The organism is Proteiniclasticum ruminis DSM 24773 (genome assembly GCF_000701905.1).
GTDB lineage: Bacteria > Bacillota > Clostridia > Clostridiales > Clostridiaceae > Proteiniclasticum > Proteiniclasticum ruminis.
This window is the reverse complement of record NZ_KL370832.1, coordinates 333,481-376,993: the sequence shown is the minus strand read 5'-3', so window position 1 is coordinate 376,993 and position 43,513 is coordinate 333,481. Positions and strand designations below refer to the sequence as shown.

At 43.4% G+C, this 43,513-nt stretch carries 37 protein-coding genes, 1 tRNA gene and 1 riboswitch (1 of these 39 cut by a window edge); of the genes, 4 read left to right on the top strand and 34 right to left on the bottom strand.

Annotated elements, in window-relative coordinates; translation table 11 throughout:
- Window positions 1-580: 580 nt before the first annotated feature.
- Window positions 581-1,813 (top strand): aminopeptidase, encoded by a 1,233-nt coding sequence (locus T487_RS0114910; RefSeq protein WP_031577932.1) that lies wholly within the window; start codon window positions 581-583, stop codon window positions 1,811-1,813.
- 81 nt (window positions 1,814-1,894) lie between these two features.
- Here T487_RS0114910 and T487_RS0114905 read toward each other — a convergent pair whose 3' ends face one another.
- From T487_RS0114905 to T487_RS0114885, 5 genes are all read right to left on the bottom strand, one after another.
- Window positions 1,895-2,158 (bottom strand): metal-sensing transcriptional repressor, encoded by a 264-nt coding sequence (locus tag T487_RS0114905; protein WP_031577931.1) that lies wholly within the window; start codon window positions 2,156-2,158, stop codon window positions 1,895-1,897.
- Window positions 2,159-2,171: 13 nt separating this feature from the next.
- Window positions 2,172-2,402: a heavy-metal-associated domain-containing protein gene (locus T487_RS16770; RefSeq protein ID WP_031577930.1), complete on the bottom strand. Its 231-nt coding sequence runs from the start codon at window positions 2,400-2,402 to the stop codon at window positions 2,172-2,174.
- 87 nt (window positions 2,403-2,489) lie between these two features.
- Complete coding sequence (locus T487_RS0114895) at window positions 2,490-4,769, bottom strand: heavy metal translocating P-type ATPase (protein WP_031577929.1); 2,280 nt, start codon at window positions 4,767-4,769, stop codon at window positions 2,490-2,492.
- 73 nt (window positions 4,770-4,842) lie between these two features.
- Window positions 4,843-5,841, bottom strand: a complete 999-nt coding sequence (gene corA, locus T487_RS0114890) for a magnesium/cobalt transporter CorA (RefSeq protein ID WP_051651763.1) — start codon at window positions 5,839-5,841, stop codon at window positions 4,843-4,845.
- Between the two features lie 68 nt (window positions 5,842-5,909).
- Complete coding sequence (locus T487_RS0114885) at window positions 5,910-6,563, bottom strand: DarT1-associated NADAR antitoxin family protein (RefSeq protein ID WP_031577927.1); 654 nt, start codon at window positions 6,561-6,563, stop codon at window positions 5,910-5,912.
- Window positions 6,564-6,717: 154 nt separating this feature from the next.
- Between T487_RS0114885 and T487_RS0114880 the strand changes: the two genes are divergently transcribed.
- Window positions 6,718-7,662, top strand: coding sequence for an NADP-dependent oxidoreductase (locus T487_RS0114880; RefSeq protein WP_031577926.1), 945 nt, complete (start codon window positions 6,718-6,720; stop codon window positions 7,660-7,662).
- A 61-nt stretch (window positions 7,663-7,723) separates the two neighbouring features.
- Here T487_RS0114880 and T487_RS0114875 read toward each other — a convergent pair whose 3' ends face one another.
- From T487_RS0114875 to T487_RS0114810, 13 genes are all read right to left on the bottom strand, one after another.
- Window positions 7,724-8,734, bottom strand: a complete 1,011-nt coding sequence (locus tag T487_RS0114875) for a D-alanine--D-alanine ligase family protein (protein WP_051651762.1) — start codon at window positions 8,732-8,734, stop codon at window positions 7,724-7,726.
- 148 nt (window positions 8,735-8,882) lie between these two features.
- Window positions 8,883-9,632, bottom strand: coding sequence for an amino acid ABC transporter ATP-binding protein (locus tag T487_RS0114870; RefSeq protein ID WP_031577924.1), 750 nt, complete (start codon window positions 9,630-9,632; stop codon window positions 8,883-8,885).
- 1 nt (window position 9,633) lies between these two features.
- Window positions 9,634-10,407 carry an amino acid ABC transporter permease gene (locus tag T487_RS0114865; protein ID WP_031577923.1) on the bottom strand — a complete coding sequence of 258 codons (774 nt, stop codon included), beginning with the start codon at window positions 10,405-10,407 and terminating at the stop codon, window positions 9,634-9,636.
- Between the two features lie 62 nt (window positions 10,408-10,469).
- On the bottom strand, window positions 10,470-11,288 hold the full coding sequence (locus T487_RS0114860; protein WP_031577922.1) for a transporter substrate-binding domain-containing protein: 819 nt from the start codon (window positions 11,286-11,288) through the stop codon (window positions 10,470-10,472).
- Between the two features lie 118 nt (window positions 11,289-11,406).
- A riboswitch (Lysine riboswitch) is annotated at window positions 11,407-11,590 on the bottom strand.
- 155 nt (window positions 11,591-11,745) lie between these two features.
- The gene (locus T487_RS0114850) at window positions 11,746-13,089 is read right to left on the bottom strand and encodes a metallophosphoesterase (protein ID WP_051651761.1); all 1,344 of its coding nucleotides are present in this window, start codon (window positions 13,087-13,089) and stop codon (window positions 11,746-11,748) included.
- 133 nt (window positions 13,090-13,222) lie between these two features.
- Window positions 13,223-13,804: an RNA 2',3'-cyclic phosphodiesterase gene (gene thpR, locus T487_RS0114845; RefSeq protein ID WP_031577919.1), complete on the bottom strand. Its 582-nt coding sequence runs from the start codon at window positions 13,802-13,804 to the stop codon at window positions 13,223-13,225.
- Complete coding sequence (locus T487_RS0114840) at window positions 13,794-14,369, bottom strand: indolepyruvate oxidoreductase subunit beta (protein ID WP_031577918.1); 576 nt, start codon at window positions 14,367-14,369, stop codon at window positions 13,794-13,796. Before T487_RS0114840 ends, thpR begins: the two co-directional genes overlap by 11 nt.
- Window positions 14,370-14,372: 3 nt before the next feature.
- A complete protein-coding gene (locus T487_RS0114835) occupies window positions 14,373-16,163 on the bottom strand; it encodes a thiamine pyrophosphate-dependent enzyme (protein WP_031577917.1) in 1,791 nt (596 codons plus the stop codon).
- 150 nt (window positions 16,164-16,313) lie between these two features.
- Window positions 16,314-17,402, bottom strand: coding sequence for an A/G-specific adenine glycosylase (gene mutY, locus T487_RS0114830; RefSeq protein WP_031577916.1), 1,089 nt, complete (start codon window positions 17,400-17,402; stop codon window positions 16,314-16,316).
- Window positions 17,399-17,875 (bottom strand): HD domain-containing protein, encoded by a 477-nt coding sequence (locus tag T487_RS0114825; RefSeq protein ID WP_031577915.1) that lies wholly within the window; start codon window positions 17,873-17,875, stop codon window positions 17,399-17,401. Before T487_RS0114825 ends, mutY begins: the two co-directional genes overlap by 4 nt.
- Before the next feature lie 22 nt (window positions 17,876-17,897).
- A complete protein-coding gene (locus T487_RS0114820) occupies window positions 17,898-18,803 on the bottom strand; it encodes a radical SAM protein (protein ID WP_031577914.1) in 906 nt (301 codons plus the stop codon).
- Between the two features lie 127 nt (window positions 18,804-18,930).
- A complete protein-coding gene (locus T487_RS0114815) occupies window positions 18,931-19,818 on the bottom strand; it encodes a hypothetical protein (RefSeq protein WP_051651760.1) in 888 nt (295 codons plus the stop codon).
- Between the two features lie 31 nt (window positions 19,819-19,849).
- On the bottom strand, window positions 19,850-21,163 hold the full coding sequence (locus T487_RS0114810; protein WP_143004601.1) for a PGN_0703 family putative restriction endonuclease: 1,314 nt from the start codon (window positions 21,161-21,163) through the stop codon (window positions 19,850-19,852).
- A 417-nt stretch (window positions 21,164-21,580) separates the two neighbouring features.
- On the opposite strand from T487_RS0114810, the gene T487_RS0114805 reads away from it, so the two are divergent.
- On the top strand, window positions 21,581-21,997 hold the full coding sequence (locus T487_RS0114805; protein ID WP_031577911.1) for a hypothetical protein: 417 nt from the start codon (window positions 21,581-21,583) through the stop codon (window positions 21,995-21,997).
- A 53-nt stretch (window positions 21,998-22,050) separates the two neighbouring features.
- On the opposite strand, the gene T487_RS0114800 is transcribed toward T487_RS0114805, so the two are convergent.
- The 4 genes from T487_RS0114800 to T487_RS0114785 all read right to left on the bottom strand — a co-directional run bounded on the left by T487_RS0114800 (window position 22,051) and on the right by T487_RS0114785 (window position 24,478).
- On the bottom strand, window positions 22,051-22,605 hold the full coding sequence (locus T487_RS0114800; RefSeq protein ID WP_031577910.1) for a hypothetical protein: 555 nt from the start codon (window positions 22,603-22,605) through the stop codon (window positions 22,051-22,053).
- A gap of 134 nt (window positions 22,606-22,739) precedes the next feature.
- Window positions 22,740-23,210, bottom strand: coding sequence for a methylated-DNA--[protein]-cysteine S-methyltransferase (locus T487_RS0114795; protein WP_031577909.1), 471 nt, complete (start codon window positions 23,208-23,210; stop codon window positions 22,740-22,742).
- 104 nt (window positions 23,211-23,314) lie between these two features.
- A tRNA-Val gene (locus tag T487_RS0114790) sits at window positions 23,315-23,390 on the bottom strand.
- Window positions 23,391-23,611: 221 nt separating this feature from the next.
- Complete coding sequence (locus tag T487_RS0114785; protein WP_036909600.1) at window positions 23,612-24,478, bottom strand: NYN domain-containing protein; 867 nt, start codon at window positions 24,476-24,478, stop codon at window positions 23,612-23,614.
- Window positions 24,479-24,848: 370 nt separating this feature from the next.
- On the opposite strand from T487_RS0114785, the gene T487_RS0114780 reads away from it, so the two are divergent.
- Complete coding sequence (locus T487_RS0114780; protein ID WP_031577907.1) at window positions 24,849-25,433, top strand: hypothetical protein; 585 nt, start codon at window positions 24,849-24,851, stop codon at window positions 25,431-25,433.
- Window positions 25,434-25,518: 85 nt separating this feature from the next.
- Here T487_RS0114780 and T487_RS0114775 read toward each other — a convergent pair whose 3' ends face one another.
- From T487_RS0114775 to T487_RS16120, 12 genes are all read right to left on the bottom strand, one after another.
- Window positions 25,519-26,592 carry a branched-chain amino acid aminotransferase gene (locus tag T487_RS0114775; RefSeq protein ID WP_031577906.1) on the bottom strand — a complete coding sequence of 358 codons (1,074 nt, stop codon included), beginning with the start codon at window positions 26,590-26,592 and terminating at the stop codon, window positions 25,519-25,521.
- 326 nt (window positions 26,593-26,918) lie between these two features.
- Window positions 26,919-27,719: a hypothetical protein gene (locus T487_RS0114770; RefSeq protein WP_031577905.1), complete on the bottom strand. Its 801-nt coding sequence runs from the start codon at window positions 27,717-27,719 to the stop codon at window positions 26,919-26,921.
- A 155-nt stretch (window positions 27,720-27,874) separates the two neighbouring features.
- Window positions 27,875-30,934, bottom strand: coding sequence for a PAS domain S-box protein (locus T487_RS0114765; RefSeq protein ID WP_031577904.1), 3,060 nt, complete (start codon window positions 30,932-30,934; stop codon window positions 27,875-27,877).
- A 1,196-nt stretch (window positions 30,935-32,130) separates the two neighbouring features.
- A complete protein-coding gene (locus T487_RS15640) occupies window positions 32,131-33,660 on the bottom strand; it encodes an Ig-like domain-containing protein (RefSeq protein WP_036909598.1) in 1,530 nt (509 codons plus the stop codon).
- Window positions 33,661-34,409: 749 nt separating this feature from the next.
- On the bottom strand, window positions 34,410-34,745 hold the full coding sequence (locus T487_RS0114755) for a prepilin-type N-terminal cleavage/methylation domain-containing protein (RefSeq protein WP_031577903.1): 336 nt from the start codon (window positions 34,743-34,745) through the stop codon (window positions 34,410-34,412).
- A gap of 12 nt (window positions 34,746-34,757) precedes the next feature.
- On the bottom strand, window positions 34,758-35,864 hold the full coding sequence (locus T487_RS0114750; RefSeq protein ID WP_031577902.1) for a DUF7305 domain-containing protein: 1,107 nt from the start codon (window positions 35,862-35,864) through the stop codon (window positions 34,758-34,760).
- 854 nt (window positions 35,865-36,718) lie between these two features.
- Window positions 36,719-37,072: a hypothetical protein gene (locus tag T487_RS0114745; RefSeq protein ID WP_031577901.1), complete on the bottom strand. Its 354-nt coding sequence runs from the start codon at window positions 37,070-37,072 to the stop codon at window positions 36,719-36,721.
- Window positions 37,073-38,249: 1,177 nt separating this feature from the next.
- Entirely contained in the window at window positions 38,250-38,621 is a 372-nt protein-coding gene (locus tag T487_RS16765; protein ID WP_036909595.1) for a type II secretion system protein, read from the bottom strand.
- A 105-nt stretch (window positions 38,622-38,726) separates the two neighbouring features.
- Complete coding sequence (locus T487_RS0114730) at window positions 38,727-39,935, bottom strand: type II secretion system F family protein (protein ID WP_031577899.1); 1,209 nt, start codon at window positions 39,933-39,935, stop codon at window positions 38,727-38,729.
- 27 nt (window positions 39,936-39,962) lie between these two features.
- The gene (locus T487_RS0114725) at window positions 39,963-41,021 is read right to left on the bottom strand and encodes a type IV pilus twitching motility protein PilT (protein WP_031577898.1); all 1,059 of its coding nucleotides are present in this window, start codon (window positions 41,019-41,021) and stop codon (window positions 39,963-39,965) included.
- Window positions 41,022-41,128: 107 nt separating this feature from the next.
- Entirely contained in the window at window positions 41,129-42,808 is a 1,680-nt protein-coding gene (locus tag T487_RS0114720; protein WP_031577896.1) for a GspE/PulE family protein, read from the bottom strand.
- Between the two features lie 112 nt (window positions 42,809-42,920).
- Window positions 42,921-43,513, bottom strand: the 3' portion of a protein-coding gene (locus T487_RS16120; protein ID WP_051651759.1) for a LysM peptidoglycan-binding domain-containing protein. It continues 550 nt past the right edge of the window; only the last 593 of its 1,143 coding nucleotides appear in the window; its start codon lies off the right edge, out of view; the stop codon is at window positions 42,921-42,923.

The window sequence follows — 43,513 nt, the reverse complement described above, 5'->3', positions numbered from 1 at the left end:
TGCTCTGATGTTGGAAGCATCTTGGCTTTTACAGTTATTTGCACAGTTTCACCCCCTCGTTTTTTGTTCTTCGACATACCGCCTTATGGTTTCGCTCGATACGTTTCCTGCGGTATCTAGGGCAGAATACAAAATGATAATTGATTAGCGATACAGTTATTTGAGTTCTTCTATATGTTTAGCTCATAAACACATTGTATCGGTATGAGATTCAAACTGCAATATGTTTTGCCACGCAAGCGCCATTCATCCCACGGCTGAAGCCAGGCAAGCTCAGTATGGGCTTTCTGGCGCAATTCCTGTAAATGAAGTGCTTCTTCTCTCGTTTTTCTCATGTTCATTCCCTTTCAAATGATACTTTTTGTTATTATCATAACGTACCCTTAGGTTTAGTATAAGTCATCTTTGCGAATTTTCACAGTATTCCACTGTAAACATTTACAATGTGGTGGTGTACTCAGCAAATTTTCAATTATCTCATGTTATTTTTGAACTTCTCATTTGATTCTTTGAAAGAACGTTCCAATATGTTAAAATCTAACCATTGGAAACAATAGATTCATGATTCAAGGAGGATACTATGAAAGATCTGACCCCTTATTTAGAAAAATATGCCAAACTCGCTGTAGAGGTGGGTATCAACCTGAAAGAAAAAGAAGGCCTCATCATCACCACATCCACCGACGGTCTTCCACTGTCAAGACTCATGGCCAAGGAAGCCTATCTCTCCGGAGCAAAGCATGTGGAGCTGGTGCTGAACGATGATGAGTTTGCATTGATGCGCTATCAGTACGGAAAGGACCACGTCTTTGAGGAATACCCCTCCTGGAAGGTTACAAACACAAGAGACATCTATGAAGACAACTATCATCACGTCTTTGTGATTTCTCCCAATCCAGAGCTTTTGAAAGATGCAGACCCTGAAAAGGTGAAGACCAGTCAAAAGATTGCAAGCCAAGCTGTGGCACCTGTAATGAAATACAGAATGACAGGCATCACCAAGTGGGTCATCGTGGCCGTCCCTTCTTCTGGCTGGGCAAAAACCGTATTCCCGGAGGACACGGAGGATGTGGCCGTAGAAAAGCTTTGGGACTATATCATCAAGGCAACACGCTTGGATCATGAGGACCCAGTAAAGTCCTGGGAAATCCACAACAACAATCTCAAGAAATACGAGAATTTCCTCAACGAGGCAGATTTTGAGAAGGTTCATCTTGTAGGTCCAGGAACGGATCTTGAGGTTTACCTGGCTGAGGACCACAACTGGATTGGTGGAAGCAACGATTCCAATGAAGGGGTGCCTTACATGGCGAATATCCCTACAGAAGAAGTATTCACCACGCCCCATGCGTACAAGGTCAACGGAACCCTGAAGGCTACAAAGCCACTGAGTGTCAACGGAAATCTTGTGGATGGGTTCGGATTCACCTTCAAAGACGGCAAGGTGGTGGACTTTTATGCAGAGAAAGGATATGAAACCCTGGATAATCTCATGAAGAATGATGAAGGTGCTGTGAGGCTTGGAGAAATCGCTCTGGTGCAGGATGACTCTCCCATCTCCAATACAAAAATCCTCTTCAACAACACCCTCTTTGATGAGAATGCCTCCGTTCATTTCGCCCTGGGCAGAGCCTATGGATATGCCATCAAGAACGGCACCAACATGAGCCAGGAGGAACTGGACAAAAAAGGTGCGAACTTCAGCCTGATCCATGTGGATTTCATGGTGGGAGGTCCTGAACTGGACATCACCGCTTACAGAAAAAATGGAGAAGCTGTTGCTCTTTTCAGAAACGGCAACTGGGTCATTTAAGCTGTATATAATAAGACATAAAAAGACTGGTCCCTTCCAGGCATTACTTGCCTGAAGGTCCAGTCTTTTTCACGTTCTGTTTTATTTTGTGAGCTTATCCATGATCAGCATGATCTCACTGATCTTCTCTTCCTGCTCTTCGGTGCCAAAGGCCCCATGGACACAGTGATGGATGTGGTCGTGGAGAATCTCCGCGTTGACTTTCTTCAAGATGGCCTGGGTCGCCATGAGCTGGTTTGAAATATCGATGCAATACCGGTCTTCCTCCACCATTTTCAGAAGACCCTCCAGCTGACCCTTGGCTGTTTTGAGAAGCCGTGTCATCCGCTCTTTATCTGACTGCATCTACACTCTCCTCCTATCCAAAGATACTCTTTTTTTCTTTCACTGCCACAAGTTCCAGTGCTACGTCCTTGAGAGCAGCTCTCATAAGATCCTCTGAAACTTCTTTCTCCATATCTACAACTGCGCTCTTTTCATTGAGGTCCACTCTGGCAGAGTTGATCCCTTCCAGTCCTTCTAGAGCCTCTGTTGCGCGTCTGACGCATCCCATGCAGTGCATTCCTTCGATTTCCAGTACTTTTTTCATATGTAGTTCTCCTTTATGATTTATTTTAGTTTTTCTTGTTATTTCTTGTTTATTTATATATTCTGAACGAATCTTGCCGTAAAGGTGTTACTTTACAGTATCCGCATGAACCGGTTTAAAGAATTTCAGCCTGAGCGCGTTGCTCACGACAAATACGGAGCTTAAGCTCATGGCGGCTGCGGCGAACATCGGGGTCAGCTTCCAGCCCAGGGATAGATAAAATACACCTGCAGCCAGTGGAATGCCCAGAACATTATAGAAGAATGCCCAGAACAGATTTTCTTTGATGTTCTTGATGGTGGATCTGCTGAGCTGCACTGCTGTCACAGCATCCAGAAGATCGTTCTTGATGAGGACAATATCTGCTGACTCAATGGCGATGTCTGTTCCTGCTCCGATGGCAACACCCACATCCGCTCTTGACAGGGCTGGGGCATCATTGATGCCGTCCCCGATCATGGCGACTTTATGACCGCTTTCCTGAATAAGACGCACTTCTCGCTCCTTATCCTGAGGCAGTACTTCTGCGATGACTTTATCAATGCCCAGCTGATTCCTGATGGCTTCCGCCGTTCTCTTATTGTCTCCAGTAAGCATCACCACATCAATCCCCATTTTTTTGAAGAGATCGATGGCCTGCTTGCTGTTTTTCTTTACCACGTCTGCCACAGCGATGATCCCAAGTACCTTTTCTGGATTTCCAAAAAACAGAGGCGTTTTTCCTTCACTTGCCAGTCTGTCTGCATCTTCCTGGAAGTCTCCCACGAAGATGTCTTCTTCCTTCATTAATGCCAGGTTTCCAGCGATGTAAGGTTTTCCATCCACAAAGGCGGCGATCCCCATGCCGGAAACGGAGTTAAACTTGTCCACTTGCTTCAATGTCATGGATTTTTCTTTTGCTTTCTCTACGATGGCTTCTGCCAAAGGATGCTCAGATGGCTTTTCGATGGAGGCGGCGATGAGAAGAAGTTCTTCATCCCCGATGTCTCCTTTGGTGATGATATCGGTGACCACAGGTTTTCCTTCCGTGATGGTACCAGTCTTATCCAGCACCACCGTGTTGATGGAGTGCATGGTCTCCAGAGCTTCTGCGGATTTCACAAGAATTCCGTTCTGAGCCCCTTTACCTGTTCCCACCATGATGGCTACAGGGGTCGCAAGACCCAGGGCACATGGACAGGAGATCACAAGGACGGTGATGGCAAGAGATAAGGAAAATTCAAATCCATATCCCAGGAAATACCAGACCAGGAAGGTAACAATGGAAATACCGATGACTGCAGGCACAAAGATACCACTGATTTTATCAGCCATCTTTGCAATGGGAGCCTTGGTGGCATTGGCATCTTCCACCAGCTGAATGATCTGTGCCAAGGTGGTGTCATCCCCTACTTTTTCAGCTCTGAACCTGAAATATCCGGTCTTATTGATGGTGGCGGCAATGACCTTGTCTCCCACGTTCTTCTCCACGGGAATGCTTTCACCAGTCAGTGCGCTCTGGTCCACAGAAGAAGCGCCTTCCAGAATGACTCCATCCACAGGGATGCTGTTTCCGGGTTTTACGATGACAACATCTCCAATGGACACTTCATCAATGGGCACTTCCACTTCTATTCCGTCCCGGAAAAGAAGCGCTGTCTTTGGGGCCAGATCCATGAGCTTACTGATGGCTTCTGAGGTTTTTCCTTTGGATCTTGCTTCCAGGAACTTCCCTAAAGTGATCAGTGCAAGGATGGTGGCTCCACTTTCAAAATAGAGTTCGTGCAGGAACTGATGGACAATATGGGTTTCTCCATGCCCCAGTCCATATCCGGTTCTAAAGATGGCATAAATGCCATAAAGGAATGCGGCTGAAGAGCCAATGGCGATGAGAGAGTCCATGTTGGGTGCTTTCAGCTTCAGTGCTTTAAATCCGACGATGTAGTATTTTCTGTTCACATAGATGATCGGAAGCGATAAGAGCATCTGAAGAAACGCGAAGGTAATGGCATTCTCTACTCCGGTGAGCCAGGAAGGCATCGGCATGCCGATCATCTCTCCCATGGCCACATATAAAAGTGGAATGAGGAAGATAAAGGACACGATGACCCTCATTTTCATTTCCTTCAGTTCGTCTTCGATGGGATTTGCTGCGGATACAGCGGTCTTTTCCCCTCTTTTGGTATGTACAGCTGCGCTGTAACCAGCTTTTTTCACTGCCTCGATGACTTCTGTCTCCTGGACCCCATCATCCAGCAGCACACTCATGGTATTGGTCATGAGACTCACATTCACACGGGAGACTCCTGGCACCTTCTTTACAGCTTTTTCCACTGCAGCAGAACAAGCGGAGCAGGTCATGCCCGTGACATCATATCTTTGTTCCATAGTATCCTCCTTACCCCACCCCCAGGGGGGTGTCTATACTCATATCATAAAGGAGTTTTTCTACTGTGTCAAGTTAGAACCATTTCTTTTTTTTGAAATAATAGAGCATGCCTAGAGCCACCGCTCCCATGCTGGCCCAGGCCAGCGGATAACCATAAGGGGATTGCAGTTCCGGCATATACTTGAAATTCATTCCATACACTCCAGCGATGAAGGAAAGAGGAATAAAGATGGTGGAAATGATGGTCAGAACTTTCATCACTTCATTCAGCCGGTAGCTGACACTGGAAAGGCTGAGATCCATGAGCCCGGCCAGAAGTTCCCGGTAGGTTTCGATGGTGTCTATGACTTCCATGAGCTGGCTGTGAATGTCATAGAAATACATGGAGGTTTCTTTATTTATGAAGAGAGGATCATCCTTGGAGAGATAAGAAGAGATTTCCCTCAGTGGCCATGCATATTTATGGAGGTAGAGCAGATCTTTTTTCAGGGACCGGATGTCTCTCATCTCCTCTTTGTCAGCCTGTAGCATGATATTGTCTTCCAAAACATCGATTTTCTCTCCCATGATCTCTAATGTCCTGTAATACCCTTCCACAAGAGCATCTAAAAGCTGATAAAGAAGAAAGTCGATGCCTCTTGTTCTTACTTCGGTGCCCTCTTTACTGAGTTTCTGCCGGACGCGATCAAAGACATCTCCTTCTATTTCTCCAAAGCTCAGAAGATAATTTTTACCAAGAATGAAACTGATCTGCTCCATCATCAGTTCATTATCTTTAAAGTAGACCATTTTTGCCACAATGAACAGATGATGAGGATATTCTTCCACTTTCGGCCGTTGCCCTTTTAGGAGGATATCATCTTGCACCAGCGGATGGATTTTGAACAGTTCGCAGATACTTTTTAATAGCGCAGGATCTTCCTCGTCCAGATTGAGCCAGAATTTCTCATTGGATGTGCTATGGAGGATACTCTCTTGACTCTCCAGCTCAGATAGGGTAATTTCTCTCTCCTGATAGTTTTTCTCGCTATAGATGTATTGTTTTATGGGGATCGTTTTCGCTTTTTCCATGATCGGCCTCCATTTCATTGTTTATTAAACAGATAAAAGCCATGGCACAGGCCACAGCTTTCGGTGCACTAGGGAAAAGTCAGGGTATACAGATGATCAAACTCTTCCGAAGAGGAAAGTACTTTATCTAGAAGTCCTTCTTTATATAGGCTGATAAAATAAGAAACAGACCGTGCAGGACTAAGATACATACTGCTCATCTGATAGGTCACATCGGTGAGTATCTCAGCTTTTAGCAGTTCCTCGTGGAGATCCTCCCGGTCTTTCAATGCACGGATGTAGAGATAATCAAAGAACTTATGCCTGGGGTTTGTGGTGAAGGCTTCATGCTCAAAATGAAACCCCATGAGACTTCCGGAATGTTGCAGTCTAGGATCTGCCAGGATCTCATCAGGCCGCTTTGATTTTAAGTCTTCGTAAGGCCCTCCTTCTTCGAACACCTTGGCCGCTTCATAAAGCGCAGCCACAGGATACGCCACTCCATCTTCGTCCTTCATTTTCAGATGCCAAGGGGTACACGCTTTTCCCACGGCACTGCCGTAGGGGGAAACTTCCAGAATCTCTCCACCACTTTCTTTTGCTCTGATCACGTGCAGCATGGTATCTAAAGTTTTTTTCATGGAATGTGCCCGTTCTCCCCTGACTTCAGGAAAATTAACTGTTTTTTCCACAATGAGCCCCTGATAGGAACTCTTGGGAATGAAATATAGGCGTTTTGCCACTTCAAGTTCACCTCGCTATCATTTCTATTATATCAGGGCTGAATGCACAATTATTTCTAATTTGAGAAGGTTTTGTAAATAATGCAATCTGCTGCTGTATCAGCTCTTTCCCTGTTCTATAGTAGAGGTAAGAAATGACGAAAGGATGAGAAGAATGGAAGAAATGAAGGTCATGGCTTTTACGGACTTTGGTGCACCTGATGTGCTTCACCTGATGAAATTGGACGTGCCAAAACCCCAAGAGGGAGAAATTCTTGTGAGAGTAAAGTGCGCTTCCTTTAACCCTTCGGATGCACTGGTGCGAAAAGGTGTATTCCAGAAAATCATCACGCTAGATCCCTTTCACGTGCCAGGCGTTGATTTTTCAGGGCTCGTCGTTGCGAAAGGTCCTCAGGCAGAGCGGTTTTTGATCGGAGAGAATGTCTATGGATATCTCGACATCAGAAGAAACGGATCCTATGGGGAATATGTGACCCTGAAGGAAGAGGACGCATGCAAAATGCCAACAAGGCTCACCTATGAAGAGGCAGCCTCCATCCCCCTTTCCTACCTTACTGCTTATGAAGCACTGATGAAGAGCACCCTCCTGAAAAAGGGGCAGTCTGTTCTCATCTATGGAGCCACAGGGGGGGTGGGCCTTGCGGCCATAGCTTTGGCAAAAACCATGGATGCAAAAATTTATGCAGTGGCGGGCACGGAAAGCTTATCACTCCTTGAAGGAAAAAGCCTTCTAAAAATCATGGATTATAAAAAGGAGAATATTGTGCAATCCATGCCCACCAAAGTGGATGTGATTGTAAATCTCGCACCGCTGAAAAAAGAAGACATGCTTTCTCTATTTCCCCTCCTGAAGGAAGAAGGAATCTTTGTCAGTACCACGGGGGTGCCGGATCTTCCGGAGGGAAGCCGAATCACCCTTCTATCTGTTCAGACCAAAAGAAATGAAACCCATCTTTCTGAAATCACGAAGCTTCTGGAAGAAGGCAAAATCACCCCCATCAGAACATCCACCTGGCCCATCACCGATGCCCCTCTGGTGCACAGACTCCATGAAGAAGGAAAGCTTCTTGGAAAAGCCGTGTTTCAAGTGGAGTTCTAAAGTAGAATGAAAAAATAGAGCAGCCTCTTACAATGAGCTGCTCTATTTTTCTTCTGCTTCTTTATTTGCCGCTGATGAGCCGATTTGCCACTCCGATTTGGTGCTTTTCCATGGCAAATTCCAGGATGCTGCAGACGAGATCCTCATAGGTTCTGCCCGTGGCTTCCATCATCTTCACCAGATCACTGTGGGTTTTATGAAGTCCTGGCAGGGAGTTTGCTTCCAAAAGATAGACTTTCTCCCCTCTCACCCGAAAATCAAGTCTGGCATAATCTGACAGTCCTAAGGTCCTATAGATATGACGGGCGGACACCTGGAGCTTCTCAAGTAGACTCTCAGAAATCTTTGCAGGCACTTTATTTTCTATATGGTCTTCAAAAGTTACTTTAGCCTCAAAACTGTAGAATGGATGAAGGTCTTCCGGGAGGTTCTTGAAGGACACCTCCATGGGAGGCAGAACCTCTAGATGCTCTCCGTTTCCTAGAACGCCCAGGGTAAATTCTCTCCCTTCAATATACTCTGAGAGTAAAAGGGGGGTGTATTTTTCCCGAAGGAGAAGTTCCACCTGAGCTTTTAACTCTTCCAGAGTAAACACAAGATTTTCGTTAAAGATGCCCCGGCTGTATCCGCCATCTTTGGGTTTAATCAGAACAGGATAGGGCAGATGAAAGGCAGACAGATCCTCAAGATTTGTAATCTCCATGAATCTTGGCACCAGAACCCCCATACTTCCCAGCACTTTCATGGTGAGTCCTTTGTCATAGGCCTTCCCATGAGCTGCTCCAGAAGAACCGGTATAAGGAATACCAAGTTCATCTAAAGCATTGGGCACATAAGAGATTCCTCCAGGCAAAGCTGTCCCATTCACTAAGTTGAACACCAGATCCGGTCTTTCTTCTTTCAGCTTCTCCTTCAAATGAAGATCCGCTTCCAGATAGGATACCTCATGGCGCTTTTTCAGCTCTTCCACCACAAACAGAACGGATTCGTCCATGAACTGATCGTGGAACAGTTCGTCTTCTCTCTTCTGACTGGAACCAGTTATTTTATCACTCAGCACCAGAACTCTCATAGTTGTGCACCTCACTTTCTGTCACATACAGTAAGCGTAACATAAACCTTTACAAACCAGGACAAACTGAAGTAAATATTCTGTAAACGAAAAAGAGCCTGGTGGATGAAACGTATCAACCACTGGGCTCTGATCTTTTTATACTTCTTTAGTTTTCACTGAGAGTTCTTTGCAGGAAGGCTCTGGTTCTGTCTTCCTTAGGATCATTGAAAATCACCTGAGGATCTCCCTCTTCTGCGATGACCCCCTCATCCATGAAGATCACACGGTCAGACACGTCTCTTGCAAAGGCCATCTCATGGGTCACCACCATCATGGTAAGTCCTGCTTCTGCCAGCTCTTTCATGACCTTCAGCACCTCTCCCACCATCTCTGGATCAAGGGCCGAGGTAGGTTCATCAAAAAGAAGCACATCCGGTTCCATGGAAAGGGCTCTTGCAATGGCCACTCTTTGCTTCTGTCCACCAGAAAGCTGCTTGGGCTTTGCATGGACATATTGGTCCATGCCCACCACCTTCAGATACTTTAAGGCCACCGCCTCTGCTTCTTCTTTGGATCTTTTCAGCACTTTGATCTGCCCCACCATACAGTTGGAGAGCACATTATGGTTCTCAAAGAGGTTGAACTGCTGGAACACCATACCAAGCTTTGTGCGGTAGGCGTTGATATCCTGATCGTCTCCAAGAATGTTCTTACCGCGGTAAAGAATCTCCCCTGCGGAAGGCGTCTCCAAGAGATTAATGCACCGGAGGAAAGTAGATTTACCAGATCCTGAGGATCCGATGATGGAGATGACTTCACCTTCCTTCACAGAAACGTTGATGTCTTTCAGAATCTCACGCTCTCCGAAAGACTTTTTCAGTCCTTTGATTTCAAGTATCGTTTCTTTTGCTTCCATGTTACTTTCCTCCTTTCGCCTGCAGTCTTACCTGATCTTCAGGTTTCAGCACCTGCATCTGATTGCCGGTGAGGTTGTAGTTTTCAGGTCCATCCATTTTCTTCTCCACAAGCCTTAAAATACGGGTGATGGTGAAGGTAAGCACCAGATAAATCATTGCCGTGACAAGATAGGTCTCCATATACATAAAGTTTACCCCTGCCACAGACTTGGTGGCAAAGAACAGCTCGCTGACCGAGATGACATTGAGCACCGAGGTGTCTTTGATATTGATGACAAATTCATTGCCGGTGGCGGGCAGGATGTTTCTGATTACCTGAGGAAGCACCACGCTCATCATGGTCTGGAAATGGCTCATACCGATGGACTGGGCTGCCTCGTACTGTCCCTTGTCGATGGAGAGAATGCCACCTCGAACAATTTCTGACATATAGGCACCCGTATTGATGGTGACGATGAGTATCGCCGCAAAGATTTTATTCATATCAATGGCAAAGGTCTGGGCCACGCCGAAATAGATGACCATGGCCTGAACGATCATTGGAGTTCCTCTGAATACTTCAATATATACGGAAAGAATCCAGTTGATGAACTTCAGAAAGCCTCGCTTCATTCCTTTTTCAGGCTGAGGAATGGTTCTGATGATCCCGATGAACAGTCCAAACAGTGTACCCAGGATGGTACTGATGATGGAAATTTCAAGGGTCACCAGGGCGCCTCTTAAAAACATGGGCCAGTTACTGATAAAGATATTATATAAGGTTTCGATGAACATGGGTCCTCCTCATGAAAATCCGCTCCAGGAACTGAGCTCTTGGAGCGAGAAGTTCTAAATCACTAGTTTTGGGATGGCTGGGAAAGAATCGCTTCATCCATGATACTCTGCTGCTCTTCGAGAGAGAGGCCAGAGAGAATTTCATTGATTTCTGCTAGAAACGCTTCATTTCCTTTCTTAATACCAACTGCGATGGCGGTGTCGTCTGGAGAAGTTTCAAATCCGTCTTCCAGTTCCACAAAGGTAAAGTTCTCATTGGCGGCAGAAGCGCTCACCGCTTCTGGTCTTTCTGTCACATAAGCATCAATAACACCGGACTCCAAAGCCACTCTGATGGAAGCGAAGTTTTCCATGGCTGTCTGCTTCTCCACGGATGGGATCTGATCGATGACATCATAGTGGAAGGTGTTCAGCTGAGCTGTAACCTTTGCGCCGCTGAAGTCAGAAAGGTTCTTTGCATTTTCAAATGCGCCGCCCTTCTTCACCACCAGCACCAGATCAGACATGTAGTAATTGTCGGAGAAATCGATGGATTCTCTTCTCTTGTCTGTGGGCGACATACCAGCGATGATGGCATCGATGGTGCCAGACTTCACGGCTGGAATGAGCCCATCCCATTCAATCTTCACAATGACCAGTTCCTGGCCAAGACCTTCGGCAATTCTCTTTGCAATCTCCACGTCATATCCTGCTGCAAATTCCTGTCCACCATCAATGGCGACAGCACCATTGGCGTTGCTGCTCTGGGTCCAGTTAAATGGAGCATATCCTGCTTCCATTCCTACCTTAAATACTCCGTCATTCTGGGCATCTATTTTGGTTCCGCACCCTGCAAGTACTGTCACAGCGCTGATGAGTAATCCTAATACAATCTTCTTCATGATAAATTTCTCCTTTTTCTTTCTATTTGTTGATTTTTATAAATTTTTATAAAATAAAAAATGCCTGAGACGAACTCAGGCATTGTACATACAATCCTACTTTCCCCTTTCTTTCCCTTGATAAGATAGCTCAACCATAGGGCCTTGGGTATTGGCCTATGGACAGTCCAGCAGCTGTTTGCTGCAGTCCCAGCATGGAAAGCTGAGGGCATTCCACACTTCGGCGGTTTTTCCTCCCCCGTAGAATCATCGCTTCCTCAGCTCCTCTACAGTCTCATAAACACCGCGCCTCTACCTCACCTGAAAAAGATGAGGTCACTATTCAATTGTTAGGTCTATAGTAAGACACAGGTCATTTTCTGTCAACCTAAAAAAGACAATTTCATGAATCTCTTAGTTATTTACCAGAATCTCTGAACATGAAAACCATCCCACAGGAAAAATCATTTCCAATCTGTTAATCTTCAGCCGCCCGTGGAATGAAAAGTCTGTTGTCATCGGGACCTTCCTCTGTGAGCATCCTTGTGACATACTGGGATGTTCTGGTGTTTTCACGAAGAAGGAGCAGCTGCACCCCAGGGTGCTGTAAAAGCTTTTCGGAAAACTGGTCTTCATCTCCACCAAAATACAGTGCATTGAGCTCTCCCACGGCTTCTGCCATAACCTTTGCATCCTCTTCTGTTTCCCCTTCCTCTGTGATCAGCCTGTGGTAGATTCTCGAAGAGCTGTTTGCTGCAAAGAAAGCTTTGGACTGGGCATCCAGGCTTTCAAACTCACTCAGACGGCTTCCTGTCATGACGGTATCTAAGGGCACTTTCACCGATTCGTATCGGATGCCCTCTTCTTTACCAAAAAGAAGCTGCCCATATTTGTGGGGATAGACAGAAAGAGCACCAGAAGCAATTTCGAAGTACTGGCTGCCGTGAGGATCCTTCTGGATGTCCTGGATGTGGATGTGGCCTGTGAGGTTCAGCTTCACCCCACCAGCCTTCAGAATGTTCACATACTCCTCGCTGTTGTCCAGGACATAGTCTTCCACAGCGTTCTGCGCATGGATGATGCTGTTGTGATGAGAGGCGGAAATGACTTCAATGCCCTTTTCCTTGGCCTCCTTCAGCACCTGTCTCATGAACTGGAAGGAGGAAAGACTCAAAATTCCCCCTGCCTGGGGGTAGCCAAGCTTTACATTCTCACTGTATCTGTTGGTGTCCATCATGAGGATCCAAAGATCCTCGGATGCCTCATACACGTAGCTCAAAGAAGCTTCATCCCGGTACAGGGCATCTTGAAATCCAAAATCCTTATAAAGCGCTGTAAACTCCTCTGATGTCACCGTATCCACTTTCATCTGCTTGTCCCCTAGAAAACCTCTGGCGTGAGGGTTTTGAAGATCATGGTTTCCCGGTGTCACCAGCACCTCTGTACCCTGCTCTTCAAGACTCTTGAAGTATGCTGCAAGATCTTCATGGCTGGCCCGTTCTCCATTATTGGTCAAGTCTCCGCTGACGAGGAGATAGTCCGGTTTTTTCTCCTGTACTTCTTTCATGAAAACAGAGAAGATTTCTTCGATGTACGGCAGATTCTTCCCATCTCCTCCGACGCTGTACCTTTCAAAGGCCTTTCCCTTGTCATTGATCCGGGAGGATAAAAGATGCGGATCAGAAATGACAAAAATAGAGACCTCTCCTTCTTTTCTCGAAGATTCTCCATGGACCTCCTTCTCTTTCAGCTGACAGCCTGTGAAAAGAACCAGTACAGCCAGCAGTGACACTACTCTCATTGTGATGCTATTTTTCTTCAACTACGATCCTCCCTGCCCCATGGATCCCATGGTGCTATCAATCTCATCGATGATGTTCTTCTTTTTTTTGAAAGCTCCCCTTCAGTTTTTTGAAGGGGAGCTTCACTATTTTATCATGTTTTACGTTGTCTTTCTAGACTTCCTGGCGCTTTGCCACCAGGGGCTCCACATGAAGAGACTCATACCGGGTGCCTTCTCCATCTTGAATGGACTCAAATAAAATAAGCTTATCGACAAGGATGGGCAGTTTCGGCATATGGATCTTCTCGTTCATGGCTTCTAAACCTTCAGACTGCGGCAGAAGTTTTCCTTTTTTCACTAGGGTGATGTGGGGATGGAAGGGACGCTCCTCAATGGGAAAGCCTCTTCTTCCAAGGGCATCCTTTAGAGATTCCTCTAACGAAAGAAGCTCTTTTGTGCTCCTGATGCCCATGAAGTAGGTAGCCCCCTTGGGAAAGGTGAATTCTCCAAGATTTCCCATATAGGTGAGAAAAATTGGTGTTTGAAGGGCCACTTCCAGCATGGCATCAAGAATGCGGTGCATGGCTTCGGCACTTTGCTCCCCAAGAAATGCCAGGGTCATATGGAAATTCTCTTCGGGTACAATATACCCCTTTTCAAGATCCTTGGCCAACCTTCTCTGGGATTCCTTCAGATTCTCCCGATGCACACTGTTGAGCTCCATGGCAATAAATACTCTCTTCTCAGCTGCCATAGCGTTTCCCCCTATAAAAGGCTGTGAGGTTCTCCTCCACAGCTTTTGGCGGAACGTGGGCTTTCAGCACTTCTTCAAAGACCTGATCCTCGATGGGCAGATATTTAGAAACCAAGCCCAGGAGGATGGTGTTGGCGGCTTTAATGTTTCCGGAAGCCTCTGCTTCTTTCTGGGCATCGATCTCAATGACTTCAAACTTCTCCTTGAGTCCTTCTATGGCTTCCTCCGGGTAGGGTTCCTTTTCCAGAAGCACGGGGGTTGGGTAGACTCTATTGGTGTTCAGGATGATCTTTCCGCCATCTTTTAAGATGTGGCTCCAGCGAAGCGCTTCCAGAGGCTCCATGCCTAGAATGATATCCGCTTCCTTGGGCAGGATGTTGGGAGAATAGATTTTCTCCCCCATCTTGACACTGCCCCAGACGGTGCCGCCTCTTTGGGAGAGACCCACCACGTCGTTGGTCTTCACATCAAGACCCTGGGAAAAAGCCGCTTCGGAGAGAATTCTCGTTGCAAGGACCAGTCCCTGTCCTCCCACGCCTGCAATGATGATACTGATGTTCTCCATAAATTATGCCTCCTTCCTGGATGGTTTGATGGCGCCCACAGGGCACACCTGGGAGCATACGCTGCATCCTACACACATCTCAGGGTCAATGAAGGACTTGAGGCCTTCAATCCCCTTATATTCCTTCATGCGGATGGGCGGACAGTTGGTTTTTACGCAGCTTCTGCAGCCGATGCAGATGTTGGGATCCACATAGTAATGGGGCTCCTTGATTTTGAATTTCAGAGCGCAGGGTCTGGTGGCGATGATGACAGAAATGCCTTTTTTCTTCACTTCCTCTTTCAGCGTATCCCGGAAGAGCTTGTAGTCAAACTGGTCCACATACTGCACATTGTCAATGCCCATGGTATTCAGAATGGCTTTGATGTCCATATGCATGTCATCATTGACGTCGTATTTTCCGCTGGACCCGTTCTGCTGGCCGCCAGTCATGGCTGTGGTGCCGTTTTCCAGCACAATGAAGGTCATATTGTCCTTCTCATCCAGCTGGTGGAGAAGATTGGCAAAGCCGGTCATGCCCGAGTGGAAGAAGGTTCCATCTCCAATGACGGACACAAGGGGCTTCTCGCTGCCTTCCATTCTCATGATTTTATTCATGCCTTTTGTAATACCTACAGTGGCACCCATGCTGATCATGCTGTGGGAGGCTTCAAAGGCCGGAAGAACAGACATAGAGTAGCATCCGATGTCTCCCATGACCGTGACTTTCATCTTCTTCAGGATGTCAAAGACAGGCCGATGAGGACAGCCGGAGCAGAACATGGGCGGTCTTACGACCACAGGGTCTTTGTCAAAAGACAGGAATCTTTTCTTTGTGAGAAGGCCTGCTTTTAGAAGTCCTTCTTCGATTTCTTCGGAGTTCTGCTCTCCGGTGAAGGAGAACCATTCTTTTCCTTCGCAGTGGATGCCCATGAGCTTCAGCTCATTTTCTATAAATGGCATCATCTCTTCAATGACGATGATCCGGTCATACTTTTCCCGGAGCTCTTTCAGTCTGCGCGCACTTAAGGGATACACAAGACCTGGTCTGTAGATGCTGTAGGGCACCTGAAGCTCTCTTAAGTTCTCATAGACAAGACCTGTGGCTACGAGAAGCACTTTGGAGCCTTCCACCTCATGGTAGAGGTTCATGGGGGCATCATAGGCATACTCCGCCAGAGCCTCCAGCCTTTCCTTCATGGCATACTGCCTGGCATGGGTGATGGGCGGCAGCATGGTGAACTTATTGTTGTCTGGCGTGAATCCTTTTGGTTTATGCTCTTCACGCTCTCCTAAGGTCACAATGCCACGTCCGTGGCAGACCCGGGAAGTCACATCCACCATGAAGGGCATTTCAAACTGCTCTGACAGGGTCAGTCCCCACTTCACAGAGTCTTTCACCTCCTGGCTGCTTCCGGGATAAAGAATGCCCATGTTGGCGAACTTTCCGATGATCCTGTTGTCCTGCTCATTTTGAGAGCTGGCCATGCCAGGATCATCTCCCGTCACCAGGACAAAGCCTCCTTGAGTGGGTGTCTGAGTGAAGGTCATCAGTGGATCCATGGCCACATTGACACCTACATGCTTCATGGATACCATGGAACGGGCACCATAAAAAGAGCTGCCGATGGCTACCTCCAGCGCCACTTTTTCATTGACACTGAACTCTGCATAGATTTCTTTGTATTCTTTCACTGCTTCTAACAGCTCAACGGTGGGTGAACCTGGGTAGCTGGATGCAAGAAGTCCTCCTGCTTCGTAGAACCCTCTGGCGGCAGCTTCATTACCGGTCATTACTTTTCTTGTTGTCTCCATATGTCTCCCCCTCTATATTTATAAAATTATGTCATGTTTACCTTTACATTTTAACATTCTTTTTCAATCCTTGGAACTCTATTCACAAAAGGTACCTCATTATTGCAGATTTTTTTCACAAAGTCAGAAAGAGAGGTCTCCCCTCTCTTCTCACTCCACCTCGTTTTCGCCCAGTTCTTCGAAATAGTCCCGAAAGGCTGTGGCCAGGCTGTAGCTGCTTCTAATCTCTTCTCTTGTGAGAAACAAAAGTTCCTCTAAGGGAGCCTCTAGTTCCACCACAAAAGCCTTGAGTTTCCATAGAATATGAGTAAACAGAAACTTCTTGTCTTTCAGAGGATAAATGGCAGAAGGTTTTCCTCCGAGATTTTCCACCCACTCCTCTATAAGATGGGCATCATAGTGTCCTTCTTCATGAAAAAACTCATAAAGACCCGCAAGGAGGGCTCCTTCCTCCCTTTTTCGTATGCCATATCTTCCTTCATGACGGAAAATGAGCACCGTACGCTCTTCTTCCCTGCGCTCTTTCTTCTTGACCTTCAGCGGAATCTCATCCTGAAGGTTCTCCTTATAAGCAGTGCAGGAGTCTTTCACGGGACAGATCCCGCATCTGGGACTTCCATTGGGAATGCACACTAGAGCGCCCAGCTCTATGAGGCCCTGATTAAAGTCCCCCACCAGAGTATCTGGTAGAAGCCCACGGACTTCTTCTTTGATCTTTTTCATGACAGAGGGTTTTTTCAGGTCCTCCCGGATTCCCAGAAGTCTTGCCATGACCCGGTACACATTGCCGTCCACGGCGATTTCTTTCTTTCCGAAGGCTTCTGAGGAAATGGCGCCTGCGGTGTATTCTCCAATGCCCTTGAGCTTTAAAAGGTCTTCATAGTTCTCCGGAATTTCTCCCCCATGCCGCTCCATGATTTCTCCTGCAGCGACTTTAAGGTTCCGTACCCGGTTATAGTACCCAAGGCCTTCCCAAAGCTTCAGAAGAGTTTCATCTTCGGCATTGGCCAAAGCCTTCACTGTATCATATTTCTCAATGAATCTGTAAAAATATGGAATCACCGTATCCACACGGGTCTGCTGGAGCATAATCTCTGAAATCCAGATGTAGTAAGGTAGTGGAGTTTCCCGCCAGGGCATGGTCCTTTTATGCTCATGGAACCAGTCCAGAATCTTTTTTTGAAAGTCCTCTTTAGGTAAGAGCGCTTCTGTGTTTTCTAATTCATGCTGATTTGTCATTTTCTTTCCTTTCTTTTTGTAAACCCTAAGGTGTCTTTGATGCTGACAATTTTATCCGCCAAGGTCACCAGGTAGCTTTCCCGGTATCGGGGCAGCTTTATCGTCAGGGGCCACATATGCTTTAAAATGATGTCTTCTTCTACAGGAGTTAACCTGAAATACTTCATGGCGTTTTTATGGGCAGTCCTATGATGGTGGAGTCCATGGAGCCTCTTTCTTTTTGGGTCTGGCACATGCCAGTCATAGAGATAAAAATCATGAAGCATTGCGCCTTTGACGATGCTTTTCTCATGAAAGGACCAAGGCAGCCTTCTGGAAAGAAGAAATGCGAGCTTTGTCACTTCCAAAGAATGGTCATAGGTGCTGGTGTCCCCATGCTGAATAAAAGTTTTCATCCGGAGCACTTCTTCATGCTCATGTATGCCCTCCATATAGCGCAGGAGAAGTTCTTCCTCCTTTTTTGTGAGCTTCATCAAATGCATCAACTCCTTTTATTTAAAGTCCTTCTCCATTAAATGGAGGAATAAAGCTTTCATCTTGGGCTTCTCCTTCCTGGATGAAGGCTTTTCTTATGCCCAGAAGCTGCGCAAAGGAAATGAGTTCCTGATACTCTTCCTCTGTGAGCTTTCTTTGAAGCTCTGGGTATTTTCTGGACACCTCCAGGGGGGTGTACTGGTTCATAATGCTGAAATAGACACCGTTTCCGAAGGTGTCTTTCAGAAGCATTAGGATCTCTTTAGAGTCCCCTAGGCTTCCAGGTAAAGACAGATGCCGGATGATGGTGCCTTTTAGGAGCATCCCTTCCTCATCAAAGACCGGCTCTCCTGTCTGGCGCACCATCTCCTTCACTGCCTCCAGGGCAACAGCTTTGTAATCTTTGGTCCTGGAATATCGAAGTCCCAAGTCTTCGTCATAGTACTTAAAATCCGGAAGATAGATATCCACAAGACCATCCAGCATCTTCAAAGTCTCCACTTTTTCATAAGAGCTGCTGTTGTACACAATAGGAAGCGTCATGCCAAGGCTTCTGGATGTAAGGATTGCCTCCCGGATCTGTGGCACATAGTGGCTGGGGGTCACCAGATTGATGTTGTGGGCTCCTTTATGCTGAAGCTCCAGAAAGATTTCCGAGAGCCTTTTCACAGATACCTTCTTCCCATATACACCTAAGGCAATCTCATGGTTCTGGCAGTAGACACACCCCATGTTGCATCCTGAAAAGAACACCGTTCCTGAGCCTCTTTTCCCGGAGATGCAGGGCTCTTCCCAGTGATGAAGAGCTGCCCTAGCAAGAATCACTTCCGCAGGGACTCTGCAAAATCCCAGATCCCCTTGATTTCTATTGACGCCGCAGTCTCGAGGACAGATCCTGCAGTCTTCCATTTCTTTCCATGTTTCCATCTTTCTTCACTCCAATTCATCTTCCATTATACCAGAGGAAAGAAAAAGAAAAACAGATGCATCCCTTCCTGTGGTAGAGATGCATCTGAAAATATGAAAATCTGATGATCTGAAAACTTCATTTATTTTAGTAAGGCTGGATTTTCCCAAAGGCTTTCAGAAGCAGAAGATTATGGATGGAAAGATCGGATCTCCAGAAGTTTCTGGAAACGTAGAAGCTGTCCTCATAGGCTCCCCATGCCCAGTTGATGTCCCAGTAGCCCTCTTCCTGAAGACTACCTTCCAAAAACTCCAGGTCCTTATCTACAAGATCTCTCATCTTTCTATAAAGTGGATGATCCGGAGACTTTATGATGTGTGTGGGCCGTAGCACATAGTTTTTAAAGTTTGCGGGATTCTTTTCTATGTTCTTTTCTATAAGCTCATTGAGCCGCTCTTCATCCAGGTACGGACGAAGTTCTTCCAATGCAATGAGATCATGCATGGAGAAACTATCTCCTTCCATGAATTCTTTTTTCAGCTCTTCCATTGTGTTCAGGGCAAGATAATAAAGATCCGTCTCATACTCACCCTTGTCCAGGATGAACCGGAGAAGAGGTGCGGTGGGATTATAGCTGCTGAAGGTGCCGTCTTCTTCTTCAGCGCTCCACCAGGGTGCATGAGGGTGGTTCTCGTTTTCTTTCATCGAAAACAGCCATCTTCCATGACGCTTCCCATGACCCGAGGCCAGATACCGGAAGATGTTCTGGATGAGAGGATGGCTCTTGTCCTCTATCCCCAGTTCTTTCAGAAGAAGAATGCCATGGCAGGTGGCCATGGGGGTGGAGGATGGATTCAAAAAATCTGGTTCCAGACCATGTCCCAGGCCGCCGTCCTTATTCTGGTAGGCAGAAAGAAGGGTGAGTATTTCTTCCGTTGTCTCCCCTTCAAAATGAATCTTCCATCGGATGTAATCCAGGGGCCTGGCATTTCTTCGGATGAATGTTCTGATTTTAGCAAAAGTGTCCTGATTCATATAAACCGTCTCCTCTTTTATAGGATGGACCTTAATATCTGAAGTACTTGTCTTTAAGTTCAGTCTCATAGTACCTGGAGAGCTCCGGATCGGAGAGCTGATTCAGAAGACTGTCAATGACCTCTTCCCAGACCACGGGATAAAAGTGTTCTCTTCCTTTTTCAGTGAGCACATGATCTTTAAAATACAGCGCTTTTTCGCGCAGCTGGAAGTTTTCTCTTGGGAGAAGCACCAGCAGTCTGCTCTTTTCCTTCAGATGCAGGAGACTTCTCATATAGCGGTATTCTTCCATGAAGAAGGCTTCGTTCTTAAAACGGTCTTCAATCATGTCACTGGCTAAAAGAAGAGACTCATAGACCGCAGTGTATTTCTCCATAAAATTCTCTTTCTCTGCTCTGCCGAAACATCCGTCTGTATAGTTCGAAAGGATATAGAGCTCTTCCTCCCCTTGAAGCTCTGCATGAAAATCAAAACAGGATTTTCTTCTCACAGAGGTCTCCACAGGAGACAGTTTAGAAAAAGAAAGGTGCACCGGATCATATCCCTTGGGGGCCTCAAGGCCGAAAAGAGAAAGAAAGCTGCTTAATTCTCCTTTTTTCAGGAGCGGATAAAAGAAATTCACACCAAGAACCTGAGAGGAATTGAGGTGATGGGAAAATCTGTGCCAGTGTATACCAGAAAGATAAGGTGAGGTGATGAGATCTTCCCGTACAAGGGGCAGAAAGTTCTCATGATAGTTCTTTTCTGGAAGGATGTGTCCATAGGCTTTCCCTCGCACCGTGCCCTCTTCTTTGATCCGAAGAACCTTTTCCCGATATCTCTCCATATGGCTCAGCACCTTCTCCCGAAAAGCTCTGCCGTCATAAAACGCAGACTCATAGGCCCAGGTGAGGCTTACAGTGGAAAGTTTTGTGCTGGGAAAGTTTTCATCTGCAAGAAATAGAAAGGCACTTTCCTGATGAAATAGCAGCTCATCGTTACCTGGGTCTGAAAGATCTAAAATGGCTCTAAACATAGATGCTTCCTCTATGACACCAAGATGCCCTGCTTTAGAAAGGTTCTTTATGACGACAAGAAGTTTCTCCGCACCTCTCTCAGACAGCGCTCTCACTTCTTGGGCAGTAATCTTCTCTCCATCCAGATATAGAAGATGGTACCCTTTCGTTGCAGCATAGTCTTCCAGGTTTTCCAAAATACCCTCTTCATTGCCCGCATCTCTTATCACCAGAAGCTTCTTCCGTCCAAGATGTTGCGTCAGAAAATTCGTGAACCCCTTCTTATCCTGATCCAGTTTTGCTGCATCGTCTGTCATGGGATGCCCCACTTTCAATAACGTATTCTCCACAACCATTCCTCCACTTGCTCATTATTTCGTAAACATTTACATGACTCTATTTTAACGCAGAAATACCTAAAACTGTTTAGAAATTCACAAGATTTACAAAAAATACAGGATTCACGAGTTTCCATCGAAATCTGCTGTTTTCTGGTTTCTTTCATAGCTGAAGGAAAAGATTGAAATGCTGCCATAATGTCATTCCTTTGAGGAAGAAGCAGCAAGATGACAATACAGATGTGTTAGATTGAAACAGCACTTCCGATTCTAATTGTGGATGTAGAGGTTTATGGAGAATTTATGTGTGCAATTTAAAATCCTAAAACATAAAAGTTCAAAAATTTATTCTATTTCATTTTATTTTTATTGTTTAACAATAAAAATATGTTATAATACAGTAACAACCAAATTTTAGGAGGTCTATTTATGACATATAATTCCAAGAACCACACTGGCTTCACTGCGCTTCTGCTTTTCGCAGCACTTACCTTCATGCTCTTATCAGGTTGCAGTTCTACAGGAAGTGAAAAGGATGCAAATTCTTACCAGGTAATCATCGAAAATCAATCGGAAACTGAAGTCTATGAGATTTCCTACTCAAGAGGCGGAGAAGCTTATGAGGCTGGAGGCGGTATGTTCGCTGACGGATCGCCCATCAAAAAAGGCGACGATTTTTCTTTCACCTTTAGAGAAGAACCTGGAACGCTGAATCTTGTATTTCACGATAAAGAAAAGGAAGTCATTGCAATGTCTTCCATTACACCAACCTTCAATGAGAAGAGAGAATCCACTTTACTCTTGACTTCTGTGGACGGAAAACTGACACTTTCAAATGAGAACTAAAATTTCAGACCATCATAGGAAAAGGCACTCCAATAACATGAAGTGCCTTTTTTCTATGGTATGAATCTTGGCTCGTCCGGATCAAAGGGATTTCTTTCATCCACACTGCCATGATAGGGTTCACGGTTTCTGTCCAGCCTGTGAAGTGCTTCTTCTTCAGTGATACCCAGGGCGTCTTCTTCCTCCAGGTCACGGCCAGGCACTTCAGTCTCTTTCAGATCCGGTCTGATGAATCTGCCTTCTTCCTCCGGCATCTCATACGTTCCCGGGGTGATCGGCACTTCGTCTTCCTCAGATTTCTTGTCCCCAAGAAAGAGAAGAATCTCTCCGTCCATGAATTTTTCTGTCAGATGCCTCATGGTGTCTTCATCCAGATGCTCCTGATGCATTGTGGTGAGGACTTCCAAAAAGCTGTCTCCATGGTAGATCATGCCTACAGGAGCATCAGTATAATATCTGGCATCGTGGCCGCTTCGGATTCTCTCAAATGCGTAAGGGACCCGCGTCAGCACGGTCACTTCTGTGTCTTCTGTCAAAAGAGGCTCCAGATCTTTGATGGCCAAAGCCGCCTCTTCTTCTGTTCTGTAACTTCCTGCATATTGTTTCATTATTTGCTCATTCTCCTTTCTTTCTTTGGTTTCTGATCTTAGTATAGACTTTACCAAAGAGATGAGGACAATTCTTAGCCAAGGGGTAAAAAACTCGTAACATCAGAAGTGCTCTGTGTTCATAATTGTGAAGCCTAAAGCATAGATCCTTCTAGACGAAGAAGGGCTTCCTTGATTGGAAGGCCTCCCCCATAGCCCACAAGGGCACCATTTTTTCCGATGACTCTATGACAAGGGATGAAGATAGGAATGGGATTTCTGTTGTTTGCCATGCCCACAGCTCTTGAGGCTTTCTCATTGCCACAAAGCTTTGCGATTTCCTGATAAGACCTGGTCTCTCCTTTAGGTATGGTGAGAAGCGCCTCCCACACCTTCTTCTGGAAAGGTGTCCCTTTGGGATTCAGGGGCAGTGTGAACTGATCTCTCTTACCCTCATAAAACTCCTGAAGCTGCTTTTTAGCTTCGAGCATCAGTGGTGTGTATTCTGTGTTCTTTTCCTCTTCTGCCTTTTCCTTGCCGTCAAAATCCACTGCAGTAATATATCCATCTTCCTCTGTGAGGATCAGCTCTCCTAAAAATGTATGGATGACACCTTTCATCTTCATTATATTCCCTTCTTTCATGTTTCTATTACTCTCAGTATACTCAAAAATCAGCATAAAAAAAGAAACTGGATCTTCTTTCGTAAAAGAAATCCAGTTTCTTGCTATGGTGGGAAGAACAGGACTCGAACCTGCGACTTTCACCTTGTCGAGGTGACACTCTCCCAGCTGAGTTATCCTCCCATAGGGCAGTTAAACCTGCTTCTTTATTATAGCAAAGAAATAGATTTTGACAAGGTTTTTACGGGAAATATTTTATGAAAGGCAGTGAAGACTTTATGCCTGCTCCTGCGCTTTTCCTCCAATTCCCGTGATGCTCAGGAGTTTATCTTTACCTTCATAAAAGGAAGCACCACAGAACGTTCTTCCTGTGATGCTTCCAGGATGTATCTCCTGCCTGTTTTCTACTTTTTCTTTTTCCTTCGGTATACGGCTCTCTTAGGTGGTGCTTGTGGTTTTGCCTCTTCTTGAACTTCCTTGCCTTCTCCTTTTAAAGTGACCCACACAGAGGTGCCGTCGCCTTTTGTATGGAATTCAAGAAAATCAAGTTTTTTCAGGAACTTGGACAGTTTGTTGTCTCCATAGTTTCTCACGTCAAAATCCGGATATCTTTTCACCAGCCGGTTTCCGATTTCTCCCATGTTCATGCTCTGGGTCTCTGCCTCATTCATCATTTTCAAAATGGTGGACTTGATTACTTCCATATCCGTCATGGACTTCTGGTCCTCCAGCTTTTCGCTCTTGCCGTTGGTCTTTATGGGCAGTGTCTGTTCTTTGGTTTTTCCGTCGCTGCCAGCGGATGCTTCTTTCTTCGGTGTCCTTGCACCTTCTTCAGAAGCCAACAGAACATCCAGATACTTGAACTGATTGCAGGCTGCAATAAAAGGTTTGGGTGTTTTCTGCTCTCCCATACCCACCACCAGCATACCGGATTCTCTCAGTCTCGAAGAGAGCTTTGTAAAATCGCTGTCACTGGAAACGATGCAGAACCCTTCCACATTGCCTGAATAAAGAATATCCATGGCATCAATGATCATGGCAGAGTCTGTGGCGTTTTTCCCAACGGTATAGCTGTACTGCTGAACCGGCGTGACACTGTTTTCCAGAAGGATGTCCTTCCAGGAAGCAGATCCTGGCGAAGTCCAGTCTCCATAGATTCTCTTGTATGTGGATACGCCATAATTGGAAACTTCATCTAAAATATACTTAATATACTTTGCAGAGACGTTGTCTGCGTCTATGAGTACTGCAAAGCGTTTTTCTTCCACCATGTATTTCTTCCCCCAATGAATATTCTTTTCTCTTATCATAACACGAAATGTAGCGCTCCATATAGTAGTCTGCCATCTTTTTGAAACATTCTTCATTTCATGGAAGTTTTTCAAGTTGAGCCTTCTGTCTATGTGGCAGAAGGCTACAACGGTAGATTCATCCTAGATTGTCATAGAGAAGGAAGCTTTCACCATAAAAGTCAAAATACAAAATACAGCGTGTATTAATATTTTTGTTTCTGGATTCACAAAGAGAGAAATAAAGACTATAATGATACTATTCGTTTTTCTACTATTTTATGAAAACATCATGGAATTATAAGAAATCTATACTATACTGGTAAAGTACTAAAACAAGAGAGGAAATTACATGGAAAAGAAATATATCTACCTGGTTTTCACGAAAACAGGCACATGGCTTTCCAGAGCCATTGCTACTTTTTCAGACATGAAATATGTCCATGCCTCCATCAGCTTTGATGAGACCTTTACAAAAATGTACTCCTTCGGCAGGAAGAATCCCAACAATCCCTTTTCAGGCGGATTTGTGGAAGAGAACCTCAAAGGCGGTGTCTACAAGAAATTTACCGATGCCCGATGCCTCATCTACAAAGTGAAGGTCACACCGCTGCAGTATGATTCTTTAAAGCATGAGCTGTCAAAGTTTCAGAATGAAGCGGAAAAATATCACTATAACCTGCTGGGGCTTCTGGGCGCAAAGTTCGGGATCCCACTGAAACGGAAACATCATTACTTCTGCTCCCAGTTTGTATCAGAGATCCTCATCAACAGCAAGGTCTATGACATTGACAAGGAACCGGAGCTTATTGCACCGGATGATCTCTACAGCATGGAGAATCTGGAACTTCTTTATGAGGGAGTCATCACACTCTATGAACACCAGCCTGAACCGATCAATATGCCTCAAGTTCTGAAAAGTCCAGCCCTTACCTAGGCAATTATTTTTTTATTATCCTTCTGTTCAGAACAAAAGAATCCCTCCCGTCATAGGATGACAGGAGGGATTTTGCTTTATACGTTTATTTCTCGAGTTTTTCCATCCACTGGAAGGTATCTTCAAGCTTTCCGCTCTGGATGCCTGTGAGGCCATCATAGAGCTTCTGGGTCACCTGGCCGATGCCACCGCTTTGAACAGTGAAATCTTCCCCCTTATAGGTGAGTCTTCCCACTGGGGAAACCACCGCTGCTGTTCCTGTACCCCAAGCTTCTTCCAAAGTGCCGTTTTTCGCGGCTTCAATGAGTTCATCTACGCTGATGAGGCGTTCTTCCACTTCATATCCCCAGGATCTTAGAAGTTCCATGCTGCTCATTCTGGTGATGCCTGGAAGAACGGAGCCATTCAGAGCTGGTGTGATGATCTTACCGCCAATTTTGAACATGATGTTCATGGCGCCTACTTCTTCAATATACTTTCTTTCTACCCCGTCCAGCCAAAGCACCTGGGAGAAGCCCTTTTCGGAAGCTCTCTTGGAAGCTCTAATGGAAGCTGCGTAGTTACCGCCGCATTTTGCGAATCCTGTGCCGCCACGAACTGCACGCACATCCTCATCTTCGATCATGATCTTGATGGGATTGATGCCTTCTGGATAGTAGCTGGCCACAGGGCAGGTAAGAATGCAGAAAAGATAGCTGTCTGAAGCATGTACGCCCAGACCCACATCCGTTGCAAACATGAAGGGTCTGATATAGAGAGACGATCCTGGAGCAGATGGCACCCAGTCCTTGTCCACTTCTACAAGCTTTCTCAGCGCTTCCATGAACATATCCTCATCCATGGCTGGCATGCTGACTCTTTCTCCGGATCTTGCCATTCTCTTGATGTTCTCGTAGGGTCTGAAGAACTGAATCCCCCCGTCAGGTCTTCTGTAGGCTTTCATTCCCTCAAAGATCTCCTGGGCATAGTGGAACACCATGGCGCCTGGATCCATGGGAATGGGTCCATGTGGTACGATTCTTGCATCGTGCCATCCGTCTTTACTGTTGTAGTCCATCAAAAACATATGATCTGAAAAAGTCTTTCCAAACTTCACTTTGCTGATGTCCTGTGGAATTTCCCTTTTATCTTCTCTCAGCTGAATTTTGATTTCTTTGATCACAAACAACACCCCTTTTTCACTGTTTCATAGGTTTATTATACCGGATAAAAGTGGATGTTCAATCTTTGAACGCCTTGAGCCAAGCTTATGTAAACATTATCATCATAAATATTTCCTTTTTTTCTTGACTGATTCATAAGGATATTTCGGAAGGAGTGTGAAATTTCCGATGCAAAGACCTTTCCCCTAAAGAATTGCTATATCTTTATTTTTTTGCCAGGTTCCTGTTTTCATTGTTAATTTATTCGCAGTATCCAGCCAGTATTCTGATAAATACGCAGTTTCAATGAGATTTCAAAAAAGTTTACTAAGACCTTACCCCTCTATTTCTTCGTTCTTTTCTGGGAAAAGAACACATATCCTTCTGCCATAACAAGGAGAAAGATCGAGACCCCTGCGGTAAAGAGGATCATGGGATAGGCTTTGTCAAATCCTTCTGGTTTCAGGTGCTTATAAAGAATTCCCCCATAGGCCCAAATAAGAACAGCACCATAGGCCATATCTCTTTGAGAAAACAGGGTAAGGATCCCGATGACTGTGCCTGTAAAGAGGATCAGCACCGTCCAGAGGTTCTCAGAAACACCAAAGCCGTTCCAACTTACATCCACCAGAAGCGTTGTTACATTAGCGATGGTGGCCACAGTGATCCATCCAAAGTATACGCTAAAAGGAAGCCTTACGAAGAACTTCTCCCGGAGACTGAGAACTGCGGACTTTGTCTGGAGATTGATGTAGATGAGACAAAGAAGAAGAATCAGCATGAGAAGAAGAGAAAAGGTAATCTCCTCATAATGCCAGGTAAGGATCCAGAGACTGTTCACCACTGAGGAGATGGAAAAAATGATGCTAATACGAGAAAGCAGCCTGCTGTTTCCTGCCCTTGCGCCACCTTTGAAAACACCCAGCTGGTATAGCACATAAAACCCCAAAAGAAGATAGATGACGCCCCAGATGGCGAAGGTGGTGCCGTCTGGCGCAAAGAGATTGGGATAAGAATCCGAAATTTCCCCTGTGCCTTTTCCGTTGATGGGCAGAATGTTCGCCAGGGCGTTCATGAGTATCATCAGTAAATAAGTAGCCGTGACAATGATCCTTAAACTGAAGTTTGGTGTTTTCTCATTCATTTTTATGTCCTCCTTCTATTCTTTTTTATATTCAGCATACAACAACTGCTCTGCCTTTTGTTCTTTCTGTATAAGGATTCATAAATTGTTTCAAGATTCTAAAAATAAAGAAGCTCTATCTCTAAAATGCAACATTCTAAAGACAGAGCTTTCATTTATATTTCATTCAGCACTTTCTGTATAAACAGTTCTACAAGATCCGGGTCAAACTGGATGCCGGAGAAGTTTCTCAGCTCTTTCACTGCGTCTTCTTTGGAAAGAGGCTTCCTGTAGCTGTGTTTTCCGGTCATGGTTTCATAGGCGTCCGCAACAGAAATGATGCGGGCTGCTCTTGGGATGTCATAGCCTTTCAGGTTCTGAGGGTATCCTGTACCGTTCCACCATTCATGATGGCTGAGAACCACTTCGGCGATGTGTTTATATTCATCCACTTCCTTCAGAAGCTGGTATCCAAGTTCTGCATGCTTTCTCACCTGGCTCACTTCTTTATCTGTGAGCTTTTCCTTCTTCTTCAGAAGTTCTTTGGGCACCATGACTTTTCCGATGTCATGATAGTTGGCCGCAAGCCTAATATTCTCCAGTTCATTTTCTTCCAGTCCAATAACCTGAGCAAGTTTTATCGCGTAATTGGAGACTTCTTTTGCGTGGTTGATGACTTCAGGGTGCTTTGTGTTGAGTTTTTGCACAAGCTTTTCCATGGTTCTCTTCTTAACGGTTTTTCCGTATCTTAGTTTGTTTCTGTACATGTTGTTGTCTGCTTCTGCAAAGAGATCATCAAAATGCTCTTCTGAGTGCCTCATAACAGAGTATCCGATGGCCAGAGACACATGCATGGATTCCACATGGGTCTTGGAGGCCACAGAAACAATACGGTCTTTGAGCGCCTTCGCTTGGGCTCTGTCACTGTTTGGAAGAAGGATGACAAACTCATCTCCACCGGTTCTGCAGATGATGTCTCCAGGCCTTGTGACTTCTTTGCAGATTCTGCCCACGGCTTGCAGGAGAGCGTCTCCCACGGAATGCCCAAAGGCGTCGTTGGTGAGTTTCAGTCCATTGACATCCACCACCATGATGGTGAGGGGCAGTCCCAATAGCTCTTCTTTTGAAGCGATAGTCTCATTTAAGAATCTTCTGTTGTAGAGCCCTGTAAGGGCATCCCTGAAACTGAGGTCTTCTATGTTCTTCATTTCCGCCCGGCGTCTTGTGACATCTTTAAACATCACCACTGCGCCAATGGTTTCACTTCCACTGCCTGAAATGGGCGAGGCTGAAAGTTCTACAAAGACTGCACTGCCATTTTTTGCTACAATCCGGTGATCCTGGGAAAACTCAACGGTCTCGCTTCGGCTGATGCAGTCTTTGGCAATATCTCCGATTGGATTTCCATTGCGGTCTTCCACATGGAGAATTTCTTCCAGTTTCTTTCCGTAGGCCTCATCCTGATTCCAGCCAGTCATCTGCTCGGCCATGCTGTTCATGATGATCACAATTCCATGATCGTCTGTGGAAATCACAGCGTCTGCCGCAGAATGGATGGTGTTTTTGAAGAGATCTTTTTCAATGAGGAAGTAGCTCTCCAGCTGTTTTCTTTCTGTGATGTCCCGGATGAAGTTGATGAAAATGGTATCGGGATCGCTTAAAACAGACACGGAGATTTCCACGTCAAAGGCTGTTCCGTCTTTCTTCTGATGTCTCGATTCAAAGAGCGCGGATCCAGTTTCCAGGATTTTCTTGGTTCTTTCCAGAACTCCTTCTTCCTCTTCTTTCACCGTATGGATAAAAATAGAAGATCCGATGAGCTCTTCTTTGGTGTATCCGGACATCCGGCAGTAGGCTTCATTGACATCGATGATGATCAGCTTCTCATTCACTGCGTAATAGCCGTCAGTGGCGGTCTCCAGAATCTTCTGAAGATACAGTTCCCTGGTTTTTCTTTCTTCTTCCGCATGGATTTCCTTGGTGATGTCTCTTTGATTTCCGAAGAAGCCAAGAACTTGCCCATAGCTGTCGTACAGGCATGTATAATCACTGGAAATATATAGAGTTTCTCCGGATTTTTTCTTCTTTTCCAACACCATCTGGTGATGGCCTTTATGGAGAAGGGACAGCCAATGGTCTTTCCCTTCCTCGATATCCGTAAAAACTTCTTTCACAATGGTGTTTTCCAGCAGTGCGTCTTCTGATATGCCATATAGACTGACCATGGCAGGATTGATGCGGTTCATTTTCAGGTTATGATATATCTCTTTCAGAGCGCTGTCATGATTCTCTTGTCTCCACTTTACAGGATGGTCCAGCATCATGAAAAATTTTCCGCTTAAACTCTGGGTAAAGTAGATGTCCAGAAGTCTTTCATTCTCTTCCAGGCGCTCTTCTGCGAGCTTCCGCTCTGTAATGTCACGACTGACGCCAAGTACGCCCATGAGCTGGTTGTTCGGTCCAAAATATGGGGTCTTCAGTGTTTCTATATAGTTTCTGGAACCATCATTTCGGGTGTTCCATTCTTCGTTTTTTCTTGGGGTGAGATCTTTAAAGATCTGCTGATCTTTACTGACAAAGATATCTGCAATCTCATCGGTGTACAGATCATAGTCATTCCTGCCTAAAATCTGCTCCTTTGGCAGATTGAGAAGTTCTGCAAAATTTTTATTGCAGCCTCTGTAGACCCCATGGATGTCTTTAAAGAACACCAAATCATAGATGGAGTCTAAAAATCTGTTGACGGGACTATTGAGGTCCGCAAGGCCCAAGACCATATTCCCATCATAGTTTCCATGAGGGTAGTCCAGGCTTTTTTGCGCGTCATGTTCCTTTCTAAAGCTTTTGTCAATATAAAAAGGCGCATCCACATAGGCATAGACCCTATAGAACTCTGTGGTACCATAAATCTCACCGGTTGTAGACTTGGAAATTGAAATAAGTCCACTAAGAACCACTTCCCCGCCAGATGCACTCACAAAGGTCAGTTCCCTTTCTCCGGGTTCCTTTCCTTCTTTCACCAGCTGCAACACTTCCTCATAGGTTCTTCGTGAGGATGGAGATAGAAGTTTCCAGACGTTCAGATATTTCATTTCATTATCTGTATAACCTAAAGTTTTTCTAAAGGCATCGTTGTAATACAAGAAATTTCCCTGTAGATCAATGGACTGTATCATGGCACTGGAATAGTCCATCATGCATTTCCAATCTATTGGGAGACCGTCTCTATTTTCCATTCCTTTCCTCCTGCATTCACCTTCGGATTTTTTTCATTTGATTATGCTCAAACTATGCTGTTGTCAGTATGTTTCATCATTTAATTATAATTGAAATATTTACCGTGTTCAACTATATCCTTTGAATATAGGCTGTTTTTTCATGATATATTTTCTAATGATTAACTTTTCTAATGATATTTGAATAATGTGATATTTGGAAAGCTACTATATTGTCCACTTCCAAAGTACAAATCCAAATTACTGCTCTTGTATAACTCAGGCATGCTGGTTTCAGAGATGAATAATCTGAAAAACAAGGATGTATCTAAGACAAAATGACACTGCAATATGGACATTGCAGGAGAAGATGAACTGTCCCTTTGTGGGAAGCGATGCAGAAGCAGATGACCAGATAACTTCATCATAACCGAATAGAGGTTGATGCTTTCGTCTTTTCGACAAGAAATTTTGCATACCTAATATGGTCAAATATAAGGTATCAACTGGAAAACATTGTGAACAAGGCCATTATTGGCTGACCTTCCTTGATAAACAAGGTCATATGTGCCTCATCCTTTAATATTCTACTGCCATGAGTCTGCTCTAGTCCGGACTAGTTTTTTCGACCATCGTTATCTGGTTAGGTCATGAAAGTATTGTAACAACTAACTAGTATATGGTGGCCAATATTAATCATTAAGAAAAAAATTAAGAAAAAAATAGGAAAACTAGCTTTTCTTTGGGAGCCATATAGTTGTAGCATCTAGTGCTGCTATCTATAGCATTATGGGGAAAGCTAATGCGAATGGGCTGAATACCCATTTGTATTTGTAGGAGTACGTGAAGAACAACGACGGATAAGAGAATCTAGTGTAACCAATCTTGAACTGACAAGCCATGGAACAATAAATAAGAACGATCGTTCACCATAAAGGTAAGGACGAGGCCAAGTAGCTGCTACCTTTATCGCTAATAATCACACTAGCGCACTTAGATTTCTATACGGTACTTTATTGTCTTCATACATTTGGCACGACTTAGATAACACAATAAGATAAAAACAGAGACAGTTACAATAGCCGCCTCTGTTTTTATCTTATTATTGAAAGTATGTATAAATTGACTTAAGGTATTCATTCTCAAAATAAAGATTAACATTACATTATCCTAGCGAATTATAGATCCGCTAGATTAGATAAATTATAAAGTATTCTTTAATCTTCCTGGGCATCTTCAATACTAAATTTTTCACTATTCTGCCAACCATCTCTTCTAATGTATATTTCCTGTATACCTTTGTCTTTAAATAAGTTTATCTTGTTTATTTCAACCTCACCAGTAGATCCTATCACTTCAGAATTAATCTCGCTTCCATCCTTTTTAATTAATATTACTGTAGCACCAATATTACCACTTACCCTTATAATACTATTATCACTGTTGCCGTTTGCTCTATGCAAAATATACACATTATCTATTATAAGCTTTTGATTAACAACTACTAGCTCTAATTGAACAAATCCGGAATATCCTGCTACCATACCAGAATACAGTGTGGTTCCTATAGTTGAAGTGTCGATAGTAGTATTATTCCATGTCACTGAAACAAACTTTTCAGTTCCATCACTCATTATAGCTGGAACATTTTTGGGAAGCTCGTAGATTGAACCTCTAAGTTTTTCGACCCTTATTTTATCTATAGATTCAATAGAAACAGTTGGTTCGTTTATCACTTCGAGGTACAACTTAATAATTTTATTATTCCCATAAATATCTACATATCCTTCTACTGATCCATTTGCTTCGTAAATTCCAACTTCTGATGTATCTAAATTCTTATCCCAGCTGGAAACTTGAACCTCTAATGTTAATTCTTCTGAAGCATAAATTGACTCAACTTTGGCCGATACTTTTGTCGGCATACTAAATTCTTCATTTAAATTCTTTTCTATTGTAATGTCCTCAATATTTACAATTTTAAAGTCACCAATCAAAACGCCCAGCGTTACTGTATCATCCGTACCAACTACTCTACCAACACTCGATTTATATCCGCTCACTGAAGTATCTATTGATGAAGGTTGCCACTTCACAGCCACTTCTCTAGAAGTACCATCAGACATTATTGCCATAACTCTCTTAGGCATATTTATTATTCCACCTATAACAGTGATTACGGAAGCTGGATCTATCAACTCAGTTATTGAAACGGGTTCAACACTATCAGCATTATTTGTTGTAAATTCTATATAGCTTCCGGTAGAGTCACCTGAAATAGTTTTCGATAGATTCAAGCCAATTACTTCAGTTTTAAGATCATATATACTTGTACCTTTTTTACCGATAGTATAGCTTACTAGATTTCCACCTCTATTGCTTTTATTCACAATAAAAGTATAATCTCCGTTATCTGACGCTCCAATAATTTTAGTCGGATTACCATATTCCTTATATATTAGTTTGCCGTTTTCTACGTAAATCTGATGTGCTCCTGGTTCTGGTGTCATATTTATATTATTTAATATTTTAATCTTGTCAGCGTAGCGTATTTTCTTGGCAATAAAATCTGTTGGCATTCTCACATCAAACTGATTATCAGCAGTTCTATTTGTTAAGGTAAAGCTTTCTAATCCAAATAAATTGAGAGATAATATTGTAGACATCACAATACCAAGAATTGCTAGAGTTACAATAACTTCGACTAAAGTCAAACCTTTATTAGAGCTTATCTTAAATTCTCTCAATATATTCACTCCTTGTATTGTATATTTTATCTTTGTTTGTTATTTAATTCTTAACTTGGATTGGGGATCATATCACTGGATAATGCAGATATGGAACATGATTCATCTGGGTGAGGCTAATCACTCTTATTGCTAGACTGGAATCGAAAGAGCGCTTCTCAGCCGTTATGTATAGTGTAAACGCATAAGCTGAATCACATCCTTGCATGTTTCTCCGATCGTAGTAGCATCGGGCAGCTACTATGATGGAAGATCCAAATACTCATGAAAGAGCTTATTTTCAGACGATCAGTGCTAGGGATATGGTCCTTGCCACCAATGCTCTTATGATCGATAGTTTAAGGGATAAATTAAATCACTGCTGAAGGACAATAAAGAAGCTCTGGTGAACATTCCTTACATCTCTCGTATTGGTCCTATTTATACAGCGAGAATCCTAACAGAAATTAAACAAATTGAGCATTTTGAGAACGAAGGCAAATCAGCAAACTACCCTGGATTCCATTGGAAGCGAAAGCATTTCAAGTCTCATGAGTATAACATACTTCCCTTGATTGGACTGATAATCACTACCTACATTATTAACTAGTTGGTGCTGCCATCTCAGTGATGCTCATATCCTCACTAAACCCAAGAATGCTAGCTAGTGTTCTTCAATGGGTTTCTTTACTATTGCAATTATTCTCCAGCAAGATTTAGTTTGATACAAACTTCTTTATTCAGTCATTTGACTTAATACCACAAGACTTTTAGTTTATTGGTCTAAATACTGTAATATTTGTACTCACATTTCCAGATTCTTGAGTGAAAACATCAATAGCTCCAGGTACAACAATTTCAGTACCGTCGTTAAGTATTATTTTTAATGATGATGTTCCGTCAATCCCTGGAACACTAAGACTTGCTTCAATTTCTGCATGATTATCAAACACTACATAAGATTTATCACCAGCGCGCTTAACTAAAGAGAATCCTGTAGTAAATATAGAAAGAAAACTAACTGTTATAATTCCAATTATCGCAATTGCTAGAATTACTTCAATTAATGTCATTCCCTTATTATTATTATTATTATTATTATGCATTCCAATACCTCACTATTCACTCCAAGTAGCTCTATAATAACCGACAGATTGAGATAGGTTTAAATCTACCATACTACCTGTGCTTTGTGTTATTGTATAATTACTGCTAGGTCCCCAAAATTCTCTAGCGATAAATGATGCTTTTATATTGCCATTGCCACCACCGTTAAATTCAATTATTGCATTTGGTGCATAAACTACTACATTTGATTGAGATGATGCTCCACGGATTGATATTTTTTGATTAGTATCTGAATATATGTATAGATCTGTATAATCATCAGTGATAATGGAACTAGTACCTTTTGTTTCTATTAAACCCGTTACAAATAAATGGACTTGACCACCACCTTCAACTAAAAACTCAGTGTTTCCTCCGATATCAATGCTATCGATTTTTGCATATAATTTACCATCTACCAAATCATCTACATAATCGTTTGTATTGATTCTGATGGTACCGGTGTTTATCGGAGTAGGAAAGTCGTCCGAGTTAGGATCTGGCAAATAAATTGGTTCTGATAATTTATTTACAACATAGCCTGAAGAAACATACCCTTCTGCCGAATGAATATCAACTGTTGACGCACCAATCCCTAATGTTATATTTCCGTTGATCAAGCTACTTCCAAGATTCATAGCAGCACTATTTGTACCTATATTGCCGTTTATATGTGTTTTTTTAAGATCTATAGTATCTTTAGTAAATATTGCATGATCTAATATATTATTTTCTTTCATAGTTAGATAAAGTTTGGATTCTTCAAATCCATCTACACCATATGAGATCGACTCAATAATAAACTCATGTTCAGTTCCGGTGACATAAACTTCAAACCCTTTACCGTCGATACTACCAATTGCTGGTCCTTTTTTTGATTGTTCAATAACTTTACTTAGCATAGATGGATTTTTAATCAGGTATGCTGCCATTGCATCTGCACCTGCTCTTGCAGAATAATAGTATTTTATTTTTGTTTCTTGATGGACTGCTTGCTTGTTTTCAGATACAGAAAGAGAGAGGACAGAAACACCTAAAATAGACATAACAAGCAAGAGGATTAGTACAAATACTAAAGCACTACCTTCATTTTTACGTATCGGATTTACTTCAATCATAACAAGACCTCCTCTAAACCATATGATTTATAATATATACTAAATTTCAACCGAGATTGATACACTTCAGATAAGTTATTAATATACATGCGGATAATAGCCATAATGAATGGAGTATTATTCGCGGTGTTTAGTCATTAGTGATGCAGTTATCCATTCATATGCAACCACCGCAAATAAGACAATATTCACAATCTATCTCTAACATTTTTGAGTTATTTTTATTATATTATATCAGATTTCAATTGTAGTATCACATTTTAGACAGAATAATTTGATATATTGAATATTAACTCCTGAGTTTCGAGACGAATAGCACTTCAACCCCGTAATCCATTTTGTATCAATGGTTTACGGGGTTGATTTATCATGAAATAGTACAGTAGTTTTAGGTGCTAAGTTATCAGTTTTTTTCGGATATCGAACCGATACTGTTTGAGCTCAGATAACTTTGGAAGTCAAAGATCTTTTTCAATGCCTAAAGCTCGGGTTATTGTCCTTAAGTCTTCAGTTACCCGTGTAGTTAAGAAATATCCTTGCGGAATTTCTATAGCAATGTATTCTTTCAGTGCTACCTGTACTCTTTTCGCGCTGAGACCAGCTTCCCAGTCAAATTGACTTATTGTAGGTGCCCCCGTTGACTCTACTACCTTATTCTGTTTGAGTCTCATCATCGCTAGTGTAATGAAGCAAATTAAGAAGTGGGCATTGAGAGAATTAAGCTTGCCATTTCTACCCGAAACTTATGGACAGTAAACACCATCAGTTTCGGGATATTATATAAAGTCATTAACACTTGAGTTTTATGTTTTTGTGTCCAAACAATTAGATTCATTTTATATGTCGTTTATAGTCTACTCTCTTTTCTGATATGCAATATTAGCAAGGTCCAATACTTCTTGTGTTTGTTCTTCGCCGTATCCCAGTCTTTTCATTGCCCACATGATAGCAATTTCCTTTTTTCTCATACCGATATCAACATTTTTATTAGAGATTTTAATACGCATTTCTAAGTCATCTAACGTCATCTTCTGATCATTTATTGGATTCGATTTGACCTTATTGTATCTATCTATGAGCCATTCTTTCACCTCATGGATAATTACATGAGTAGCATCTACACCTATATTTTTTATATCCAGGGCTCCGGCATCAAGAATGCTATTAACCACCTCTTCTCTACGAGTATGTTTTATTTTATCAGCCATAATTAACCCCCTATTATTTTCATGTTTTTCTTTGAGCAGCAACACCTTCGTAAATTGGTTCATATTTATAATGAATAACTGATTCAATAAGCACTGCTGTAAAAATGCCCATGTTTGAATCAAGTAATATATCTATACTACGACAGTTATACTTTATTCATTTTCAACATTATTTTCATGTATGACTTTATCTTGCATTCAAACATCTGATAAAACTGATACTGCTAGGGTACTTTGGGCAGATCTTGGATTATAATGCAGACTCAAAACCTAGCATTACTACTCGGTCAGAGTTTTCCAATTTTCAAAATTCACCTTCACACCAAAATGCATAGATACCTATCATTCCAATTGGCAAGCTCCTAGGTTGGTGTGGTATTTCTAGTATCAACAATATCATATATGGTTTTATCGAGAGGCTTTCCGAGCACACTCGTCACTTCACATATGATTTTATCAAAGTCATTTACAAAATCCAAAAGAACCCTCCTTTCATAATCGCTAGAATTATCCTCTAAACATGTCGATCCTGGCCCCATCCAACCTAATCTAATCACTCATTTATATTCAAAACATCTTTACTGAACACTACAAGCCGATTTTATCAAAATCGCACTGACATGTTCAAAATCGTGCCTTTGGACTTGTTCTCACGAACAGATATTTTAACAATCTCTTCACTTTAAATTTTCACTCTAAAACCCCGAAAAGGATTTATTTCAAGCCTTTTGCACACACTTACTTCTCTCCCTTGACATCAATACTACCATCTCAACGTGTTTAGAGTTGAATTGATAAATACCATAGTCCACTGTTTAAATCCAATCTTTTATCGTGGCTCGTACATGGAAACATATCGAAGTACAACCTTAGTCTGTAGGAACATATCAGTCTCATTTAGTACTTTTAGATGGAGGTAATTCTTATTTCCGTAAACACATGATATTCTACCCTTAGCTCATTATCTGCACTCAATCCTGATTACAGTAACCTCTTCTGGAGATTTTCACGATCTACCACTAATCTCAGTATATCACAACGCCAAATTACCAAAGTTCCACAATAACACCAGAGGCTCAGAATCGTATGATTCCAAGCCTCCTTGTTGGTTCTAATATAATTAATTGTTACTATCTTGGGACAATTCTTCAAAACAATATCCCTGTTCTCTTTCTATTTATTCAGGATATTTCGAATCGCCTATTGTTACTATTAAATCATTATTTGCAGGATGTCCAGAGAATGTCGGAGTTACCGTAACTTGATCTACATACTGTCCCCAACCATCGTCACCGTCTTTGCTCCAATTTAAGTCTCCATCAGCATTAGGGTCCGCGAGCCTACCTGCAGCATAAGCACTTTCGGCAGCTCTATAGATTATTGCAGCATCTGCTGCATTTTTAGCTGAATTAGCGTCATCTCTAAAACCACTTAATCTTGGTAATGCTATCGCAGCCAAAATCCCCAAAATAGCAATAACAACAATCAGTTCAATAAGGGTGAACCCCTTCTTGTTTTTCTTGAGCTTGGTTAATAAATTTTTGTTCATGTTCATTTCTCCTTTTTATAATAAATTTTATATTAATGATTCCTGCTACTCCCTTTCGTCATGAACCACCCCTTTCAATATACTTACCAAATTTCAAAATCTATGTTAAACAGTGTTCACCATTTCAAACATTGGTAAGGCCATGGCAATCACGATAAATCCAATGATTACAGCCATAAACACAATGAGCAATGGTTCCATCAGTTTTAACAACCGATCAATGGCATCTTCCAGCTCCTGTTCATAAAAGTCTGCACTTTTGTCCAGCATCTGGTCAAGACTTCCAGACTCTTCCCCAATCTGGATCATAGATACCACCATAGGTCCAAATGTAGGTGTTCTTTTTAAGGAACTCCCAAGGGTTTCTCCTTTTTCCACTTCTGTGGCAATATAGTTGATTCTTTCTTCCGTCACAACATTTCCAGTGACACTTCCTGCAAGCTTTAATGCTTCAATAAGAGGTATACCACTCTTTAATAGTGACCCTAAAGTTCTTGTGAACCTAGCCGTGACAATCTTATCGATGGATCCCTTCACGATAGGAAGTTTGAACTTCAGTTCATCAAATCTGTATCTGCCAGTTGGACTGCTGATATAGGCACTGGCTAAATAAGCAAACAATACAATTGCACCAATAAAGAGATACCAGTAATTTTTGATGGCATCTGAAAGCCCCATGAGAATTCTTGTTGGAAGTGGGAGTTCCACACCCGAACCTGTAAACATACCGGTAAAGGTTGGTAATATCACTGTAATAAGGAAAATTACAACCACAATTGACAAAACAGACAATACTAAGGGATAAATCATGGCACCTTTGATTCTCGAATTGATCTTCGATTCCTTCTCATAATGAATGGCGAGCCGTTCCATGATGTTGTCAAGATTACCTGAAGTTTCTCCAGACTCAATCATGTTCACCATGAGAGATGGAAAAATCTTCGGATGATTTTTCACAGCGGTAGATACTTGAGAACCTTTCTGCACTTCTGTGTAGACATCTTCTAAAGCTTCTCTGAGCTTCTTGTTCTCTGTCTGTCTATAGAGAATATCAAGTCCTGATGCTACAGGTACACCTGCTTTCAGAAGCGTTCCAAACTGCTTGCAGAAGACAGAAATCTGCTTTGCCGTCACCTTTCCACCAAAGCTTAAGGATTCCCCTGCAGACTTTTTCTCCACATCTTCCTTTACCTGTATGAGGTACAGCCCTTTGTCTCTGATTTTCTCCTGCACTTCTTCTATTGTTCCTGCAGTCATGACTTCATTAATTTCTTGACCATCGGGCTGAATCGCCTTATATCTGTAGAGCGCCATTACATCACCCCCTTCATCTTCGTTATTTTAGCTCTGAGCCAGATTTCTTTTCACCGTTTCCAGATCCACACAGTATTTTAGAAGATTTTCTCTGGAAATGACGCCTTGCTTATATAGGTTTACCAAAGATTTATCCATGCTTTCCATGCCAAGGCTTGCCCCGGTCTGAATGCTGGACTGAATTTGATGGGTCTTACCTTCCCGGATGAGATTCCGGATGGCAGGTGTGGCCACCATGATCTCTAAAGCCGGAACTCTGCCCTTCTTATTCGCTGTCTGAATCAGCTGCTGAGAGATGATTCCTTCGACCACGCTTGCCAGCTGCACTCTGATCTGGTGCTGCTGATAAGGTGGAAACACGTCAATGATACGGTCAATGGTCTTGGCGGCGCCAATGGTATGTAAGGTGGCCAAAACCAGATGCCCTGTTTCTGCTGCAGTTAGCGCTGTACTTATTGTTTCCAGGTCTCTCATTTCTCCCACCAGGATCACATCTGGATCCTGACGAAGAGCAGCTCGTAAACTGTTGGAGAAGCTTTTGGAGTCGGCACCAATTTCTCTTTGATTGATCATACTCTGGTTGTGCTTATGAAGATACTCAATGGGGTCTTCAAGGGTGATGATGTGCTCTTTTCTTGTTTTATTGATGTAGTTGATCATGGCTGCAAGAGAAGTACTTTTACCGCTTCCTGTGGGTCCTGTGACCAGGATGATCCCTCTTCTCTTATTGGCCAAGGTATGGAGAATGTCTGGAAGCTGAAGCTGCTCTATGGTAGGCACTTCTGTGGGAATGGATCTTAATGCCATGGCCATACTGTTTCGCTGCTTGTAGACGTTGACTCTGAATCTCCCAAGACCACTATAGGTATAGGAAAGATCCACTTCCCCTTGCTCCTTGAACACTTCTTTATGATTTCCCGAAAGCACCTGATTGCAAAGAAACTCTGTATCTTCCGGCAGTAGCTTCGGGTAGTCCAGTTCTGTCAGGTCTCCATGGACTCTTGCAGTGGGTTTTATTCCTACTGTGATATGAAGATCTGAAGCGCCAAGCTCCATCACTTGTTTTAACATGACATTAATATCCATCTTGCACCTTCACCGAGTCTTCACCCGATGCTCCTTTCCTTCCTAGAGTAGAATTCCATCCGTTAGGATCCATGTTTCGATCAGCCATTTCTCAGACTGATCGCTTCCTATGCTTCTGTACTGTAGGTGATTTTCAGCATTTCATCCATGGTGATGATCCCTTTCAGAAGCAGCTCACGGCAAGCATCCTTTAAGGTGTGCATTCCAGATGAAATGGCTTTATCTTTAATTTCATCAATACTATGACCCTCGTTGATCATATTACGGATCTCTCTATCCACCACCATGACTTCATGAACTGCCGTACGGCCTGAAGTTCCGGTACCGTTACACTTGGTGCATCCTTCTCCGCGGTACACCTGAGTCTTTTCTGGAATCCCCACAAGAAGTGCGTTTTTATCGTCAATCTCGTAGGAGATCTTGCAGTGAGTACAGATCCTCTTCACTAGTCTCTGGGCTACAATGCCCACCACAGAGGAAGAGATTAGATACGGGTCAATACCCATGTTCACCAGTCTTGTAATGGTGCTGGCCGTATCATTGGTATGGATGGTACTCAGTACCAGGTGCCCTGTGATGGCCGCACGGATGGCAATGTTCACCGTTTCCGGGTCTCTAATTTCTCCTACCATGATGATGTCCGGGTCCTGCCTTAGAATGGATCTTAGCCCTGTGGCAAAGGTGAGGTCCGCTTTGGGGTTCACCTGCACCTGGTTGATGCCATCTAAAGAGTATTCCACTGGATCTTCTACAGTGACGATGTTTTTGTCCGGCTGGTTCATTTCCGCCAGCACCGTATAAAGGGTGGTGGATTTACCGCTGCCTGTGGGTCCTGTGATGAGTATGATCCCATTGGGGTTTCTCATGACCTGATTGAAGAGAGTTAGATTGTTTTCTGTGAAGCCCAGCTCTTCTTTGGTCATCATGAAACTGGTTCGGTCCAGAATTCTGATAACGACTTTTTCACCAAAGACCGTGGGCAGAACTGAAATACGCATATCTACCACACGGCCGTCAATGGCTTTTTCCATACGTCCGTCCTGGGGTTTTCGTCTTTCAGAAATGTCCATTTTACCCATGATCTTGATTCTGGTCACAATGGCTGCGTGAGCAGCTTTTGAGGGCCTCATGACCTCAATAAGGTCTCCATCCACTCTGCAACGGACCTTCAGTTTCTTTTCAAAGGGCTCTATATGGATGTCACTGGCTCTTAATTTTACCGCCTGGCTGATGATGGAGTTGATGAGGCGCACCACGGGTGCATTGTTGATGTCATTGAGCATCTCCTCATCCATGCCTTCCAGTTCGCCTTCGTCAAATTCTTTACGGAACTCTTCAATGGCTTTCTCTGCATCTTCTTTCTCATAGAAAAAGTCGATGGCGTCCAGTATGGCATGTTTTCCAGCAATGACCGGCTTGACCTCAAGCTTTGTGGCCAGTTTCACATCATCTATAGCCAAAAGATCCAGCGGATCATTCATGGCTAGGGTCAGCGTTTCGTCCACAATGGATACCGGAATGACTGTATGTCTTTTGGCAAGATTTGCGGTGATAAGCTTTGGTGCATCAGATTCAATGGAGAATCTGTCAAGATCCACATAGGGCACGCCCAGCTGAAATTCCAGCACTTCAAAAAACTCACGTTCTGTCAGATATTTCTCTTCAATTAGTATTTCTCCAAGTTTTTTCTTGGTGATCTTCTGTTTTTCCAGCACCGCATTCAGATTATTTTCACTGATGAGTCCCAGATCAATGAGAAGATCCCCCAGTTTTCTTTTGGTGGCCATTTTAACACCTCGTTACCCTGCACCGTCATTATCTTAGAATTACGTAATTTAATCATCAAAACGATCTGCTTCTTCCCTCTCCCTATGATTTTAGCGGTGAAGGATAAAGAATCTATTTTCCATAATAAGGCAGCTTGATGATGGTGCCGCTCTGAAGATCGTAAGGACTTGTAATGTTATTCAGTGCCATGATGTCTTCTACAGGTTCTTTGGACTGGTAGAATTCCATGGCAATGCTGAATAGCGTATCCCCTGGTTTCACCAGATAAGTGGCCGGTTCATCATCTGAAGGTGTCCCTTGAGAACCTGTTCCCGTACCTGTACCACCTGTAGAACCAGTACCGCCCGTAGATCCAGTTGTTCCAGAGCCGCCTGTGGATCCAGTGGACCCTGTGGATCCAGTGGACCCTGTGCCTCCGGTAGACCCTGTAGTTCCAGAACCGGAACCTCCGCCAGAAACAATCTGCCCACCGGTTGAATCCTCTTCCCTTTCCACAAAGAAAGGTGGAATGGAAAGTCCTCCGTCATCATACGTAAAGAGACTGTCTGTATTCTGCTGGGCCTTATTGTAGTCTGGAATGGTGCTGTACCATGGATTCTCATAGTCCTGAGGAACGGTGAAGAACTCTATGGCAATATTCCCCTGATAAAGAGGCGTTTCATAATAACCAGACTGCACCCACTGGCTGCTGGTGGAGTATGCCC

Excerpts from the sequence above, each read along its gene's own strand:
- T487_RS0114910 (WP_031577932.1), top strand. The coding sequence starts at position 581 with ATGAAAGATCTGACCCCTTATTTAGAAAAATATGCCAAACTCGCTGTA.
- T487_RS0114905 (WP_031577931.1), bottom strand. The coding sequence starts at position 2,158 with ATGCAGTCAGATAAAGAGCGGATGACACGGCTTCTCAAAACAGCCAAG.
- T487_RS16770 (WP_031577930.1), bottom strand. The coding sequence starts at position 2,402 with ATGAAAAAAGTACTGGAAATCGAAGGAATGCACTGCATGGGATGCGTC.
- T487_RS0114895 (WP_031577929.1), bottom strand. The coding sequence starts at position 4,769 with ATGGAACAAAGATATGATGTCACGGGCATGACCTGCTCCGCTTGTTCT.
- corA (WP_051651763.1), bottom strand. The coding sequence starts at position 5,841 with ATGGAAAAAGCGAAAACGATCCCCATAAAACAATACATCTATAGCGAG.
- T487_RS0114880 (WP_031577926.1), top strand. The coding sequence starts at position 6,718 with ATGGAAGAAATGAAGGTCATGGCTTTTACGGACTTTGGTGCACCTGAT.
- T487_RS0114875 (WP_051651762.1), bottom strand. The coding sequence starts at position 8,734 with ATGAGAGTTCTGGTGCTGAGTGATAAAATAACTGGTTCCAGTCAGAAG.
- T487_RS0114870 (WP_031577924.1), bottom strand. The coding sequence starts at position 9,632 with ATGGAAGCAAAAGAAACGATACTTGAAATCAAAGGACTGAAAAAGTCT.
- T487_RS0114865 (WP_031577923.1), bottom strand. The coding sequence starts at position 10,407 with ATGTTCATCGAAACCTTATATAATATCTTTATCAGTAACTGGCCCATG.
- T487_RS0114860 (WP_031577922.1), bottom strand. The coding sequence starts at position 11,288 with ATGAAGAAGATTGTATTAGGATTACTCATCAGCGCTGTGACAGTACTT.
- thpR (WP_031577919.1), bottom strand. The coding sequence starts at position 13,804 with ATGGCAGCTGAGAAGAGAGTATTTATTGCCATGGAGCTCAACAGTGTG.
- T487_RS0114840 (WP_031577918.1), bottom strand. The coding sequence starts at position 14,369 with ATGGAGAACATCAGTATCATCATTGCAGGCGTGGGAGGACAGGGACTG.
- T487_RS0114835 (WP_031577917.1), bottom strand. The coding sequence starts at position 16,163 with ATGGAGACAACAAGAAAAGTAATGACCGGTAATGAAGCTGCCGCCAGA.
- mutY (WP_031577916.1), bottom strand. The coding sequence starts at position 17,402 with ATGACAAATCAGCATGAATTAGAAAACACAGAAGCGCTCTTACCTAAA.
- T487_RS0114825 (WP_031577915.1), bottom strand. The coding sequence starts at position 17,875 with ATGAAGCTCACAAAAAAGGAGGAAGAACTTCTCCTGCGCTATATGGAG.
- T487_RS0114820 (WP_031577914.1), bottom strand. The coding sequence starts at position 18,803 with ATGGAAACATGGAAAGAAATGGAAGACTGCAGGATCTGTCCTCGAGAC.
- T487_RS0114815 (WP_051651760.1), bottom strand. The coding sequence starts at position 19,818 with ATGAATCAGGACACTTTTGCTAAAATCAGAACATTCATCCGAAGAAAT.
- T487_RS0114805 (WP_031577911.1), top strand. The coding sequence starts at position 21,581 with ATGACATATAATTCCAAGAACCACACTGGCTTCACTGCGCTTCTGCTT.
- T487_RS0114800 (WP_031577910.1), bottom strand. The coding sequence starts at position 22,605 with ATGAAACAATATGCAGGAAGTTACAGAACAGAAGAAGAGGCGGCTTTG.
- T487_RS0114795 (WP_031577909.1), bottom strand. The coding sequence starts at position 23,210 with ATGAAGATGAAAGGTGTCATCCATACATTTTTAGGAGAGCTGATCCTC.
- T487_RS0114785 (WP_036909600.1), bottom strand. The coding sequence starts at position 24,478 with ATGGTGGAAGAAAAACGCTTTGCAGTACTCATAGACGCAGACAACGTC.
- T487_RS0114780 (WP_031577907.1), top strand. The coding sequence starts at position 24,849 with ATGGAAAAGAAATATATCTACCTGGTTTTCACGAAAACAGGCACATGG.
- T487_RS0114770 (WP_031577905.1), bottom strand. The coding sequence starts at position 27,719 with ATGAATGAGAAAACACCAAACTTCAGTTTAAGGATCATTGTCACGGCT.
- T487_RS0114765 (WP_031577904.1), bottom strand. The coding sequence starts at position 30,934 with ATGGAAAATAGAGACGGTCTCCCAATAGATTGGAAATGCATGATGGAC.
- T487_RS0114755 (WP_031577903.1), bottom strand. The coding sequence starts at position 34,745 with ATGCATAATAATAATAATAATAATAATAAGGGAATGACATTAATTGAA.
- T487_RS0114750 (WP_031577902.1), bottom strand. The coding sequence starts at position 35,864 with ATGATTGAAGTAAATCCGATACGTAAAAATGAAGGTAGTGCTTTAGTA.
- T487_RS0114745 (WP_031577901.1), bottom strand. The coding sequence starts at position 37,072 with ATGGCTGATAAAATAAAACATACTCGTAGAGAAGAGGTGGTTAATAGC.
- T487_RS16765 (WP_036909595.1), bottom strand. The coding sequence starts at position 38,621 with ATGAACAAAAATTTATTAACCAAGCTCAAGAAAAACAAGAAGGGGTTC.
- T487_RS0114730 (WP_031577899.1), bottom strand. The coding sequence starts at position 39,935 with ATGGCGCTCTACAGATATAAGGCGATTCAGCCCGATGGTCAAGAAATT.
- T487_RS0114725 (WP_031577898.1), bottom strand. The coding sequence starts at position 41,021 with ATGGATATTAATGTCATGTTAAAACAAGTGATGGAGCTTGGCGCTTCA.
- T487_RS0114720 (WP_031577896.1), bottom strand. The coding sequence starts at position 42,808 with ATGGCCACCAAAAGAAAACTGGGGGATCTTCTCATTGATCTGGGACTC.